At 63.4% G+C, this 56,866-nt stretch carries 52 protein-coding genes and 1 tRNA gene (2 of these 53 only partly in view); 31 read left to right on the top strand and 22 right to left on the bottom strand.

Going from position 1 to position 56,866, the window contains the following annotated elements:
* The 3 genes from LK12_RS10385 to LK12_RS10395 all read right to left on the bottom strand — a co-directional run.
* Nucleotides 1-261: the 5' portion of a hypothetical protein gene (locus tag LK12_RS10385; RefSeq protein ID WP_039283160.1), read on the bottom strand. It extends 30 nt beyond the left edge of the window; the window shows 261 of its 291 coding nt (coding positions 1-261); its start codon is at nt 259-261; its stop codon lies off the left edge, out of view.
* Between the two features lie 62 nt (nt 262-323).
* Complete coding sequence (locus tag LK12_RS10390) at nt 324-1,550, bottom strand: CaiB/BaiF CoA transferase family protein (RefSeq protein WP_039283163.1); 1,227 nt, start codon at nt 1,548-1,550, stop codon at nt 324-326.
* Nucleotides 1,551-1,594: 44 nt separating this feature from the next.
* Nucleotides 1,595-2,824, bottom strand: a complete 1,230-nt coding sequence (locus LK12_RS10395) for a CaiB/BaiF CoA transferase family protein (RefSeq protein ID WP_231568315.1) — start codon at nt 2,822-2,824, stop codon at nt 1,595-1,597.
* On the opposite strand from LK12_RS10395, the gene LK12_RS24625 reads away from it, so the two are divergent.
* On the top strand, nt 2,808-3,041 hold the full coding sequence (locus LK12_RS24625) for a hypothetical protein (protein ID WP_156135446.1): 234 nt from the start codon (nt 2,808-2,810) through the stop codon (nt 3,039-3,041). The genes LK12_RS10395 and LK12_RS24625 overlap by 17 nt on opposite strands.
* Nucleotides 3,042-3,159: 118 nt before the next feature.
* A complete protein-coding gene (locus LK12_RS10400) occupies nt 3,160-3,480 on the top strand; it encodes a hypothetical protein (RefSeq protein ID WP_039283166.1) in 321 nt (106 codons plus the stop codon).
* Between the two features lie 112 nt (nt 3,481-3,592).
* Here the strand turns inward: LK12_RS10400 and LK12_RS10405 are convergent, their stop codons facing one another.
* A complete protein-coding gene (locus LK12_RS10405) occupies nt 3,593-4,084 on the bottom strand; it encodes a MarR family winged helix-turn-helix transcriptional regulator (RefSeq protein WP_039283167.1) in 492 nt (163 codons plus the stop codon).
* Between the two features lie 23 nt (nt 4,085-4,107).
* Nucleotides 4,108-5,361 carry an acetyl-CoA C-acetyltransferase gene (locus tag LK12_RS10410; RefSeq protein WP_039283169.1) on the bottom strand — a complete coding sequence of 418 codons (1,254 nt, stop codon included), beginning with the start codon at nt 5,359-5,361 and terminating at the stop codon, nt 4,108-4,110.
* A 239-nt stretch (nt 5,362-5,600) separates the two neighbouring features.
* Here LK12_RS10410 and LK12_RS10415 point away from each other — a divergent pair, with 239 nt between their 5' ends.
* The 3 genes from LK12_RS10415 to LK12_RS10425 all read left to right on the top strand — a co-directional run bounded on the left by LK12_RS10415 (nt 5,601) and on the right by LK12_RS10425 (nt 10,872).
* Nucleotides 5,601-7,271: an MFS transporter gene (locus LK12_RS10415; RefSeq protein WP_039283172.1), complete on the top strand. Its 1,671-nt coding sequence runs from the start codon at nt 5,601-5,603 to the stop codon at nt 7,269-7,271.
* A gap of 140 nt (nt 7,272-7,411) precedes the next feature.
* Nucleotides 7,412-9,697: a TonB-dependent receptor gene (locus tag LK12_RS10420; RefSeq protein WP_231568316.1), complete on the top strand. Its 2,286-nt coding sequence runs from the start codon at nt 7,412-7,414 to the stop codon at nt 9,695-9,697.
* Nucleotides 9,698-9,828: 131 nt separating this feature from the next.
* Entirely contained in the window at nt 9,829-10,872 is a 1,044-nt protein-coding gene (locus LK12_RS10425) for an NAD(P)H-dependent amine dehydrogenase family protein (RefSeq protein WP_231568317.1), read from the top strand.
* On the opposite strand, the gene LK12_RS10430 is transcribed toward LK12_RS10425, so the two are convergent.
* The 4 genes from LK12_RS10430 to LK12_RS10445 form a co-directional block, all read right to left on the bottom strand.
* Nucleotides 10,863-12,275: an efflux transporter outer membrane subunit gene (locus tag LK12_RS10430; RefSeq protein ID WP_039283175.1), complete on the bottom strand. Its 1,413-nt coding sequence runs from the start codon at nt 12,273-12,275 to the stop codon at nt 10,863-10,865. The genes LK12_RS10425 and LK12_RS10430 overlap by 10 nt on opposite strands.
* The gene (locus tag LK12_RS10435) at nt 12,272-15,472 is read right to left on the bottom strand and encodes an efflux RND transporter permease subunit (protein WP_039283176.1); all 3,201 of its coding nucleotides are present in this window, start codon (nt 15,470-15,472) and stop codon (nt 12,272-12,274) included. Before LK12_RS10435 ends, LK12_RS10430 begins: the two co-directional genes overlap by 4 nt.
* 7 nt (nt 15,473-15,479) lie before the next feature.
* Entirely contained in the window at nt 15,480-16,643 is a 1,164-nt protein-coding gene (locus LK12_RS10440; protein WP_052223317.1) for an efflux RND transporter periplasmic adaptor subunit, read from the bottom strand.
* A gap of 318 nt (nt 16,644-16,961) precedes the next feature.
* A tRNA-Ser gene (locus LK12_RS10445) sits at nt 16,962-17,051 on the bottom strand.
* 154 nt (nt 17,052-17,205) lie between these two features.
* Here LK12_RS10445 and LK12_RS10450 point away from each other — a divergent pair.
* The 9 genes from LK12_RS10450 to LK12_RS10490 are packed head-to-tail and all read left to right on the top strand — an operon-like array spanning nt 17,206 to nt 25,368.
* Entirely contained in the window at nt 17,206-18,240 is a 1,035-nt protein-coding gene (locus LK12_RS10450; RefSeq protein WP_156135447.1) for a lytic murein transglycosylase, read from the top strand.
* Nucleotides 18,224-19,198, top strand: a complete 975-nt coding sequence (locus tag LK12_RS10455; RefSeq protein ID WP_039283180.1) for an SPOR domain-containing protein — start codon at nt 18,224-18,226, stop codon at nt 19,196-19,198. Before LK12_RS10450 ends, LK12_RS10455 begins: the two co-directional genes overlap by 17 nt.
* Nucleotides 19,199-19,230: 32 nt before the next feature.
* On the top strand, nt 19,231-20,430 hold the full coding sequence (locus LK12_RS10460) for a D-alanyl-D-alanine carboxypeptidase family protein (protein ID WP_052223318.1): 1,200 nt from the start codon (nt 19,231-19,233) through the stop codon (nt 20,428-20,430).
* Complete coding sequence (gene tmk / locus LK12_RS10465) at nt 20,427-21,074, top strand: dTMP kinase (protein WP_039283186.1); 648 nt, start codon at nt 20,427-20,429, stop codon at nt 21,072-21,074. The genes LK12_RS10460 and tmk overlap by 4 nt, the downstream gene beginning before the upstream one ends.
* Nucleotides 21,071-22,045: an AAA family ATPase gene (locus LK12_RS10470; RefSeq protein WP_039283190.1), complete on the top strand. Its 975-nt coding sequence runs from the start codon at nt 21,071-21,073 to the stop codon at nt 22,043-22,045. Before tmk ends, LK12_RS10470 begins: the two co-directional genes overlap by 4 nt.
* A gap of 29 nt (nt 22,046-22,074) precedes the next feature.
* Nucleotides 22,075-23,634, top strand: coding sequence for a methionine--tRNA ligase (gene metG / locus LK12_RS10475; protein ID WP_039283193.1), 1,560 nt, complete (start codon nt 22,075-22,077; stop codon nt 23,632-23,634).
* Nucleotides 23,634-24,410 (top strand): TatD family hydrolase, encoded by a 777-nt coding sequence (locus tag LK12_RS10480; protein ID WP_039283196.1) that lies wholly within the window; start codon nt 23,634-23,636, stop codon nt 24,408-24,410. The genes metG and LK12_RS10480 overlap by 1 nt, the downstream gene beginning before the upstream one ends.
* Entirely contained in the window at nt 24,407-25,186 is a 780-nt protein-coding gene (locus LK12_RS10485) for an MBL fold metallo-hydrolase (protein ID WP_039283199.1), read from the top strand. The genes LK12_RS10480 and LK12_RS10485 overlap by 4 nt, the downstream gene beginning before the upstream one ends.
* Entirely contained in the window at nt 25,183-25,368 is a 186-nt protein-coding gene (locus tag LK12_RS10490; RefSeq protein WP_039283202.1) for a hypothetical protein, read from the top strand. Before LK12_RS10485 ends, LK12_RS10490 begins: the two co-directional genes overlap by 4 nt.
* A gap of 116 nt (nt 25,369-25,484) precedes the next feature.
* On the opposite strand, the gene LK12_RS10495 is transcribed toward LK12_RS10490, so the two are convergent.
* Together LK12_RS10495 and LK12_RS10500 are read right to left on the bottom strand one after the other, a co-directional pair.
* Nucleotides 25,485-26,204: an NYN domain-containing protein gene (locus LK12_RS10495; protein ID WP_039283205.1), complete on the bottom strand. Its 720-nt coding sequence runs from the start codon at nt 26,202-26,204 to the stop codon at nt 25,485-25,487.
* The gene (locus LK12_RS10500) at nt 26,204-27,424 is read right to left on the bottom strand and encodes a glycosyltransferase family 87 protein (RefSeq protein WP_052223319.1); all 1,221 of its coding nucleotides are present in this window, start codon (nt 27,422-27,424) and stop codon (nt 26,204-26,206) included. Before LK12_RS10500 ends, LK12_RS10495 begins: the two co-directional genes overlap by 1 nt.
* 130 nt (nt 27,425-27,554) lie before the next feature.
* Here LK12_RS10500 and LK12_RS10505 point away from each other — a divergent pair, with 130 nt between their 5' ends.
* The 3 genes from LK12_RS10505 (at nt 27,555) to LK12_RS10515 (ending at nt 30,253) form a co-directional block, all read left to right on the top strand.
* Complete coding sequence (locus LK12_RS10505) at nt 27,555-28,400, top strand: AAA family ATPase (protein ID WP_039283208.1); 846 nt, start codon at nt 27,555-27,557, stop codon at nt 28,398-28,400.
* Nucleotide 28,401: 1 nt separating this feature from the next.
* The gene (locus LK12_RS10510; RefSeq protein WP_039283211.1) at nt 28,402-28,827 is read left to right on the top strand and encodes a GFA family protein; all 426 of its coding nucleotides are present in this window, start codon (nt 28,402-28,404) and stop codon (nt 28,825-28,827) included.
* A 244-nt stretch (nt 28,828-29,071) separates the two neighbouring features.
* A complete protein-coding gene (locus LK12_RS10515) occupies nt 29,072-30,253 on the top strand; it encodes a vWA domain-containing protein (RefSeq protein WP_039283214.1) in 1,182 nt (393 codons plus the stop codon).
* 43 nt (nt 30,254-30,296) lie between these two features.
* Here the strand turns inward: LK12_RS10515 and LK12_RS10520 are convergent, their stop codons facing one another.
* The 3 genes from LK12_RS10520 to LK12_RS10530 all read right to left on the bottom strand — a co-directional run bounded on the left by LK12_RS10520 (nt 30,297) and on the right by LK12_RS10530 (nt 32,597).
* A complete protein-coding gene (locus tag LK12_RS10520) occupies nt 30,297-30,776 on the bottom strand; it encodes a YybH family protein (RefSeq protein WP_039283217.1) in 480 nt (159 codons plus the stop codon).
* Between the two features lie 82 nt (nt 30,777-30,858).
* Entirely contained in the window at nt 30,859-32,064 is a 1,206-nt protein-coding gene (locus LK12_RS10525) for an exo-beta-N-acetylmuramidase NamZ family protein (protein ID WP_039283220.1), read from the bottom strand.
* Nucleotides 32,061-32,597: a DOMON-like domain-containing protein gene (locus tag LK12_RS10530; protein ID WP_039283222.1), complete on the bottom strand. Its 537-nt coding sequence runs from the start codon at nt 32,595-32,597 to the stop codon at nt 32,061-32,063. Before LK12_RS10530 ends, LK12_RS10525 begins: the two co-directional genes overlap by 4 nt.
* Before the next feature lie 173 nt (nt 32,598-32,770).
* On the opposite strand from LK12_RS10530, the gene tyrS reads away from it, so the two are divergent.
* From tyrS to LK12_RS10560, 6 genes are all read left to right on the top strand, one after another.
* On the top strand, nt 32,771-34,000 hold the full coding sequence (gene tyrS, locus LK12_RS10535; RefSeq protein WP_039283224.1) for a tyrosine--tRNA ligase: 1,230 nt from the start codon (nt 32,771-32,773) through the stop codon (nt 33,998-34,000).
* Nucleotides 34,001-34,105: 105 nt separating this feature from the next.
* On the top strand, nt 34,106-34,444 hold the full coding sequence (locus LK12_RS10540) for a PilZ domain-containing protein (RefSeq protein ID WP_039283227.1): 339 nt from the start codon (nt 34,106-34,108) through the stop codon (nt 34,442-34,444).
* A gap of 145 nt (nt 34,445-34,589) precedes the next feature.
* On the top strand, nt 34,590-36,761 hold the full coding sequence (locus LK12_RS10545; protein WP_039283229.1) for a TonB-dependent receptor: 2,172 nt from the start codon (nt 34,590-34,592) through the stop codon (nt 36,759-36,761).
* Nucleotides 36,762-36,816: 55 nt separating this feature from the next.
* The gene (locus LK12_RS10550; RefSeq protein ID WP_039283232.1) at nt 36,817-38,073 is read left to right on the top strand and encodes an MFS transporter; all 1,257 of its coding nucleotides are present in this window, start codon (nt 36,817-36,819) and stop codon (nt 38,071-38,073) included.
* 2 nt (nt 38,074-38,075) lie between these two features.
* A complete protein-coding gene (gene cysK / locus LK12_RS10555; RefSeq protein ID WP_039283236.1) occupies nt 38,076-38,993 on the top strand; it encodes a cysteine synthase A in 918 nt (305 codons plus the stop codon).
* Nucleotides 38,990-39,697: a dienelactone hydrolase family protein gene (locus tag LK12_RS10560; protein ID WP_039283240.1), complete on the top strand. Its 708-nt coding sequence runs from the start codon at nt 38,990-38,992 to the stop codon at nt 39,695-39,697. Before cysK ends, LK12_RS10560 begins: the two co-directional genes overlap by 4 nt.
* Nucleotides 39,698-39,771: 74 nt before the next feature.
* On the opposite strand, the gene LK12_RS10565 is transcribed toward LK12_RS10560, so the two are convergent.
* From LK12_RS10565 to LK12_RS10575, 3 genes are all read right to left on the bottom strand, one after another.
* Nucleotides 39,772-40,056 carry a hypothetical protein gene (locus tag LK12_RS10565; protein ID WP_039283243.1) on the bottom strand — a complete coding sequence of 95 codons (285 nt, stop codon included), beginning with the start codon at nt 40,054-40,056 and terminating at the stop codon, nt 39,772-39,774.
* Between the two features lie 285 nt (nt 40,057-40,341).
* Nucleotides 40,342-40,719, bottom strand: a complete 378-nt coding sequence (gene hisI, locus LK12_RS10570; RefSeq protein ID WP_039283247.1) for a phosphoribosyl-AMP cyclohydrolase — start codon at nt 40,717-40,719, stop codon at nt 40,342-40,344.
* Nucleotides 40,720-41,075: 356 nt separating this feature from the next.
* Complete coding sequence (locus tag LK12_RS10575; protein WP_407938149.1) at nt 41,076-41,840, bottom strand: double zinc ribbon domain-containing protein; 765 nt, start codon at nt 41,838-41,840, stop codon at nt 41,076-41,078.
* 51 nt (nt 41,841-41,891) lie between these two features.
* Between LK12_RS10575 and LK12_RS10580 the strand changes: the two genes are divergently transcribed.
* Nucleotides 41,892-42,650, top strand: a complete 759-nt coding sequence (locus LK12_RS10580; RefSeq protein WP_039285131.1) for a class I SAM-dependent methyltransferase — start codon at nt 41,892-41,894, stop codon at nt 42,648-42,650.
* A gap of 19 nt (nt 42,651-42,669) precedes the next feature.
* On the opposite strand, the gene ppdK is transcribed toward LK12_RS10580, so the two are convergent.
* The 3 genes from ppdK to LK12_RS10595 all read right to left on the bottom strand — a co-directional run bounded on the left by ppdK (nt 42,670) and on the right by LK12_RS10595 (nt 48,726).
* Nucleotides 42,670-45,333, bottom strand: coding sequence for a pyruvate, phosphate dikinase (ppdK, locus tag LK12_RS10585; RefSeq protein WP_039283250.1), 2,664 nt, complete (start codon nt 45,331-45,333; stop codon nt 42,670-42,672).
* 69 nt (nt 45,334-45,402) lie between these two features.
* Nucleotides 45,403-47,715, bottom strand: a complete 2,313-nt coding sequence (gene glyS, locus LK12_RS10590; RefSeq protein WP_039283252.1) for a glycine--tRNA ligase subunit beta — start codon at nt 47,713-47,715, stop codon at nt 45,403-45,405.
* Nucleotides 47,716-47,808: 93 nt separating this feature from the next.
* On the bottom strand, nt 47,809-48,726 hold the full coding sequence (locus LK12_RS10595) for a glycine--tRNA ligase subunit alpha (RefSeq protein ID WP_039283255.1): 918 nt from the start codon (nt 48,724-48,726) through the stop codon (nt 47,809-47,811).
* Nucleotides 48,727-48,875: 149 nt separating this feature from the next.
* Between LK12_RS10595 and LK12_RS10600 the strand changes: the two genes are divergently transcribed.
* The 7 genes from LK12_RS10600 (at nt 48,876) to LK12_RS10630 (ending at nt 55,403) form a co-directional block, all read left to right on the top strand.
* Nucleotides 48,876-49,799 carry a TraB/GumN family protein gene (locus LK12_RS10600; RefSeq protein WP_156135448.1) on the top strand — a complete coding sequence of 308 codons (924 nt, stop codon included), beginning with the start codon at nt 48,876-48,878 and terminating at the stop codon, nt 49,797-49,799.
* 7 nt (nt 49,800-49,806) lie between these two features.
* Nucleotides 49,807-50,661 carry a TraB/GumN family protein gene (locus LK12_RS10605; RefSeq protein ID WP_039283258.1) on the top strand — a complete coding sequence of 285 codons (855 nt, stop codon included), beginning with the start codon at nt 49,807-49,809 and terminating at the stop codon, nt 50,659-50,661.
* Nucleotides 50,662-50,816: 155 nt separating this feature from the next.
* On the top strand, nt 50,817-51,458 hold the full coding sequence (locus LK12_RS10610; protein ID WP_039283261.1) for a 50S ribosomal protein L25/general stress protein Ctc: 642 nt from the start codon (nt 50,817-50,819) through the stop codon (nt 51,456-51,458).
* A gap of 87 nt (nt 51,459-51,545) precedes the next feature.
* Nucleotides 51,546-52,115 carry an aminoacyl-tRNA hydrolase gene (gene pth, locus LK12_RS10615; protein WP_039283263.1) on the top strand — a complete coding sequence of 190 codons (570 nt, stop codon included), beginning with the start codon at nt 51,546-51,548 and terminating at the stop codon, nt 52,113-52,115.
* Nucleotides 52,116-52,497: 382 nt separating this feature from the next.
* Nucleotides 52,498-53,598 carry a redox-regulated ATPase YchF gene (gene ychF, locus LK12_RS10620; RefSeq protein ID WP_039283265.1) on the top strand — a complete coding sequence of 367 codons (1,101 nt, stop codon included), beginning with the start codon at nt 52,498-52,500 and terminating at the stop codon, nt 53,596-53,598.
* A gap of 84 nt (nt 53,599-53,682) precedes the next feature.
* The gene (locus LK12_RS10625; protein ID WP_039283268.1) at nt 53,683-54,495 is read left to right on the top strand and encodes a DUF1206 domain-containing protein; all 813 of its coding nucleotides are present in this window, start codon (nt 53,683-53,685) and stop codon (nt 54,493-54,495) included.
* A 161-nt stretch (nt 54,496-54,656) separates the two neighbouring features.
* The gene (locus LK12_RS10630; protein WP_039283270.1) at nt 54,657-55,403 is read left to right on the top strand and encodes a MauE/DoxX family redox-associated membrane protein; all 747 of its coding nucleotides are present in this window, start codon (nt 54,657-54,659) and stop codon (nt 55,401-55,403) included.
* 1 nt (nt 55,404) lies between these two features.
* Here the strand turns inward: LK12_RS10630 and LK12_RS10635 are convergent, their stop codons facing one another.
* Nucleotides 55,405-55,911 carry a hypothetical protein gene (locus tag LK12_RS10635; RefSeq protein ID WP_231568318.1) on the bottom strand — a complete coding sequence of 169 codons (507 nt, stop codon included), beginning with the start codon at nt 55,909-55,911 and terminating at the stop codon, nt 55,405-55,407.
* Nucleotides 55,911-56,866, bottom strand: partial view of a DNA mismatch repair endonuclease MutL gene (gene mutL, locus LK12_RS10640; protein ID WP_039283273.1) — the 3' portion only. 865 nt of this gene lie beyond the right edge of the window; only the last 956 of its 1,821 coding nucleotides appear in the window; its start codon lies off the right edge, out of view; it ends in the stop codon at nt 55,911-55,913. Before mutL ends, LK12_RS10635 begins: the two co-directional genes overlap by 1 nt.

Below are 56,866 nucleotides of genomic sequence, written 5' to 3' on the forward strand. Positions count from 1 at the left end.
CTTGACGACCAGCGCAACACCATCAACCGAGAGCGAGCCCTTTCCGGGCTTTACGCAGAGCAGTTCATACTTGCCGTCGGCATCGACATAGCGCTTTCCCATCAGCGTACCGGCCGAGAAATCGGCGGAGAGCGGAGCGGCTTCGGCGGGCTTGGCTTCGCCCATCGGCGCGCCGCCGCATTCGATCTGGCCGTCGGCGCAACGGATCACCATGACTTCGGTGTCGCAGGCGGCACTCTTCAGACGGGTTCCAGGCTTCATTTCAAGTTCCTTCGTATCGGGTTATCTGATGTGAATATATTGCATGCGGCACCTGCTCCGCATCAAGCAATAGCACCGTTTGCCTTTAGGCTTTCGATGTCGTCCCATTCAAGGCCGAGCTCGAGCAATACCGTCTCAGTATGTTCTGATGGCTGCGGGGCACGAGGCGTGGCGAACGCCTGGTGATCGAACTGCACGGGGCTGCGCACGATGCGCATGGGATCGGAGCCGTCGATTGGATCGACTTCCATGAACGTGTCGTTGGCCTGCGCCTGCGGATCGTCGCCGAGGTCGAGCAGGGTCTGCACCGCCGCCCACTGGCCGCGCATCGTCTGCAGGCGTTCGCACCAGTAGGCAAAGGTCTGCGCGCCAATGGCCGCAGTGATCACTTCGCTGGCCGCGGTGCTGTTTTCCATGAGCGACAGGGCATCGGCAAAGCGCGGATCGTCCGCTGCTTCGGGGACGCCGAGATGCTCGAAGGTGTCGCGGATGTAGGGGCCGGGGACCATGATGAAGAGGCTTATCACCCGCTCGTCGGAGGTCTTGAAATGGCCCAGGAACGGATTGACGGCGGCACCGCCGACCTGCGGCTTGCTCACCCGCATCATCTTGCCTGTGTGCAGGTATGGACCGATGACCTGCCCCATCGACCACATCGCACTGTTGAACAGCGATACGTCGATCTCTGAGGTCTCGCCGGTCTGGGCGCGGTTGTAGAGCGCGGCGGCAATGCCGCCGGCGAGATACATGCCGCTGATGGAATCGCCCATGCCGCCCACGCCCATGGTCAGCGGCACGTCGAATTCCTGCGGGGTCAGCGCGTGGCCGAGGCCTGAATGGATCCAGAAGGCCGTGGCGTCGTAGGCGCCGCGATCGCGCGAGGGGCCCTTGTCGCCATAGCCGCTTCCGCGCGCATAGATGATGTCGGGATTGGCGGCGCGGATGTGTTCGACGTCGATCTTCAGCTTCTGGCGGGCGGACGGCAGATAGTTGGTGAGGAAGACGTCGGCGGTCTTCGCCAGTTCGTAGATGAGCTTCTGGCCTTCCTCGGTCGCGACGTCGATGCCGATCGAGCGCTTGCCCCGGTTGGGGTGCTCGATCATCGGATTGACCACGGGGTCGAGCTTGGCCCCGGCGATCGAGAGCATGCCGCGCTGTGCGTCTCCGCGTACGGGATGCTCCACCTTGATGACGTCTGCGCCCCAGTCCGCCAACACCGCGCCGGCAGCAGGGACGAAGACGAACTGTGCCACTTCGAGCACCCTGACGCCTTTCATCACCTGCTTCATGCCGGTCGTTCCTTCGAGAGTTCAGTTGAGCGCAGGGCGCTCGATCAGGCGATCGCGCCCTTGGCCTTCCATTCCTCGATTTTATCCCACTCGACGCCCATTTCCATGAGCACGATCTCGGTATGCTCGGACGCCTGTGGCGAACGGGTGGTCTCGACCGGTTCGCCGTTCCACTGCACGGGGCCGCGCACCAGCTTTAGCGGATCGCCGCCATCGGCCGCCTCGACTTCGACGATCATATCGTTGGCGAGCGCCTGTTCGTCGGTCAGCAGGTCGGAGAAGCTCTGGACCGGCGCCCACTGACCGGAGAAGGTCTTGAGGTGCTGGCGCCAGTACTCGAACGGCTTCTCGGCAAAGGCCTTGACCAGAATGTCGCTGGCCGCGCCGGCGTTCTCGAACAGCGCCTTGGGTTCGGAAAAGCGCGGATCGTCGGCAGCCTCGGGCACACCGACGTGCTCGAACAGGCTCTTGATGTGGCCGGTCGGCGAAATCGTGCACAGGTTGATCGTGCCGCCGTCGGAGGTCTGGTAGTTGCCCATGAAGGGATTGCGCGCCGCGCCGCCCGATCCCGGCATGGGGTTGCGGGTAAGGATACCGGTTTCGGCCACCTGCGCGATCAGCGCGCCCGAAGCCCAGGCTGCCGTGCTGAGCAGCGAAACGTCCATTTCAACCGCTTCGCCGGTCTTCTCGCGATGGAAGAGAGCTGCGGAAATGCCGCCGGCGATGAACATGCCTCCGATAGAGTCCCCGAAGGCGGGGATGCCCTGCGACAGCGGTGCGCCGAGTTCCTCGGGCGTCATCGAATAGGCAATGCCGCTGCGCGCCCAGAAGCAGGTGCCGTCGAAACCGCCGACCTGGCGTTCGGGGCCCTTGTTGCCCAGTGCGGAACCGCGGGCGTAGATGATGTTAGGATTGACCGCGCGGATGTGCTCGACGTCGAACTTGTTCTTCTGGCGCACCTGCGGAAGGTAGTTTGTCAGAAAGACATCGCACTGCTTGGCGAGCTCGTAGAGGACTTCCTGGCCTTCCGGGGTCGACAAATCGATGCCGACGCTACGCTTGCCGCGATTGGGGTGCTCGAACAGGGTATGGCGCTGCGGATCGAGCTGAACGCCTCCCATGTTGAGGAAGCCGCGCTGCGTGTCGCCGCGCACCGGGTGTTCGATCTTGATGACGTCCGCGCCCCAGTCCGCCAGCACCGCTCCGGCTGCCGGAGTGAATGTGAACTGCGCTACTTCCAGGACGCGCACGCCCTCCATGACCTTTGTCGACATCTGCTGCCAGTCCCTGTTGTATTCTTGCAAATATACGGCTTGCGGAACCCGTTTCCGGGCCCTTTGTGGGGTTGCCCCGGTTTGCGCGGAATCCCTTGGCGGATCAACCTCGCAGCCCATCGTGCAGACGATCATGGGCAAGCCGATTTGCCTTGGCTCGGACGATTGTTTTGCGGCGCACAATGACTTCTACGGCAAGGAATTGCGGGATTTTTGACCGGTTGAGCAAATCGCTTTTGCAGTTGCAACAATTGCAATTGACTTTCGCGCGAAGAACTCCTAACCTAGGTTAGTAAGTTCAAAAAATCACAGTTCGCATTTTGGAGTTAATCGTAATGAACAAGTTTGCCCCTCTCGCTGCTCTCGCCACCGTTGCTACCCTTGCCGTCGTGCCGACGACCGTGTTCGCCGAAACCACGCAGGCGGTGCGCGAAGTGACCGAAGAAGCTGCTGCGCCGGTCGAACTCAACGCGGGCATGATGCTCTACGCCGCCAACGGCTATCGCATTGCGCCGATCTATCGCGTCAACGCCGAGGGTAACCCGCAGGTCATCCTGAACGGTCGCCTGATCACCGTTCCGGCAGATACCGTGAGCGACGTCGACGGCAAGGTCACCACCTCGCTGTCGAAGAAGGAAGTTGCTCGCGCCAAGTAAGCGTTTCAAGAGCTCTCAAGAAGGAAAGGGCGGTGCCTCGGCACCGCCCTTTCTGTTTGTACGGTCCGCGCGCGAGTGCGGAAGGGTAGGCCGCTCTGCTTCGCCGACGCCCTTAACCGCGGCTCACGTTTTCGTAGATGCGTTCCATGAAGTTCAGCAGCTGGTCGATTTCCTCGTCGGAAAAACCGGCGAACATGCGCTGTTCGCTTTCGGCAGCTATGGCGCCCAGCTTTTCGAGCAGCGGCCCGGCCTTGTCGGTCAGATAGACGGCGCGGGCACGGCGGTCGTCGCGCCGATCGCGACGTTCGAGCAGGCCGTCGGCGCAGAGCCGATCGATCAACCGGCCCGCCGAGGCTTCCGACATTTCCAGGTATTCGGCAATCGTGCGCTGGGTCGATCCCGGATAGCGCGCGACGATCGCGATCATCGCCCACTGCGACCGGGTGACGCCGAGCGTGGAAACCTTTCGGTCGAAGTTGTTGCGCTGCAGCCGGGAGATGATCGTCATCCGCAGGCCGACCTGCCGCTTCGGGCTCTCGTCGCGGACGTCGAAAGGATCCTTCTTGAGGCTTTCGCTCGTCTTCTTGTCAGCGTCGGTCGCCACGCGTTGCTCCTGGTCCTTGTCGTTCAGACGCGTTCGATGATGATGGCCGGGGCCATACCGCCCGCGGCGCACATCGTGATGAGGCCGTAGCGGCCGCCGGTGCGCTCAAGTTCGTCCAGCGCTGTGCCGATCAGGATTGCGCCGGTTCCGGCGATCGGGTGCCCCAGAGCAATCGAACCACCATTGGGATTGACCTTGCTGCGGTCGAGGTCGAGGTCGCGAATGAACTTTTCCACGACGACGGCGAACGCCTCGTTGATTTCCCACACGTCGATGTCGTCCTTGGTCAGGCCCGCCTTGGCGAGAACCTTCTTCGCCGCAGGCACCGGGCCGTTGAGCATCAGCGTGGGGCAATCGCCCATTTCGGCCATGGCGACGATGCGGGCGCGCGGCTTCAGGCCATGCTTGTCGGCATAGTCCTTGGACGCCAGCAGGATCGCCGAAGCGCCGTCGACCACGCCCGAGGAAATGCCGACGTGGTGGATAGGCTTGATCTCGACGTCGGGATAGACCTGGTTGATCAGTTCGACGAAGGTCTTGCCGCCGGGCACCGAAGGCATGTTGTAGAACATCTCGAAGGCAGGCTTGAGCTGGGCAAGACCCTCGGCCGTCGTTTCGGGCCGCGGATACTCCTCATGGTCGAGGATGACATTGCCTTCATCGTCCTTAACGGTGATGGTGGATTTGTCGAAGCGGCCTTCCTTGATCGCGACGTCGGCACGGCGCTGGCTCTCGACACCCCAGGCTTCGAGTTCCTCGCGGGTGATACCTTCCATCGCGGCGATCGCATCCGCGCAGACGCCCTGGTTCGACTGCGGGTGCTTGGCCTGGAGGCGCGGGTTGCCGGCGCCCATGCCGGCGCTGCCGAGACCGGCTTCGCGCATCTTCATGCCGTAGGCATTGGCATAGGACAGCATGTCCATGCCGCCCGAGACCATCAGGTCCGCCATGCCCGACATGATCATCGCCGAGGCGAGATTGGTCGAGGTGATGCTCGAGCCGCAGAAGCGGTTGAGCGTGACGCCTCCGGCCTTGACGTCGTAACCGGCATCGAGCGCGGCCATGCGGCCGATGTCGCCGGCCTGCAGGCCGAGTGCGGCGGACACGCCCCAGATGACGTCATCGACGTCGGCGGTGTCGAGATCGTTGCGGTCCTTGAGGGCCGAGAGAACCGAGGCGGAAAGGTGTTCGGGGTGCATCTGCGAGAGCGCGCCCTTGCCCATCTTGCCAAGCCCGCGCGGGGTCCGGACAGCGTCGATGATGTAGGCGTCGGTCACGATTGGTCTCCTCGAATTCCGGTGGCGCAAACGCGCCGTTTTCGGGGTCATGCGTGGGCGTATAGGGAAAAGCAATCGGTCGGCGGCGCCCTATCGCTGAGGCGATTGCTATCACGGGTTAGTATATTGGAACGGGAACGGATTGCGTCAATCGATCGTCTTCGCGATGCGTCCGCTTGACGCATGCGGCGAGCACGGCGAGACCTCATGAACATAACAGGCGCAGGGGAATAGAAGCGATGGCGGGCACTGCACACGCCGAACACGATAATGCCGGAGGAGCATTCGCGCCGCTGCAGGAGCCGGTGTTCCGACGGATCTGGTCGGCCAGCCTGTTTTCCAACTTCGGGCAACTGTTTCTCGGGGTCGGCGCAGCCTGGGAAATGACCCGTCTGTCGGACGAACCCAGCATGGTCGCCCTGGTGCAGACGGCGATGATGGTGCCGCTGATGCTCGTGACGGTACCGGCGGGCGCGATTGCCGACATGTTCGACCGGCGCCGCATCGCCATGACTGGCCTGGGCTTCAGCGCCGTGTGCGCCGGCACGCTGGCAATGATATCCCATTTCGATCTGATCACGCCCTGGCTGCTTCTGGGTTTCTGTGTGCTTATTGGGGCGGGCGTGGCCCTTTTCTCGCCATCGTGGCAGGCCTCGATTCCCGAGCAGGTCTCGCGGGCGCATCTGCCCGCGGCGGTCGCGTTGGGGACGATCAGCTACAACGTCGCGCGCAGCTTCGGCCCGGCGCTGGGTGGCGTGATCGTGGTGATCTACGGCGCCAAGTCCGTGTTCGGCATGACCGCGCTTCTCTACCTGCCCTTGCTGACGGCCTTCTTCTTCTGGCGCCGCAGGCATGTTCCCTCGCGATTGCCACCGGAGCGGATCGACCGGGCCATCATCGGCGGGGCGCGATACGCCTTGCACGCCCCGGCCATCCGGACTGCGCTGTTGCGGGTCCTTGCCTTCGGGCTTTCCACCGCGACCGCGTCAGCTCTGGCGCCGCTGATTGCCAAGGACCTGCTCGACGGCGACGCCGCCACTTTCGGCATCCTGCTGGGTGCGCAGGGTATCGGCGCCGTCACCGGGGCTCTGTTCGTCAGTTCCATTCGCGAGCGGATTTCCACCGAGTGGGCCGTGCGAATCTTTGCCGTAGGTTCGGGCGTTGCTCTCGTGTCGATCGGCTTCAGTCACTCGCTGGCAGTCAGCTGCGCGGCATTTCTCGTAGTCGGGGCCTGCAACATCCTGACCATCGCCATGCTCAACGTGACTGTTCAGCTTTCCGCCCCGCGGTGGGTGACCGCGCGAGCGCTGTCGCTGTTCTCCTCGGCGATCACGGCGGGTATCGGCATAGGTGCCTGGGGATGGGGCGTCGTGGCAGGTGAGTACGACGTCGCTTTTGCCGTCATCGCATCGGGCATTGCGGTTTCCGCCACTTCGCTGCTCGGGCTGGTGTTGCCTATCGCCAAGGACGAAGTACTCGACAACGCATCCATCGAAATCGGTCACGAGCCGGAAGTCAGCCTGGGACTTTCGATGCGGTCCGGGCCGGTGATCGTGGAAGTGGAATACGACGTCGATCCGGACCGTGCCCGGGACTTCTACGGCGTGATGATGAAAATGCAGAGCATGCGCAAACGCATCGGGGCGTTCCAATGGTCGATAGCGCGCGACATCGCCAATCCTGCCTTGTGGACGGAGCGGTACCACTGCCCGACCTGGGGCGATTACCTGCGCATGCGGGACCGCTACACCCAGGCCGACTTCGCCATCCAGGAAGAAGCGGACGGCTACAACCGCTCCGGCAGCGAGAGACGCGTGCGCCGGCGCCTGGAGAGACCGTTCGGCTCGGTGCGCTGGAAGGCGGATTCGTATGACCCGCATCAGGAGACGGTGGGCTTCATCACGCCCTGATCAACAAGGACCACCACCGGAATCGGCCCTGTTGCAACAATGGCGCAGGCGCGATGTTTTTGACACCTGTCCAGCTTTTTGCTGGAAATGTATCCGGCGCCGGATTACGTCCCTCCATGAAAAACATAGGGAGGGATATCGTGAAGATTGGAAGGACTTCCGCGTCTGTTTTTGGTCTCGTCGGTCTGGCCGTTCTGGCTCCGGCGCATGCTTACGCGCAGGACAGCGAGGATTCAGCAACCGATAGCGGCGTGATCATCGTCACCGCGCAGCGCCGCGCAGAGGCGCAGGTCGATGTGCCGATTTCGATCACCAACCTGAGCAGCGATGCGCTCAAGACTGCCAGTGTCGAGCAGCTTGCCGACATCGGCAAGGTCACGCCGGCTCTGCGCTTCGACTTTGCCGGTGGTTTCTTCCAGCCGACCATTCGCGGCATCGGTACCGCCGTGGCGACGTCGGGTGGTGGCGGCAACGTCGGTATCTACGTCGACGGGTTCTATTCACCCAACCCGCTTGCGGCCGACTTCGACCTGATCAGCGTGGAAAGCATCCAGGTTCTCAAGGGGCCGCAAGGCACGCTTTTCGGCCGCAACACGACCGGTGGCGCCATTCTTGTGTCCACGCGTGAACCGTCGACGGATGCCAACGCCATCCAGGGGCGAGTGAGCTATGGTCGCTACAACGAGTTCAAGGCCGAGCAATTCTCCAACTACGTGATCTCTGATCGTGTCGCGGTCAGTCTCGAGAGCCAGTATCGTCGCGGCGACGGCTGGCAGCATGACATCTCGAACAACGACAAGCGCGTGGGCGACTACGAGAACTGGTCGGTGCGTATCGGGCTCAAGGCAGACCTGACCGACGACGTGAACGTGCTCTTGCGTTACAAGCACGGCAAGGTCGACGATCCCTCTCCGCTGTTGACGTCTTCGTACTACAGCGACGAGTTCGGGCTGGGCGCACCGTTCGGCGGCGTTCCCGGTACCTATACCACTGCCAAGAACGAGATTGCTTCCGGCTCGGTGCCGGAGTTCTTCCGTTCCAACAGCGACGTCGTGCAGGTGACGATCAGGGCCGATCTGGGATTTGCCGACCTGACCTCGTACTCGCAGTATCGCAACGAAAAGGTCGATTCCTCGCTGGAACTCGATTATTCGGGCCTCGACATTTTCCAGCTCGGTCTGCCCAACAACAACGATACCTGGAGCCAGGAATTCCTGCTGACATCCAAGGCGGGCACGCCGTTGCAGTGGACGGCCGGCCTGTTCTATTTCGAGAATACCGACCAGTACATCACCGACATCGACAATTTCGGCAACGATCCAAACTCGCGTATCCGCCTCGGCGGTTCGAGCACCACCGTGCGCAGCTATGCCGCATTCCTCGACGCGACCTACGAGATCACGCCGAAGCTCTTCGTCACGGGCGGCTTGCGGTATTCCTACGACAAGATCGACGACGCGTACTACAACACGCGCTTCCTCGCTCCGACGACCATTACGCTGCCGGATGGCACTGTCTGCACATCGACGGACGGACGGATCTACATCAAGGATTGCGATCCCGATGCTGTCGACTTCGCCAAGGGCGACCGCCTCACGCCGCGTGTTGTCATCCGCTACAAGCCCACGGACCAGACAAGCATCTATGCTTCCTACACCAAGGGTTACAAGGCAGCGATCATCGATGTGGGCGGCTCCTGCCAGAACGCACCCTACGTCTGCAGCCGGGTGAAGCCCGAGACGATCAACGCCTTCGAAGTCGGCGCCAAGTACGAAACCTATGGCCTCTCGCTCGAGGCTGCGGGGTTCTACTATGACTACAAGGACCTGCAGGTTTCAATCTACGAGGCCGGCACCGCGCGTATCGTCAATGCCGCCAAGTCGGAGATCTACGGTCTCGAAGGGGCCGCACGGGTCAAGCCCACAGCCGGCCTCGAATTGTCCGCTGGCGCTTCGTGGGTGCATGCCCGCTACAAGGACTTCAACAACGCTCCGATCTATACGCCTTGCGCAGATCTGGATGCGGCGACGCAAGCAGTATGTGCGGCAAATGGAATCTCGTTCCTGGTCCTCGGCCAGGATCTGAACAACGTCACCATGCAGCGCACGCCTGAATTCACCGGATTCCTGGCGGCGCGCTATGCCACCGAGGTTGGCGGCGGCGAACTCGCGCTCTCAGGTAACCTGTCGTATTCGTCGAGCTTCCACTTCGGCCCCTCGGGCATCCAGTTCAAGCAGGGCGGTTATGAGACCCTGTCGCTGCGGGCCCAGTGGACCGCGCCGAGCGAGCACTGGTACCTCGCGGCCTACGGCAACAACGTGACGAACAGCCGCTATCTCACGCAGGTGCAGTACTCGAACTTCGGCATCGGCGCGAACTGGTCGAAGCCGATTACCTACGGGGTCGAGGCCGGCTTCAACTTCTGAGGGGCGGACCGGCAGAAGCGTTCCCACGCGGGGATTGTCCGCTGGACGCGCCTCTGACCTAATGCGAACAAGTCAGCGCCGCCCCGGAGCGATCCGGGGCGGCGTTTACGATTAATCGGACGGGAGAGTGCATGATGCCCGAAAACAAGACCTGGCGCGTGGTTCAATGGGCTACGGGCAATGTCGGAAGCCGCGCGCTGCGCATGGTTATAGAGCATCCGCGCATGGAACTGGCCGGCCTGTGGGTGAGTTCGCCCGAAAAGATCGGCAAGGACGCCGGAGCGCTTTGCGGCCTGCCCGAAACCGGTATCAAGGCGACCAGTTCGCTGGACGAGATCGTTGCGCTCGACGCCGATTGCGTCCTGTTCATGCCGCAAGGCACCGACTACGATGCGCTTTGCGCACTGCTGGCTTCGGGCAAGAACGTGGTCACCACCCGGGGCGATTTCCACTATCCGCCGATGATGGATCCGGCCAAGCGCGCCAGGATAGAGGAAGCCTGCGCCAGGGGCGGCACCTCGATCTATTCCACCGGTTCCAGCCCGGGCTTCGTGACCGAGGCTCTGGCGATTCCCTTGCTTTCGCTGCAGCGCGAACACGGCCTGCTGACGATCGACGAATATGCCGACGTCTCGAGCCGCAACTCGCCCGAAATGCTCTTCCAGATCATGGGCTTCGCCGCGCCGATGGCGCCATTCGACCAGCGCCGCGCCGAGCACCTGAAGGGTGATTTCGGCAGCTCTCTCTCGCAGGTTGCCGAGGCGATCGGCCTGCCGGCGGACGAGATCGAGGCATTTGGCGAACTTTCGGCGACGACGGGCGATCTCGACATCGCGGCGGGTAAAGTACCTGCAGGCACGGTCGGCGCCATGCGGACGACGATTACCTGCAAGCACAAGGGCCGCCCGGTCCTGCGCTTTCGCGCCAACTGGTATGTCACCACCGAAATCGAGCACGAGTGGGACCTGCGCGAATCCGGGTGGCGCATCGCCACAGAGGGCGACACGCCGGTGAAAGTGGACATCACCTTCCCGGTGACCGAGGAGGAATACGCCGCCTATACGCCGGGTTTGACGGCGCATCGCCCGATCAACGCGATTCCCTCCGTCTGCGGGGCCGAACCGGGCATCCGCACGACCGTGGAATTGCCGCAGATCATCCCGATCTATTCCTGAAGCGCCGTGGCCTGGTCGCCGCCGAGAACGCGATAAAGCGTGATGCGGTTGGCGGCCGCCTGCAGGCGTACCGCCACTTCGCTGCGCCGCGCGGTGTAGAGGCTGCGCTGCGCATCGAGGTTGTCCAGGGAACTGGCGATACCTTGCCTGTACGTTGCCTCGGTGAGGCGGGCGGTGTCCTTCGCTGCGTCGGTATAGGCTTCGGCCGCGCGCAGCCGCTCGGCCAGCGTTCCCTGATCGGCAAGAGCGTCGGCGACTTCGCGAAAGGCGGTCTGGATCGCCTCTTCGTAGGTGGCCAGGGCAGCATCCCGCTGGGCTTTGGCGACATTGACGTCGGCGGCCTTGCCTCCGGCATTGAAGATCGACCAGCTCGCATCTGCGCCGACGGTGGTGGCAAAGGAGCCGCTGTCGAACAGGGAGGAGAGAGCATCGCTGGCAAAGCCGAGCAGGCCTGTCAGCGAGATCGAGGGAAACAGCTGCGCGCGCGCTACGCCGATATCCGCATTGGCTGCCCGCAGGTCGTACTCGGCCGAGACCACGTCCGGACGGCGCAGGAGGACGTCGGAGCTGGTACCAGCCGGAAGCACGGCAAGCCCGTCATTGACCTGCTGTATGCCCCTCGGGAGCAGGCCTTGATCGAAGTCGGTCCCAACCAACAGGCGTATAGCGTTGATGTCCTGCGCCAGGGCCGTCTTCTGCGAGGCGACGTCGCCCTTTGCCGTTTCCAGTATCTGCAGCGACTGGCTGAGATCGGTGCGCGGGGCGATGCCGCCTTCGAGCCGGGCCCGCGTGAGGCGGACGCTGTCTTCTGCATTGGCGACCGTCGATTGCGCGATCGAGAGCAGATCGCGGTCGGCGGCATAGGTCGCCCAGGCCAGTGCGAGGTCGGCGACCAGCCCCAGCCGAACCGTGCGGGCGGCAGCATCGGTCGAGAGCGCGGCATCGCGCTGGGCCTGGGTGGCATTGGCAAGCTTGCCGAACAGGTCGAGTTCGAAACTGGAGACGCCGCCCTGGGCCGAATAGGACCATCCATCGCCACCTGCACCGCCACCCTGGTCGACGCGGAAGACCGATGCGGCGGTATCGACAGCAGGAAACTGGTTGGCACGCACCACGCGGATCTGCGCCCTTGCTGCGGCGACATCGGCCGCGGCGGCGCGCAGGTTCCGGTTGTTGGCGAGCGCCTTGCCGATCAGCGTTTGCAAACGCGGGTCGCGGAAAATTTCCTTGTAGGATACCAGCGGCAGTCCCGCCTCGCTCTGTGCGAGATAGACATCGCCGACCGGCCACGACGCAGGAACAGCCGGGGCAGGGGCGACGTAGGTGGGGGCCATCGAGCAGGCTGCAAGCGTGCTGGCAGGCAGCAGCAAGGCGATCAGGCGCTTTCTCGTCGCGCTGGTCATGCCGGATCTCCCGAGGCTCGACGCCGCTCGCGCAGCTGCGCCCGGACGGTGGCGAGGCCATCGCGAACACTGCGGCGGACCAGGACGAAGAACAGAGGAATGTAGAATATCGCCAGCAGCGTTGCCGTCAGCATGCCGCCGACGACTGCCGTACCGATGGCGATGCGGCTGTTGGCGCCGGCGCCCGTGGCGAGGGCGAGCGGGAGCACGCCGAAGATGAAGGCGAAGCTGGTCATCAGGATCGGGCGCAGGCGGATGCGGGCAGCTTCCAGCGCAGCATCGATCACGCGTTTGCCCTGCCGCTCGGCCTGTTCGGCGAATTCGATCATGAGGATCGCGTTCTTGGCGGCGAGACCCATCGTCGTGAGCAGGCCGATCTGGAGATAGACGTCGTTCTGCAGCCCGCGCAGTGTCACGAAAGCAATGGCGCCCAGCAGGCCCAGGGGGATCACGAGGATCACCGCGACGGGGATGGACCAGCTCTCGTAGAGCGCGGCAAGGCACAGGAACACGACCAGCAGCGACAGCGCGTAGAGCGCGGGCGCCTGACCGGAGGAGAGGCGTTCCTGATAGGAGGATCCCGACCACGCCACGCTGATCCCGGGTATTTTCGACGCCAGCTGCGCCATCTCGTCCATGGCGGTGCCAGAGCTCACGCCCGGCGCGGCGGTACCCGAGAACTCGTACGCGGGCAGGCCGTTGAAACGCGAGGTCGAGCTGGGCGCAGTCGACCAGCTTACGGTGGAGAAGGCGGAGAAGGGCGACATCTGCCCGTTGGAGCCGCGGACGAACCACTGCGAGAGGTCTTCCGGCCGTGAGCGGAAGGGGGCATCGCCCTGGACATAGACCCGCTTTACGCGGCCCTTGTCGATGAAATCGTTGACGTAGGTGCCGCCCCAGGCGGTCGAAAGCGTGTCGTTCACGTCGTTGGCATCGAGGCCGAAGGCGGTCAGCGCGCGGGTGTCGGTGTCGATCTTGAGAGTGGACACATCGGGCAGGTCGCCCAGTCGCACGCCGGTAAGCCGATCGTTCTGCGATGCTTCGGCCAGCAGCCTGTCGCGCGCTTCCTCGAAATTCTCGCGGCTCATGCCGGTACGGTTCTGGAGCTGCATCTCGAAGCCCGAGGACGTACCCAGGCCCCGGATCGCGCCCGGCACCAGCGCGAAGACCTGCGCATTGCGGAAGTTGCGGAAAGCGCCGATCGCGCGCTGGACGATGGCGTCGGCGGAATCGCTCGGGTCCGTGCGCTCTTCCCAGTCCTTGAGCCGGATGAAGGCCTGCCCGGTATTCTGGCCGCTCGCCCCGAAACCCGCTCCCGAAATCGAGAACATGCCCGAGACGTTCTGCTTCTCGTAGGTGAGGAAGTAGTTTTCGATTTCGTGCTGCACGTCCTCGGTCTGTTCGCGTGGTGTGCCGGCGGGCAGGCGCCATTGCACCATCACGAGGCCCTGATCCTCGTTGGGCAGGAACCCGGTGGGCAAGCGTTGGAACAGCACAAGCGTGGCGACACAGATCACCGCGAACACGCCAAGCCAGCGCCACTTGTGCGCGACGATACGCTCGATCCCGCGCCCATAGGCCGACGTACCGCGTTCGAAAGTGCGGTTGAAGCCCTTGTGGAACTTCTCCCACCCGCGCGCCAGCAATGGAAAGCTCTTCTCGATAAATGTGGGGATCTTCTCGTCTTCCGGCATCTTGGGCTTGAGCAGCGACGCGGTGAGAGCGGGGCTGAGGATCAGCGCGACCAGCACCGACAGCACCATGGCCGAGATGATCGTCAGCGAAAACTGGCGGTAGATCACGCCCGTCGATCCGCCGAAGAACGCCATCGGCAGGAACACGGCAGAGAGGACCAGCGCGATGGCGATCAGCGCGACCTGGATTTCCTCCATCGACTTGATCGTGGCCTCGCGCGCCGACATGCCGGGATTCTCTTCCAGCAGGCGCTCGACGTTCTCGACCACGACGATGGCGTCGTCGACCAGCAGGCCGATTGCCAGCACCAGCCCGAACAGCGTCAACGTGTTGATCGAGAAGCCCATGACATAGAGGATTGCGAAAGTGCCCAGCAGCACGACCGGAACCGCAATCGCCGGAATCAGCGTGGCGCGCCAACTCTGCAGGAAGACGAACATCACGATGACGACGAGGACGATGGCTTCGAACAGCGCCTTTTCGACTTCGGAAATCGAGAGCTTGATGAACTCGGTGGTGTCGCTGCCGTAGGTGAACTCGAGGCCGTCCGGCATGTTGTTGGACAGCTCTTCCATCTTCGCCTTGACCGCCTCGGCGGTTGCCAGTGCGTCGGCGCCGGGTGAGAGCGATACCGATACGCCCGCGCCGGGATGCCGGTTGAAGCGGCTGACGGCGCTGTAGTTCTCTGCCCCTATTTCGACACGGGCGACATCGCCCACGGTGACCACGGAGCCATCGGAGTTGGTCTTCACCACGATGGCCCGGAACTGTTCTGGGGTCTGCATCCGCGAGCCGGCGGTGACGATGGCGTCGATCGGTTGGCCTTCGGGAGCGGGCAGGCCGCCCAGCTCGCCGGCAGCTACTTCGGTGTTTTGCGAGCGGATGGCCGCGATCACATCGCTCGGCATCAGGGCCACGGCGGCCAGCTTGTTCGGGTTGAGCCAGATTCGCATCGCATGCGGCGCCCCGAACACGTTGACTTCGCCCACGCCCTCGACGCGTGAGAGCGGGTCCTGGATGTTCGACGTCAGGTAGTCCGAAACGTCCTGGTTCGATCGCGTGTCCGTGGCGTCGTAGACCGCGACGAGCAACAGCTGGTCGGGGTTGGACTTGGTGACCCGCACGCCCTGGTTCTGCACCGACTGGGGCAGGCGCGAGATGGCCGACTGGACCTTGTTCTGGACCTGCACTTGCGCAATGTCCGGATCGGTACCCTTGGCGAAGACCGCGCTGATCGTCGCCCGACCGCGATTGGTGGACTGCGAGCTGAAGTAGAGCAGGCCGTCGATGCCGGTGAGCTGCTGCTCGATGATCTGGGTGACGCTGTTCTCGATCGTTTCGGCAGAAGCGCCGGGATAGGTGGCGCGGATATTGACCTGCGTGGGGGCGATGTCCGGGTATTGTTCATTGGGCAGGTATTCGAGCGCGCCGATCCCGGCGAGCATCACGACAATGGCAAGAACCCATGCGAAGATCGGCCGGTCGATGAAGATTCGCGACATGCCGGGATCAGGTGCCCTTGCCGGAGCCGGCAGCCGACGGCGGGGCGATCTTCTGCGGTGTCGAGGCTGGCGTCGGCTTCACCTCGGCACCCTGCCTGAGCCCGTTGAGGCCCTGCACGATGACCTTGTCGCCCTTCCGGAGGCCGGCGGTGATGACCGAACTGGCCTTGAAGGTCCGGTCAGCGGAGACCTTGCGCCGCTCCGCCTTGTTGTCCTTGTTCACGACCATGACATAGGCGCTGCCGTCGAAATCGCGGCGCACCGCCGTCTGCGGCACGAGAAACGCATTGGGATCGGAAGCCTGGTCGAACACGGCGGTCACGAACATTCCGGGCAGCAGCAGGCCGTCGGGATTGGGGAAGCGCGCGCGCAGCGTGACCGTTCCCGTGTCCTCGTTCACCGTGACTTCCGAGAACTCCACGGTGCCGGAAAATTCGTATTGCGAACCACCGTCGAGCACCAGGTGCACCTCGGTGCTGCCCGGCGTCACGCCGCCGGCCGCGAGCTTGCGGCGCAGCGCCGTCAGGTCCGCGGCGGACTGCTGCATGTCGACATAGATCGGATCGGTGCGCTGGATGATCGCCAGCGGGTCGGTCTGGCTGGCACTGGCGAGCGCGCCTACGGTCGCCAGCGAACGGCCGATGCGGCCGCTGATCGGGGCAGGAACGGTCGTGAAGCGCAGGTTGATGCGCGCGGTATCGAGCGAGGCAGCGTTTTGGGCCACGGCCGCCTGGGCAACACGTGCTTCGGCCCGCGCGTCGGTATAGTCCTGCTTGGCGATCGCCTCCATCTCGGCAAGCGGCTTGTAGCGCTCCGCCTTCGCTGCTGCAGCATCGGCCGTCGCCCTGGCGCTGGCAAGGTTGGCCTTCGCCTGGTTGACCGCGGCTTCGTAAAGGCTGGGATCGATCTGGAACAGTGGCTGGCCGGCCCGCACGTAGCTGCCCTGGGTGAAATAGCGCTTCCGGATCACGCCCGAGACCTGGGGGCGTACTTGTGATGTCTCGTAGGCGACCGTGCGGCCGCTGAGCGAAGCAGACAGCGGCACTGCCGTGGGTTGCAGCACGATGTAACCGACCTGCACGGGCGGGCGGCCGGTGCGAGCATCCGGATCGTCGGAGCAGCCGGCTAGAGACGCTGTCGTCAGCAGGCCGAGGGAGAGGCGCAAGAACATGGTAAGGGACAGTTTTGGAGTCAAAGGGTAAACCAAGTAGTACACCTTTACGAAAACTTGCGGGTTCTATCGATAGATTTCTCGCACTCCGCAAGCGCCTATTTCGCACTTGCGACATTTTGCGACCAGCCAACGGCTGCAGCGAACGGTAGCAGCCTCGCTGGCGCCGACGTGCTCGCCCCCCGTCGTGGCGTGCATTGCCGAGTTGCGGCCGACGGGGGGCCGCGTCGTATTTGAGGAAGGAAGCTTTCCCGAGCCCGGAAAAGGCCCAGCTGGCCCACCTTCGCAGGGCCGGTGTTTTGCTGGGAAATAGGCCGGTGGCGGACAGGGTGGGATTCGAACCCACGGTGAGCTTGCACCCACGGCGGTTTTCAAGACCGCTGCCTTAAACCACTCGGCCACCTGTCCGCTGCCCATCGCGCATAGCCAAATGTGGCGCGGGTGCAAGAGGGTGTGGAGTGCGCCTTGGCACGGTGAATGGCATCGCCTTTGCGCCGGCTGTCCACGGCGGCGGCGAACGAACGGTTTGCAAGGGCTCGGCTTTGTGCGAAATTCGCCGGCAATGATTTCGATGAAAACACCCAAGCTTTTGCGCATTCCCGTCCTGGTTGCCAGCCTCGCCATGCTGCCTTTGCCGGCCACGCGCGCTGACGCCCAGCAGGAGAGCTTTTCCTCCTACATGCAGCTTGTGGCCGCACATGCCCGCAGCCAGGGGGTGAGCGAGCGGACGATCACCTCCGTTCTCGGCGGCCTTACACCGAACCAGCGGGTCATCGAGCTCGATACGGCCCAGCCGGGGCGTCAGAGCGGGCCGCCGCCGATGGCCCCCTACATCGCCCGGCACGTGGGAAGTTCGATCGTCAGCCGGGGAAGGGCCCGCTATGCGGCATTGTCCTCGATCCTGCCGGGAATCGAGCGTCGCTATGGTGTGCCGGCCTCGGTCCTCTTCGCGATCTGGGGGCACGAGACCAATTACGGCAGTTACACCGGCGATTTCGACCTCGCGCGGTCGCTCGCGACCCTGGCCTGGGAAGGGCGCCGGCGCGACCTGTTCGAGGGCGAACTGATCGCGCTGTTGAAGATGGTGGACCGCGGCGTGCCGCGCGACAAGCTCAAGGGCAGCTGGGCAGGGGCGTTCGGTTATCCGCAATTCCTGCCGAGCGTCTATCTGCGTCTCGCCGTCGACGGCGACGGCGACGGCAGGGCCGATATCTTCGATAATTCGGCTGACTCGCTGGCGTCGATTGCCAATTACTTTCGCGATGCCGGCTGGCGGCAGGGGCAGCCGTGGGGCGTGCGCGCCGCCGTGCCTTCGGGGTTCGACGTCGACGCCTATGCCACCAAGCTCAATGCGCCGAGCTGCGATCGTGTCCATGCCCGCCATTCGCAGTGGAAGACCGTTTCCGAATGGCGCGCCCTGGGCGTTTCTCCGCTGGAACCGATCGCCAGCGACGTCCTCGTCTCGCTGTTCCAGCCCGACGGGCCGGGCACGCCGGCGTATCTGTTAACCGGGAATTATCGGGTGATCCTGCAGTACAACTGCTCGAATTACTATGCCCTGTCCGTAGGATTGCTTGCCGATGAGATTGCCCGTTAACCGCGTTATCCCCTTTGCCGCGCTGCTTCTGCTGGGCACGGGGCCTGCGATCGCGAAGGACCATTCGGAAAAGCAGACCGTGCCGGTGACCGGCCCGGCCGCGGACTATCCCGTGGTCATCGGCGATCCGTTTACCATAGGCGACACCGTCTGGACCCCGACCGACCAGCTCAATTACGATGCTGTCGGGTACGCGACCGTTGGCGGCGACGATGTTTCCGGCGTTACCGGCGCCCACAAGACGCTGCCGTTGCCCAGCTATGTCGAGGTTACGGCTCTGGATAGCGGCAAGACCATTCTCCTCCGCCTCGAGCAGCGCGGTCCGATGGTCAACGACGTGCTGATCCAGCTGTCTCCGATGGCCGCAGAGCAGCTCGGCCTGGCGCCGGGCAGCCATTCGCCGGTCCGTGTGCGCCGCGTCAATCCGCCGGAGCCGGAAAGAGCCCTGCTGCGGACCGGAAAGCGAGCGCCCGAGCGGATGGAGACGCCCGATGGCCTGCTAAAGGTGCTTCGCCGCAAGCTCGCCGATCAGGCACCGCTGCGTCCTCCGCCGTCGACGCCGCCCGAAATGCCGACGGGCGTGCCGGCGGAAACCGCAAAAGCGGCACCTACTCCCGGTTCCGACGCGAAACCGGCGGCAGTGGCGCAGCCTGTAACGTCGCCTCCGGCCGCGGCCCCCGTGGCCCCGGCTGCGCCGGCGCCGGCCGCGGCCAAGCAAGCGCCGAAGCCAGCCTCCTCGCCGGCAGCGGAGGGATCGCTGGTGGTGCAGGTCGCCGCGTTCTCGGTCGAGGCCAATGCCCACAAGGCGGCCAGGCAGCTCGGCGCCAATGTCAGCCACCCCGGCAAGTACTGGCTGGTTCAGCTCGGCCCCTTCGCAAACAGTGCACAAGCCACGCCGGCGCTGGAGAAGGCCCGGCGCGCAGGCTATAGGGACGCACGAATCCAGTCTGCGGATTGACCGGAACAGCCGGCTCCGCATGCAAAGGCGCCATGTCGGCGTGCGGGAGAAGTCGGGTCTTGAAGTCGAAAGTGAAGTTTGGGCTGGCACTGGCTCTACCCGTGGCCGCCCTGGCAACTCCCGTCAGCGCGGCAAATCCCGAACCCCCGGCCGAGCTGGCACCCATCCCGGTCAGTCTGCTGGTCGATCTCGGCTCGGGGCAGGTGCTTGAGCAGCGTCATCCGGATACCCCTTTCCTGCCCGCTTCCGTCACTAAGGTGATGACGGCCTATGTCGCCTTCGAGGAGATCGCCGCCGGACGGCTTTCGCTGGACCGGGTTTTTCAGGAGCGGCCGGAGACGGAGAAGGAATGGTTCGCCAAGGGCACCAACATGTACCTGACCGTCAAGGACAGGCCGACCACGCGCGATCTGCTTCACGGCATCCTGACGCAATCGGCAAACGACGCGTGCGTCGTCCTGGCTGAAGGCTATGCCGGGAGTGTGCCGGAATGGACGGCGAAGATGAACGATGCCGCCCGCCGCCTGGGAATGACGCTAAGCCACTACAATACGCCGAATGGCTGGATGGACGAGGGCCATACCTATGTGACGGCACGCGACATGGTGAGGCTGGCCGACGCGATGATCACCCGCCATCCCAAGCTTTACCGCGAGTTCTCCGGTCACAAGCGCTGGTACTGGAAGGGCGTCGCCGGTGAAGTGCACATGCGCAGCCACGATCCGATCATCGGCGTGGTGCCCGGGGCCGACGGGATCAAGACTGGCTACACCCGCGAGGCCGGATACAATTTCGTCGGCACCGCCGAGCGCAACGGGCGTAGGCTGGTGATGGTCCTGGCCGGTTCGCCGACTACTCCCGTTAGGGACAAGGCCGCGCGGGCTCTGATCGAGTGGGGCTTTTCCGCCTGGACCCCCCGGCATCTGTTCGACAAGGGGCAGCCCGTGGCGAAGGCGCAGGTGCAGGATGGCGATGCACTGACGGTGCCGCTCGTCGCCAACCGCGAGGTACATGCTACCTTGCCGAAGGATAGCCAGCGTAAGATCAGTCTTTCCGTGCACTACCGGGGGCCGCTGGTCGCCCCGATCCGCAAGGGGGACAAGATCGCCGACCTCACCATCCAGGTTCAGGGGCTCGAGCCTGGCCAGGTGCCGCTTTTTGCCGGGCGCGACGTCGGCAAGGCCGGTACGCTGGACAGGCTGTGGAACGGGCTTATCACCCTTTTCTCATGACCACGGGACGTTTCATCGCGCTGGAAGGCGGGGAGGGGGCCGGCAAGTCGACGCAGGCCCGGCTGCTTGCCGATGCCTTGCGGGCGCGGGGGGTCGAGGTTGTGGTCACGCGCGAACCGGGCGGAACGCCGGGTGCCGAAGCAATCCGCAAGCTGCTGCTGGAAGGCGTGCCCGATGACGCGGGACCGGGCTGGAACCCCCGTGCCGAGGCGTTGTTGTTCGCAGCTGCCCGCTCCGATCACGTCGAACGGCTGATCAAGCCCGCATTGGCGCGCGGTGCCTGGGTCGTGTGCGATCGCTTCCTGGACTCGAGCCGTGCCTATCAGGGCGGCGGCGGCGGTCTTTCCGATGCCGATATCGTGGCGCTCCACGCCATCGGCAGCGAGGGGCTGCTGCCCGACCTGACGCTGCTGATCGAGGTGACCCCGGATGTCGCGGCGCAGCGGCTTGCCTTGCGCGATACCGGCGGCACCGATCGCATCGGTGGACGCGACACGTCATACCACGCGCGTGTCGCGCAGGCCTTCGCGTCTTTGGCAGAGAGCGAGCCGGACCGTTTCGTCCGCATCGATGGCAACCGGACACCCGAAGCGACCCAGGCCGGCGTGCTGGCTGCTCTTGCGCCGCTACTGGATTCGGCATGACGACGGGCACTTCCTTCATCGGCCAGGATGCTGCCTGGCGCGAATGGCTCGCGGCCATTGCGTCCGAGCGCATGCATCATGCCTGGCTGCTTTCCGGGGCCAAGGGGCTGGGCAAGCGTGCCTTTGCGCGTGCCGCCGCCGCGGAGCTGGTGCGGGAGCCCCGGGGCAAGGCGCCCGATCCCGCTACTCATCCCGATGTCCACATTCTCGAGCACCTGCCGGCCAACGACGACGAGGCGAAGAAGAAGGCCGAGGGCAAGCCCTTCCAGACCAAGCGCAACATCACCATCGATCAGGTGCGCCAGATGCAGCAGCGGCTGACGACGCGGCCGACGCTCGGCAACCGTCGCGCCATCATCATCGATCCGGCGGACGACCTTGAAAAGAACGCCGTCAATGCCTTGCTCAAGAGTCTCGAGGAGCCGCCGGTCGGGACCTATTTCCTGCTCGTCACGCACCAGCCGGGTCGCCTGCTGCCGACAATCCGTTCGCGTTGCCGAATCCTGCGCTTTGCAACGCTTGCGCCCGACGAACTCGATGCCGTTATCCGTCGGGACGTGCCGGAGGCCGACAGCGATGCCCGCGCCGCGGCCATTTCCGCGGCACAGGGCTCGCCAGGCATGGCGCTGACGTTCGTCGAGCAGGATCTTGGCGGCATCCACCGGCTGATGCTGCAGATCCTGCGTGAAGGCGACGCCGACTTCCATCTGCGCGGGGCGCTTGCCGGGGAGATGGGGGCCAGGCCGACCCGTGAGCGGCAACTGGCGGCGCTGGAACTGGCACGCAGCGTGCTGGTCTCCGAACTCACCGGGGCATCGCGGGCGCGGCAATTGAAGATAATCGAGGCGCACGGCACGCTGACGAGGCTCAACATGCAGGCGCCGACCTACAATTTCGACGCCGGGCTCCTCATAATGGAAATTGGCGGGTTGCTGGCCTCGACCGCGATGCCTAGAGAAACCGCTCGCTAGTCACACCGGAAGAGAAAGTGCGACCGCCCATGGGCGAGCCCTATTACATCACCACTGCAATCAGTTATCCCAACGGCAAGCCGCATATCGGCCACGCCTATGAAGCGATTGCCGCAGACATCATCGCCCGTCATCGCAAGGCGGAAGGATTCGACGTCCGGTTTCAGACCGGTACCGACGAACACGGGCTGAAGATGGCCCAGAAGGCGCGCGACCTGGGCATGACGCCGGCCGCACTCGCGTCGGAAATGTCTCAGCATTTCATTGATATGTGCGACGCGCTTAATGTCGGCTACGATGTGTTCATCCGCACTACCGAACCGCGCCATCATACCTCCGTGCAGGAGCTTTGGCGGCGCATGGAAGCCAGTGGCGACCTCTATCTCGACCGGTACGAGGGTTGGTATTCGGTGCGCGACGAGGCCTATTACGACGAAAGCGAGCTCGTCGAGGGAGAGGCGGGTGAAAAACTCTCGCCGCAAGGCACGCCGGTCGAATGGACCGTCGAGGAATCATGGTTCTTTCGCCTTTCGAAATACCAGGACAGGCTGCTCGAGCTCTACAGGTCTACCGAATTCATCCGGCCCGAAAGCCGACTCAACGAGGTGACGCGCTTCGTCGAAGGGGGCCTGCGCGATCTTTCGGTCTCGCGCACCAGCTTCGACTGGGGCGTGAAGGTGCCCGGCAGCGAGAACCACGTGATGTACGTCTGGGTCGATGCCCTGACCAACTACATCACCGGCCTGGGCTTTCCCGAAGAGGGGGGGGACTATGCGCGCTACTGGCCGGCGGACCTGCACCTGATCGGCAAGGACATCGTGCGGTTCCACACGGTCTATTGGCCCGCTTTCCTGATGAGTGCCGGCCTGCCGGTGCCCAAGCAGGTCTTCGGACATGGCTTCCTGCTCAACCGCGGGCAGAAGGAATCGAAGTCGCTGGGCAATGTCACCGATCCGATCGAACTCGCAGAGACGTTCGGTGTGGACAGCCTGCGCTATTTCCTCATGCGCGAAGTGGCGTTCGGGCAGGACGGCTCCTATTCGCCGGAGGCCATCGTCACCCGCTGCAACGCAGAACTTGCCAACAGTTTCGGCAATCTGGCCCAGCGCACCCTGTCGATGATCTTCAAGAACATGGGTGGAGCGATCAAGCCGAAACTCCCGCTCGACGACGCGGACGTGGCGCTTTCCGATGCGGTTGCGGTCGGCATCATGGGCCTGCGCCGCGCCTTCATGGACCTCGATTTCTCGAACGGCCTGGAATCCTGGATGCGAGCCGTTTTCGCCTGCAACCAGTATGTCGACGAGCAGGCGCCCTGGACGCTGCGCAAGACCGATCCGGAACGCATGGAAGCGGTGTTGATGACCTTGCTGCGCTGCGTGCGCAGCCTTGCCATAGCGGTGCGTCCGGTCGTTCCGGCCGCGATAGACACGTTGCTCGACCAGATGGGCGTGGCCGCCGATGCGCGCGACTACGCCGCGCTGGCCCACGCCGACTGGCTGGAACCGCTGGCGGAAAGCGGTTTCACGCTGGACAAGCCCGTGGGTGTGTTCCCGCGGCTGGAAATGCCCGAGGAAGCGGCGGCCTGATGCTGATCGATTCCCACTGCCATCTCGAATACGAAGGTCTGGTCGAGGACCAGCAGGGCGTTCTCGAGCGCGCTCGCGCCGCCGGCATCGGCGGATTTCTCAATATTTCCACCCGTCGGCGCGAATGGGACAAGGTCGTCGGCACCGCCGCGCGCGAAAGTGACGTCTGGGCCTCGGTCGGGATTCATCCGCACGAGGCCGACCAGCACGCGGACCTGGGCGAGGGGGCTCTGCTGGAAGCGGCAGCGCATGCCAAGGTGATCGGCATCGGCGAAACCGGGCTCGACTACTATTACGACAAGTCCGACCGCACCGTGCAGCAGGCCTTGTTCCGCACGCATATCGCGGTTGCACGCGAGACGGGGTTGCCGCTCATCGTCCACACCCGCGACGCGGAAGAGGACACAGCACGGATTCTCGAGGAAGAGACCGGGAAGGGGGCTTTCCCCGCCCTCATCCACTGTTTCACCGCAAGCGCGGACTTTGCCGCCAAGGTCCTCGACCTGGGGCTCACGATCTCGCTATCGGGCATCGTAACCTTCAAGAATGCCAAGGACTTGCAGGCCGTAGCTGCAGACTTGCCCGAAGATCGGCTGCTGGTCGAAACCGATTCCCCGTTCCTCGCGCCGGTGCCGCATCGCGGCAGGAAGTGCGAACCGGCCTATACGGCGGACACCGCCCGGTTTGTGGCCGATTTGCGCGGCGTGACGCCAGACCACTTCGCTGACGCCACGACGCGCAATTTCTTCGCGTTGTTCCGGAAGGCGGCCGCGTGAAGCTGACTATTCTCGGTAGCGGCACGTCGACCGGCGTTCCGCGTCTCGGCGGTGAACACGGGGCCGACTGGGGACGCTGCGATCCGGACAATCCCAGGAATCGCCGGACGCGCGTTTCGATCATGCTCGAAAGCCATGCCGGCAGCCGTATCCTCGTCGACACGTCGACCGACCTGCGAACGCAGTTGCTGGCCAACGACATCCACCGCCTCGATGCCGTGTTCTGGACGCACGATCATGCCGACCACTGCCACGGCATCGACGACCTGCGGCCATTGCGTTACGGTCGGGCCGGTCCGATCCCCGGCTTTGCGGCTTCCGAGACGGTACGTCGCCTACGCCAGCGGTTCGGCTACGTCTTTGCCGGACAGGAAGGTTATCCGACGATCGTCACGCTCGACAATCTCGAGACGGTGCGGATCTGCGAAGGGTTCAAAGTCGATCACGTGCAGATGCCGCACGGACCGGCCAAGTCCACGGGCTATCGCTTCGAATGCGATGGCAGATCCGTGTGCTATGTCACTGATTTCAGTGAAATCACCCGCGAGATGATCGATCTGTGCTTCCGGTGCGATGTCCTCGTGGTCGATTGCCTGCGCCGGGAACCGCATCCCACGCATGCGCATCTGGGCATGGCTCTGGAACTGGCTGAAGCGACGCAGGCCACGTCCGCCGTGCTGACGCATCTCGACAAGAGCATGGATTACGACAAGCTTGGTCAGGAGGTGCCGGAGCATGTCCTGGTGGCTTATGACGGAATGGTGGTGGAACCATGATCCAGATGGGAATGATCGTATCGGTCATAGCCGTGATCGGTTGGCTGATCCTGGCCACGCGCGGCGCACCGTTCCGCAGGCTCGGTACGCGCGGCGTCGTGAAGTACGCGCTGATCTGGGCGGCGATCATCATTGGCCTGTTCGTCGTGATCCAGGTCAGCGGCTTTCGCATCGAGCAATAAGCACGAGGGGGCTTCTACGCCCCCTTTCATAGCTCTCAGCATTTAACATAATATATATTATCAATCTAAATGACGAGACCTGGCAGGGTCCCCTCAAGCGCCAGCCACTTGGAATCTCAGCGCAATCGCTTGACGTAGAGACCGCTCTCGCGCTTCTCGGTCGCGAAGTTCGGCAAGCTCTGCACGAGTTCGGACAGTCTCGAGAAGCCATAGCTCCGGGCATCGAAGCTCGACCGGTTCGCGACCCGCTGGCCGACCTCGGACAGGCTCGCGAAACCATCGTCGTCGCGCTTGCTGGCTTTCCACGCATCGCCGAGCAGTTCGACCAGGCCTTCGTCGACGGTCGGCGCCGTCTTCGCCTTGCCCGATTGATCGGCGCGCTTGTCGGCCGTCATGGCATCGAGGTCGATGAAGCGCGTGCAGGCTTCGCGGAACGCCTCGGGCGTGCGGCTCGATCCGAAGCCGTAGACCGGAGTCCCGTTCTGCCGGATGCGGATCGCGAGCGGCATGAAGTCGCTGTCGCTCGACATGATGCCGAAGCCGTCGACATGGCCATCGTAAAGCAGGTCCATGGCATCGATGGTCATCTTCATGTCGGTGGCGTTCTTGCCCTTGGTGAGGTCGAACTGCTGCTGCGGCTCCAGCGCGTGGCGGTGGACCAGCCCCGCCCAACCCTTGAGCGCCGGCTTGCTCCAGTTGCCGTAGATCCTTCTGACGTTGACGGTCCCCAGGTCTCCCAGGATCGTCAGCGCGGCGTCGAGCGTCGCCGGCGAAGCATTGTCGGCATCGATGAGCAGCGCGATGTTGCGGCTGCGGTGTGTACTGGCGCTGACCATTAGGAAGTCCCCTGCAATTCATGTTCTTGCCAATGCACGGGCGCTGGGTTGGTTGCCCGGAGCACGATCACGGCGAAAAGAAGCGCCAGCACCGCCGGCATGATCGGTATCGACAGATTGAGCGCTAACGGCCGGGCGAACGCCGGAGCAACGAAAGCCAACGCCAGTGCCAGCTTTTCCCACTCGCGAAACCCATTGCGCAGCCCTTCCCCCAGCAACCACAGCATCGGGAAGGCAAGCAGCACCAGATCGTAGTCCAGTGCAAAGGGCGTGACCAGCAGCGCACCGGCGAGGACCGCCGCGCCGAGCCCGGCCGACCATCGGTGCTGCCGGCATAGCAGACCGATGCCCAGCCCCACACCGATGGCCGAGGCGACTTGTAGGCCATAGGAGAAGCTGACGTCGGCGCCGAGCAATCGGGCGCCCGCGAAAACGCTGACCATCTTGCCGAAAGGCACGCCCCCCGCCTCCATGGCTGCCTGGGCCCGCGCGCTGGCGGCCAGCCATTCCGTCCACACGCCCGGTCCGGATAGGACCACGGCCAGCATCATCAACAGGATCGTTGTCGCCGCAGCGGAGAATACCGTCCGCCATTCGCGCGTCAGCATCAGCGCCAGCGGAATCAGTGGCCCGAATTGCGGCTTGATAGTGGCGAGGCCGAACAGGACGCCGGCAAGGTCCGGACGCTGCCGGACAAGCAAGGCCCCCAGCCCCAGTAAGGTCGCGACGAGAAAGGAGGTCTGGCCGTGGGTAATGACGAGCGGCACGGCGGGGAAGGCAAGCACCAGCAGCCACAAGGGCGCCGGCTCCCCTGCCCGCAACCACCATTCGCGCACGGCCGCGATGTAGAGGGCGCCCGTCGTGATCAGCCAAGCGGCCAGCGCGGGGAAATAGCCGAAGAGTCCCAGCGGCCAGCAGATCGGCAGGAACGATGGGGGATAGAAAAAGGCAGTGTAACCGGAGTCGGTAGCGAAGAACTGGCGTTGCCTGGCAATGTGGGCAGCCGCGTCATAGACGTCCCCGCCCTGTTGCAGCATGTGTCCCGTCGTCCAGAAGCTGATGAAATCGGTTCCGATCAAGAATCCGTTGCGATCGATGCCACGATGCGAGGTCGCGACGATGAAAATCAGTATCGAGATATTGAGGAACGCGAGAATGCGCAGGTATGCGTCAGCGCGCGCCCTGCCCAGCCACTCCATGTTCTTCAGAAAACCCCCCATGGCACGAGCTTCTGCAACGCTCCGGCGTGGTTGTCCATGGCCCCGGCCTGCCCTGTCCCGAACGGCCTTGCCTTGCTGCGTCGCACAACATAGGGCTTAATCGAACAGTTAAACGTAACAGGATCAGCCGATGCAGCGTTTCGAAGGCACCAGCGACTACGTCGCCACCGAAGATCTGAAGGTCGCGGTCAACGCCGCCGTTCTCCTGCGACGACCGCTGTTGGTCAAGGGCGAGCCGGGCACGGGCAAGACTGTCCTGGCGGAGGAAATCGCCAAGGCCGTGGATGCACCGCTGATTACCTGGAACGTGAAATCGACCACCAAGGCGCACCAGGGCCTTTACGAATACGATGCGGTGGCGCGCCTGCGCGACGGCCAGCTCGGCGACGAGCGGGTGCACGACATTTCCAACTACATCCGCAAGGGCAAGCTGTGGGAAGCCTTTACTTCCCCACGGCTCCCGGTCCTGCTGATCGACGAAATCGACAAGGCCGACATCGAGTTTCCCAACGACCTTCTCGCCGAACTCGATCGCATGGCCTTTGATGTCTACGAGACCGGCGAGCACATCGCCGCTATCGAGCGACCGATCGTCGTCATCACCTCGAACAATGAGAAGGACTTGCCCGACGCCTTCCTGCGCCGCTGCTTCTTCCACTACATCAAGTTTCCCGATCGCGAGACGATGGAAGCCATCATCGATGTCCATTTCCCCGGTATCCAGAAGACGCTGGTCAAAAAGGCCATGGAAGTCTTCTACGAACTGCGCGACGTGCCCGGTCTCAAGAAGAAGCCGTCCACGAGCGAATTGCTCGACTGGCTGAAGCTGCTGATGAACGAGGAAATGCCGCTCGAAGTCCTGCAGAACCAGGACCCGAGCAAGGCAATCCCGCCGCTGCACGGCGCCCTGCTCAAGAACGAGCAGGACGTGATGCTGTTCGAACGGCTCGCCTTCATGGCGCGCCGCGGAAACTGAGATGGGTGCGCCCTACTCCGGAAGCTGCAACTGCGGCGCGGTGACGGCGACGATCGACGCAGAGCCCGTGTGGGTGCGTCAGTGCTGGTGCCGCCAATGCCAGAAGGCGGCCTCGGGCAGCGCGACCACAAATGCCCTGTTCCCCAGCGATGCCATTTCGCTGACCGGCGAGGTGCGCTGGAACGGCTATACCGCCGAAAGCGGCAACACCATCGAGCAGGGTTTCTGTCCCGCGTGCGGCACGCAGATATTCGGCCGCAACTCGACGCGTCAGGGAGCGCTGGTTGTCCGACTCGGTTTTATCGACCCGCCGCACGATCTGCGCCCCTCTTCAGCCATCTGGCTGGACGAAGCTCCCGATTGGGCGAAGGACGGCGGCGCTATGGAACAGTTCCCACGCCAGCCTCCCCCGCCGCCTGCGAGCTGAGATTGGGCGCAGGCCGACGAATATGCCAGCGTTTCCTACGGACGCGTGCTCGGGTTATGATGGCCGCGATGGTCGACCTGGAAAACCTCTGTCCGCCTCGACAATGCGGCTCAACGGAAGTTGACACAGACATGACCTGTGATGCTTGGATTTCCGGGCGAAACCGGAGCAAACCGGACCCACAATTTCAGCGTTCCGTGTCAATCGGAACGTCACACCTGCCACTCGGGCCAAGGCTGAAACCATGCTGCTGAACTTCGTCGACGAACTGCGCGCTGCAGGCATTCCCGCTTCGCTCAAGGAGCACCTCGTGCTGCTCGAAGCGCTCGACAAGGACGTCATCGAGCAGTCGCCGGAGGCGTTCTACTATCTCTCCCGCGCCACCTTCGTGAAGGACGAAGGCCTGCTCGACCGGTTCGACCAGGTGTTCCAGAGGGTCTTCAAGGGCATTTTCACCGACTACGGGCAGCAGCCCGTCGATATTCCCGAAGACTGGCTGAAGAAGCTCGCCGAGCGCTATTTCTCCGAGGAGGAGATGGAAAAGGTCAAGTCCCTCGGTTCGTGGGACGAGATCATGGATACGCTGAAGAAGCGGCTTGAGGAGCAGCAGAAGCGACACCAGGGCGGCAACAAGTGGATCGGCACCAACGGTACCTCGCCCTTCGGCCATTCGGGCTACAACCCCGAGGGCATCCGCATCGGCGGCGAAGGCAAGCACGGCCGTGCGATCAAGGTCTGGGAAAAGCGCGAGTTCGCCAACCTCGATAACTCCAAGGAACTGGGTACCCGTAACATCAAGGTGGCGCTGCGCCGCCTGCGTCGCTTCGCCCGCGAAGGCGCGGCCGAGGAACTGGACCTCGACGAGACGATCCGGGGCACCGCCAAGCAGGGCTGGCTCGACCTGCACATGCGGCCCGAGCGGCACAACGCGGTGAAAGTGCTGCTTTTCCTCGATGTCGGCGGATCGATGGATCCGTTCATCTCGCTGGTCGAGGACCTTTTCAGCGCCGCCACCAGCGAATTCAAGAACCTGGAGTTCTTCTATTTCCACAACTGCCTTTACGAAGGCGTGTGGAAGGACAACCGCCGCCGTTGGTCCCAGCGCACGCCGACCTGGGACATCCTCCACAAGTACGGTCACGACTACAAGGTGATCTTCGTGGGCGATGCCGCGATGAGTCCCTACGAGGTCAGCCATCCGGGCGGTTCGGTCGAACACATGAACGACGAGGCCGGCGCCGTGTGGTTACAGCGCGTGATGCAGACTTATCCGGCCACCGTCTGGCTCAACCCGACGCCTGAACGGCAGTGGGAATATTCCAGCTCCACCCGCATGATCCGAGATCTGATGGGCGGCGCGATGTACCCGGTTACGCTCGAAGGGCTCGATGCGGCGATGAAGGAACTCACGCGCAAGAAGAGCTGACCGGGCAGCGCCCCCCACTTGCCCGGTCGCTGCGAGTTCACGCCTAGGATGCGGCGTCGATATGCTCGTGGATCGATTGCCAGCTGCCGTCGGCCTGTTTCTGGAACACCTCCGTATAACGGTAGTCGGCTTCCTTCACCTTGCCCGCAGTGCTGGTGAGATGGGCAAGACCGGACGCGATGAACAGATCCGGACCCAGGATCTGGATCTTGGCGTCGGGCATTTCCGCATGGTCGAACTTCATGTCGACGAACCGGGCGTTGGCAACGTGCATGGAAACCTTGCCGCTGATACGCCCCGGTTCTCCCGCGTCGAAGGCCACGATGTCATCGGCATACCACTTGTCGATCGTGCCGAGATCCATCGACCCGACCGCTTCGGCAAAGTCGGCCAGGACCGCGTCGGCCTGCGCTTCGGTCAGTGGCTGAGCCGCTTCGGCTGTCGTTTGCGTGCTGCAGCCGGCTATTCCGACCCCGCCGAGCGTCAGGGCTGCAAGCCCCAGCGCGAATTGTATATTTCGCATGCTATCCCCTCCATTTTGTCGCGGCGCCTTTGCAGCGCTCGCGGAAGGGAGCCTACGCCTGCCCTGCCTCTTGGCAAGCGGGTTAACCTTTGTAGATCAGCAGGTCTTCGATGCTCGCACGCCAGGCGGCTTCGTCGCGCGTGGCGATGGCGTCGAGATCGCCCGGATGGGCTGCCGCATCGTCCACCCATTCGCGCAGCGCCGGTCCGCCGTTGATGACGTCGATGGCAAGGCGATCGAACTCGTATTCGTAGGCAAAGTCGCGCCAGAGGGGATAGTCGGGGCACAGGTTGCGGATGGCCTTGAAGGCCAACGCTTGCAGCCGCCAAGGCCGGAACGCCTGGTGGGCGTAGAAAGGCCCCTCGGCATGGATCATCAGCGCGTTGCAGAGCATGCCTGCGTGCTTGTGGAACGTCGGTTCGAACCAGCATTCGCGCAGTGCGGCCCCGCCCAGCCATTCGGGGGCAAGGCGCTCCATTTCGGCCAGAACGGCCTTCGCGTCGACATCCGGCGCCCCGAACAGGACTTCGAGGGGGCGCGTGGTGCCGCGCCCTTCGGACAGCGTCGTGCCTTCCAGCATCACCGTGCCTGCATAGGCTCGCGCCATGTTGAGGTTGGCGGCATTGGGGCTGGGATTGATCCAGATCCGGCTTGCCGGCCATCCGAAACCGGGCGCGCTGTCGGGCTGCCAGCCTTCCATCGCGATCACCTGGTAGTCGACGTCGAGATCGAAATGCCGCACGAACCAGTGACCCATCTCGCCGAGCGTCAGCCCGTGGCGCATCGGCATCGGGCCGGCGCCCACGAAGCTCTCCTGACCGGGCAGGAGAGTGGTTCCCTCGACCGGCCGGCCCGCGGGATTGGGGCGGTCGAGAACCCATACGCTCTTGCCCTGTCCCGCGGCGGCTTCCAGCAGGTAGAGCAGCGTCGTCACAAAGGTATAGATGCGGCAGCCGAGATCCTGCAGGTCGAACAGGAAGACATTGGCGGTCGCCATCATGTCTTCCGTCGGCCGGCGCACTTGCCCGTAGAGACTGAAGACGGGGATGCCGTAGGTGGCATCGCGCTCGTCTGCGGTCTCGACCATGTTGTCCTGCTTGTCGCCCTTGAGGCCGTGCTGCGGACCGAAGGCCGACGTTACATTGACCCCGGCAGCGATCAGCGCGTCGAGCGAATGGAAGAGGTCTTCCGTCACCGAAGCCGGATGGGCAACGAGAGCCACGCGCTTGCCTTCAAGTGGCTTGCGCAGCGCAGGGTCCGCCAGGAGGCGGTCGATACCGAATTTCATGCGCCGCTGGGTGCCGCAACCTCTTCGAGGAAGCAAGCCGGATCGTGGAAATCCGGCGCATCGCCCGAATGCGCCAGAGCCCAATAGCTCTTCACGCCCCCCTCTTCCTCTATCACCGCCGAAAACCCGGCCTTGAGCGGTGCCGGCGGCAGTCCGGTTGCCGGCAGGGCTGCGTCGAAAATCGCCATGTCGGTTCCGAGCCGCATCGTGCAGTCCGGCTCGCGCGGCATGGGGCGCTCGCTCATGCCTTCGCGTCTGCCGCTGAAATTGTAGGCATTCCAGCGTTCCGACGGCGACAGATTGACCTCGATGTAGCTCTCTTCGGTGGGCGGCTGCAGGAACAGCTCGAAGCACGTCGTCTTCCAGAGTTCGTCTGCCCTCCCCTTCCCTGCGAACGCCGGGACGACGAGTTTGGCGCATCCCATGATCTTCCACCGCACGCGCAGCCAGGTCGCGTCGAAAGCGATGATCCGCGCCTCGATGCTGCGAACGAGTGCGGGCGGATGAGCGGGATGGCTGACAAGGTGAGGCATTTGAGGGTCCGTAGATGGCCTCTTGCCGGGCTGGCAATGCGAAATCGTCGGCCTGCCGAGTGCGGCGCGACCGGGCGTTCGGGCCTTCCGCACATTCATGTGCAGCTGGTGGCTTTGTTTCGCGCGCGGCGCGTGCTAGGCGCGCCGCTTTCGATCCAGCCGAAACTACGGACATGACCTACAATTCTACCCTGCTCCGCCTGCTCGACGAGCGTGGCTACATCCATCAGGTGACCGATGCCGAGGGCCTGGACGCTTTGGCCGCAAAGCAGATTGTGCCGGCATATGTGGGCTTCGACGCCACTGCCCCTTCGCTGCATGTAGGCAACCTGGTATCGATCATGCTGCTGCGCCGTCTGCAACAGGCAGGGCACAAGCCGGTCGTGCTGATGGGTGGCGGAACCACCCGCATCGGTGACCCGACTGGCAAGGACGAAGTCCGCAAAATGCTCACCGAAGAAACGATCGAGGCCAATATCGCCTCGATCCGCACGGCCTTCGAGCGTTTCCTGACTTTCGGCGATGGGCCGACCGACGCGGTGATGGTGAACAACCACGACTGGCTGGGCAAGCTCGGTTACATCGAGATGCTGCAAATGGTCGGCACCCACTTCACCGTCAACCGGATGCTGAGTTTCGATTCGGTCAAGCTGCGGCTTGAGCGCGAACAGCCCATGACCTTCCTCGAATTCAACTACATGATCCTGCAAGGTTACGATTTTCGCCACTTGTGCCAGGCGCAGGGTGTGCGGCTGCAGATGGGTGGCTCGGACCAGTGGGGCAATATCGTCAACGGTGTCGAACTGACCCGCCGCATGGACGCAACCGAGGTATTCGGCCTGACCACGCCACTGATCACCAAGGCCGACGGCAGCAAGATGGGCAAGTCCGTCTCGGGCGCCGTCTGGCTCAACGAGGAACAACTGCCCGCCTACGATTACTGGCAGTTCTGGCGCAATTGCGACGATCGGGATGTCGGCCGTTTCCTGCGCCTGTTCACCGATCTGCCCTTGGACGAGATTTCCCGGCTCGAGGCCCTCGAAGGCGGCGAGATCAATGACGCCAAGGTCGTGTTGGCGAATGAGGCGACGAAACTGTGTCGCGGCGAGGAAGCCGCCCGCGCGTCCGAAGCCACGGCACGCGAGACCTTTGCCGCCGGCGGGTTGGGTGAAGACCTTCCCACTATCGAAATCGGTAGCGACGGCATTCGCCTGGGGGCTGCTTGCACTGCCCTCGGGTTCACGGCCTCCAATGGCGAGGCGAAGCGCAAAATCGCCGAAGGCGCGGTGAAGCTCGATGACGATGTGATGAACGACCCCGGTCTGCTGATCACGGTCGCAGCAGGCGAATCGCGCAAGCTGAGCCTCGGGAAGAAGAAGCACGGCGTGCTCAAGGGCGTCTGAACGGCAAAAATGCACCGCTCGTCCGGCAAGGAACTGCAGGCTTTACTGAATGTTTGCCAATTCGGCGCATGATCTGTCCTCACGGTCACAAACTGAGGCAAAAAAATGAGTGCGGGTGCGCAGCTTTCTGTAACCGATAAGCGCCGGGCGGCACGCCATCCGGTCGATTATTCCGTGATTGCCGAGCATCGCCAACTTGGCGACTTGCAGTTGCAGATCGTCAATATTTCCGCGCAAGGGTTCATGGTTACGGGTCATCTCGACCTCGATCGCGGCGAACGCGTTGTCATGCGCCTTCCGGTTATCGGGCGCATAGAAGCCCACCTTATCTGGTCGCATGAAGGCCGCGCCGGCTTCCAGTTCGAACGGATCATCCGCGTCGACGACTTCCTCAAGCTGGTCGATACGCTGCAACCCAATCCCCGCCTGCGCCCTCGCCGCTAAACGCCACATTCGATTAGAATCGCCGATCGATTTTGCCGGCTGCCCTACCCGTGTGACGGGGCCTTTGCGGCGCTGCAGCACATTTGTGTCCAATGCGTGCTTTTGAGTCTTGATATAATATATCATTACACTTAGCAGGACGGGCATGAACAGCCCCTCCCCCCGAATCACAGCGCTGGCTTGCGCCAGTGTCCTTGCAATCACCACAGGCCTCGTCGTCCCGGGTACCGCCCTCGCCCAGGATGCTACGAGAGCGCACACGGATCAGAGTTCTTCCGATCCGCACAAGGACGCACATGCCGCCGGGAACGAGATCGTCGTCGTCGGCCACCCGCCCACGGACTACGGGCTGCTCGCCGCAACCACCAGCATCACCGGGGATACGCTCGTGTCGAACGTCCGGTCGCAGATCGGCGAGGTCCTCAACAAGCTGCCCGGCGTTTCCTCGACCAGCTTTTCTCCCGGTGCTTCGCGTCCGGTCCTGCGCGGCTTCAGTGGCGACCGCGTCAGCGTACTGACCGACGGTATCGGCTCGCTCGACGCTTCCAACGTCTCGGTCGACCACGCCGTGGTGTTCGATGCGCTGACGGTCGATCACATCGACGTCTTCCACGGCCCTTCGGTGCTGCTGTTCGGCGGCAACGCCATTGGCGGTGCAGTCAACGCCATCGACAAGCGCATTCCGCGTGAAGTTCCCGACCGCATCCAGGCCACCGGGATTGCCGGTTATGGCTCCGCTGCCAACGAACGCTCGGCCAGCGGCGCCGCGGAAGTCCCTCTGGGTGACCGCTTCGTTGCGCATGTCGACGCGTCCTGGCGCAAGAGTGACAACCTGCGCACCGGCGGCCACGTCTATTCGCCCGAACTGAGGGCCGAAATGCTGCACTCGGCGGAAGAAATGGCCGCCGACGGTGAGCCGGACGAAGCTGCCGAACTCACGGCCGAGGCAGACCGCACCGGGAAGATTCCCAATTCGGCGGCACGCACCACCACTATCGGCGCCGGTCTGGCTTTTATCGATGCCGGCGGCAGCCTGGGCATTTCCTATCAGCACTACGACACCGTTTATGGTGTGCCCGACCGCCCGGCGACCTTCCACGACGAGGAAGGCGAAACCCACGAAGAAGGTGCCCACGATCATGGCGAGGCGCCGGTCCACATCGATCTGGTGCAGGATCGCTTCGATCTGCGCGGCGAGCTGAAGCTCGGCGGATTCCTCGATCGGGTGCTGGTCCGCGGGGCTTATGCCGACTACCGCCACATCGAATACGAAGGCGAGGAAAAGGGTACGATTTTCGATGGCCAGGGCATCGAAATGCGCACCGACCTCGTCCAGTCGAACCGCGGCGGTTGGCGCGGGCGCAGCGGCGTTCAATACCTGTGGCGCACGCTGACCGTTACCGGGCCCGAAGCCGTCGTGCCCGACTACGATATCGAACGCATCGGCATGTTCACACTGCAGTCGTTCGATATAGGCAGCGGCTTCACGGTCGACGGTTCGGGGCGTTACGACTCTTCGCGCGTCAAATCGCGCGGCGCGTCGTTCTCACGCAGCTTCGATCTTTGGTCGGGGGCAGCCGGTGTCTCGTGGAAGTCCGGCGATGGCCTCGGTATCGGTGCCAATTTCGTACATGGCGAACGCGCGCCCTCGCCTGAAGAACTGCTGAGTGACGGGATCCACGTTGCCACGCAGGCCTATGAGGTGGGTGACGAAACGCTGGGCGTGGAACGGAGCAATGGTTTCGAGGCCTACGTCCGTTATCAGGCGCCGATCATCAACCTGTCCTTGACCGGCTATCTGACCAAGTTCAGCAACTACATCGCGCCGCTTGCGACCGGCGCCGAACAGGACGGCCAACCGGTCTATCGCTACACGCCAGTCGATGCGACCTTCAAGGGTTTCGAGGCATCGGGCAGCGTGAAGGCCATGGACTGGGGCGAAGGCGATCTGCGCTTCGATGCCTCGGCCGATTACACCCATGCCCAGATCAAGAACCTGGGACCGGTTCCCCGCATTCCGGCCCTGCGTCTTCGCGGTGGCAGCGACGTTACGCTGGGCGACCTGCACCTGCGCGGGGAAGTGGAATGGAATGCCAAGCAGGACCGTGTCGGCGTCTATGAATATCCGACCGGCAGCTTCACCGTCGTCAACCTGAGTGCGGACTGGCACCCCATGGGCGAGCAAGGCCCGGTCACGCTGCTGCTTTCTGCCAATAACCTGTTCGACGTCGTCGGTCGGCGCTCCGCGTCGTTCACGCGGGACTTCGTGCCGATCGCCGGACGAGACCTGCGCATAACCGCGAAGTTCACCTACTGAGCAGAAAACACGGCTTAATCTTGGCAAGGGCGAGAGGTGGTGCCATGCACCGCGCGTGAGTACCCCCACCTCCCCCCTTCAGATAGCCAACTACCGCAAGTTCTGGCTTGCCCGTTTCAGTGCCATGCTCGCCTCGACGGGCATGGTCGTGATCATCGGCTACCAGCTCTACGACGTCGCCCGCAGCGAATATGGGATGTCGATCACGCAGGCCTCATTCCAGCTGGGGTTGCTGGGTCTGGCCCAATTCCTTCCGGTATTTCTCCTAACACCGGTCGCCGGCGTGGTCGCCGACCGGTTCGACAGGCGCAAGGTGGCCGCGCTGGCGGCATTGCTCGACGTCTGCGTAGCGCTGGGACTGGGCGTGACGACAGAACTTCAGGTGCGCAGTCTGCCTGTGCTTTTTGGCTTTGCAGTCCTGCACGGGGTAGTGCGCGTCTTCATCAGTCCGTCGATGGGGGCCATCGCGCCCAACGTCGTCCCCGCCAGCCTCATCCCGCGCGCCATTGCCTTCAATTCGATCGCCATGCAGGCAGGGATGATCATCGGGCCGGCGGTCTACGGGTTTCTCTTCGCCTCCGACAGGGCCCTTCCCTACTGGACGACTGCCGGCATGCAGGTGGTCGCCGCGCTTTCTATCTTCGCGATAAACAACTTGCCGCAAGTGCATCGGGATGCCCGCAAAGCCCACCCGGTCCGCCAGATCATCGACGGGTTCCATTTCGTCTGGAAGGAGCGCTTTCTGCTAGGCTGCATCACGCTAGACCTGTTCGCCGTTCTCCTGGGTGGCGCTACGGCGCTAATGCCCGTTTTCGCTCGAGACATACTGCATGTGGGGCCCGAAGGTCTCGGGCAGATGCGGGCGGCTGCGGCATTGGGCGCGGCCACGGTGGCGCTGTGGCTATCGTTCCGTCCGCTGGATCGGAACGTGGGCGTGAAAATGCTGGTGGCAGTCGGGGCTTACGGTGTGATGACCGTTGGTTTCGGCGTTTCGCGGGTATTCCTGTTGTCGCTGGGGTGCCTGGCTCTGCTGGGTGCGGCAGACATGATCTCTGTATTCATTCGCAGTTCGCTCGTGCAGTTGCGCACCCCTGACGACGTGCGCGGCAGGGTTTCGGCGATTTCAGGCCTGGCCATTTCCGCCTCCAACGAACTCGGTGAAATGCAGTCCGGCATTGCGGCTGCCCTGCTCGGAGCGACCGGAGCGGTTGTTTTCGGCGGCGCCGGTGCCATAGTCGTAACTGTGATCTGGGCGTGGCTGTTTCCGGAAATTCGCCGCGCCCGCAAGTTCGAAGCATCTTGGGAGCATTAGCCATGAAAGCCGAAAGCATTCTCGCCACCATCGGCAATACCCCGCACATTCGCCTTTCGCGCCTGTTTCCTGATCACGAGGTCTGGGTAAAGGCAGAGCGCGCCAATCCGGGCGGATCGATCAAGGATCGCATCGGGCTCGCCATGATCGAAGCGGCAGAGGCGGACGGCAGCCTCAAACCGGGCGGAACGATCATCGAACCGACCTCGGGCAACACCGGTATCGGCCTCGCCATGGCGGCGGCCGTCAAAGGTTACAAGCTGATCCTGGTCATGCCTGAATCGATGTCCATCGAACGGCGCCGTCTCATGCTCGCCTATGGCGCGCAGTTTGACCTTACGCCGCGTGAAAAGGGCATGAAGGGCGCCATCGACCGCGCCAGGGAATTGATCGACTCCACGCCCGGCTCCTGGATGCCGCAGCAGTTCGACAATCCGGCCAATGTCGACATCCACGTGAAGACGACGTCCCGGGAAATCCTCGACGATTTCGCCGATACGCCGATCGACGTGCTGATCACCGGCGTTGGTACCGGCGGCCACCTGACCGGCTGCGCCGAAACGCTGAAGAAATCCTGGCCCGAAATGAAGGCCTACGCCGTGGAACCGACGCTTTCCCCTGTCATCTCCGGCGGGCAGCCCGGTCCGCACCCGATCCAGGGCATCGGTGCCGGCTTCATTCCGGCCAATCTGCATACGCAGTCGATCGATGGCGCGATCCAGGTCGATCCCGCCGATGCCAAGGAAATGGCCCGGCAGTGTGCAACCAAGGAGGGCATGCTGGTCGGCATCAGTTCGGGGGCGACGCTGGCGGCGATCGCGCAGAGGCTGAAGGACCTGCCGGCCGGCAGCCGCGTGCTCGGCTTCAATTACGATACCGGCGAGCGCTATCTTTCCGTTCCCGATTTCCTGCCGGAATGATGGCACTGGAGCCCATCGCCTACAGCCACGCGGACAAGGACCTTACAGGGTGGCTCGCGCGCCCCGAAGGCACCCCGCGTGCTGCTGTCATCGTCTTTCCGACCATTGCCAATTTCAACGCCGCGGTGGAACGGCGCGCCAGGATGCTCGCCGAGGAGGGATATCTGGCAATGGTGGCGGATTTCTACGGCGATGCGGCCGATGAACCCGAGGCCGTGCGTGCTCTGGCCGACGATCTTCGCGCGGACGCCTCGCATTATCGCGGCAGGCTGGCTGCCGGAGTGGCGACCTTGCGTGGCCTGCCCGAAGCCAAGGGGCTGGCGATGATGGCCATAGGCTATTGCATGGGCGGACAGGCGGCGCTCGAGGCTGCGCGCGATGGACAGGATCTGCTCGCGGCCGTCAGCTTTCACGGGATACTGTCTACCGGAAAACCGGCAGAACCCGGCGCGATCAACGCGCGCTTGCTTGTCTGCCACGGGGATGCGGACCCTCTGGTACCGCGCGATCAGGTCATGGCCTTCTGGGAGGAAATGGATCGTGCCGGTGCAGACTGGCACTTCCATTCCTACAGCAACGTCCGCCACGGATTCACGGATCCCGGCAGCGACGCCCGCGGGTTCGATGCCGTCAAGTACAACGCGAGCGCGGACCGGCAGTCATGGGCGGCGATGACCAGTCTGTTCGACGAAATCCTGACCTGACACAGGCCGAAAAAATGGTCGCCCCCATCCGTGATGATGGAGCGACCATGAAGGCTTCAAGATGTCGGTAGCTCTCAGGAGCCGCCAGAGCCGTTGCGGCCGTTACCCCAACCGAAATGGTTTCCGTTGTCCCACCCCTTGTGGCTGCCCTCGTCGGGGGCGTCGGTGCCATACCCGTTGCCATTGCCGTGTTCGGCGCGGCCGGGCGGTTCATCGTAGCTGTTGAACACGGCCTCCTTGAAATCCGAGGTCGAGATATGCGGCACGGACTGCTTTGCCTTGGTTCCTGCGCTTGCGGCAGTGGGAACGAGAGCCATTGCGGCGGCAGTGCCGATGCAACGCGTGATGCGTTTAACCATGGACGTCTCCTCTGAAATGGACGTGTTTCATCCTGGCCTTCCCGGCCATGTCTGCGTTGCGGCATCCGGCCGGGATGCCGGTTCTTCTGTGGGTATCGCGCGACGACGCGAGATCACTCGCGATCTTGATGAACTCGAAAGGAAAACCCGGACTTGAACCGCTGCATTCGAGGCCAGACGATGATGCCCGACCCTCGTGCGACAAGCCGCGAAACCGATGAATTCATCGACTTGAAAGTCGCCTCGTGGACTTAATTTCGTTTTATTAACAAAGGTTAATTTTTCTTAAGGGATAAATTTTCGAAGCGTGTCGCCGTCCAGTCGCCGGTAGAAGCAGCTTCGGGCGCCGGTATGGCATGCCGGCCCTTCCGGCTTGACCAGAAGTTCCAGGGCATCCTGGTCGCAATCGACGCGGATTTCTTCGACGCGAAGGAAATGGCCGGACGTTTCTCCCTTGAGCCACAGCTTGCCGCGGGAACGCGAATGGAAATGGGCCAGTCCGGTTTCACGGGTCTTTTGCAGCGCCTCCGCATCCATGTAGGCGACCATCAAGATCTCCCTGGACTCCGAGTCCACGGCAATCGCGATCAGCAATCCATTGGCATCGAAGCGCGGCAGGAAAGCGGTGCCAAGTTCCCGTTCAGCGGTAGAGACTTCGGTCATTTACGGAGATTTCCTCGATTGAGCTTTCAGTATTTTAATGTTGCACGATAACCACAGCTGAGGGGTAAAATCCACGTATCAGCGCGAATCCTCTTTTCAAAATGCCGGATTCATCGGATTTTATGCATGCAGCTGGGGGGCTGCTTCTGACCCACAGGTCGCTGACATACAAGCGCCACGGTTCAGGGACGATGAGGTCGACGTGTGAGAAGATCCACGTCGACTTCAAACGATGAGGGATCTGACCGTACGGCAGCCAGGGGTGCCGTTTAACTGCTCGGCAGGGTCTAACGGTTTCGTCACGAGGACGCCCGGAACTCCAGTAGTTTCGGGCGTTTTCGTATTTGCGGGGCCTCTCACGCCCCGTTCACCAGCTCGTCCAGGACGCGGGCGAAGCATGCCACGACCACAGTCTTGGCCCCGGTCTTCTTGAGCACGGAAACGCAGGAATCACTGGTTGCGCCGCTGGTAAGAACGTCATCCACGAGGACGATGTCGGCCCCTTTCAGGGCCGATCCCCAGCGCGGATTGACGATAATCGCACCGCTGAGCGTCCGCTTGCGCGCCTTCTTGCCGAGCCCGCCCAGCGACGGCGTGGCTCTGCGGCGAACAAGCGCATCGACGGCCAACCGGGTTTGACAGCGCATGGCGACGTGGCGCGCCAGTTCCGCGGCCTGGTTGTACCCGCGCCTCCACAGACGCCAGCGGTGCAGCGGGACTGGAACGATGAGCCAGTTGCGGTCCGTCGATGCAAGGTGCGGGACGATGAGGTCCGCCATGAACGGAGCCAGGGCAATGCGGTTGCCATGCTTGAGTGCAAGAACCAGCTTCCGCGATGTTTCATTGTAGAGCGTGGCAGCGGCGATCCCATCATGGCGTGGTGGGCTGGCCAGGCACGGAGCGCAGGAGGCGCCTTCGGGCATGGCTTCGCCGAAGGGCCGGCCGCAGCTGATGCAAGCCGGTTGACCCGGGATGACCAGTCCGCTCCAGCAAGCCGCGCACAGGCCGGTTTGCGCGCCGATGGCATCGCCGCACAACGGGCAACGCGGCGGAAAGACCAGGTCGACGAGTGGCGCCAGAGATCGGGCAACGCGCATGCCGCCGCAAGCTAACGACGCCATGGAGCACGACAACCGGTTGCAAGGATTTCATCGAGGTTGCAGGGGATGGGCATGGCCAGCAAAGCACCGCCCCGCATCTTTTCTCCCACCCGCCGAATGGCCGCAAGACGCCGCATGGTGGCATTTCAGGCCAAGCGGGATGCGCCGCGCTATCTGATCGACGACATGGTCGAAGACGTGATGGAACGGCTTGCCTTCCTGCGCTTCGAACCGGGGCGCGCACTCGTCATCGGCGATTACAGCGGGGAACTCGGTCGTGCGCTGGCAGCGCACGGGGTGTCGGTGACCGAAGCGGAGCCCGCGCAAGGCTTTGCCGAGGAGCAGCCTTATCCCTTCGAGGGCTTCGATCTGATCGTGAGCCTGGGTACGCTCGACACCGTCAACGACGTGCCCGGCGCTCTCGTGCACATCCGCAAGGCGCTTGCTCCCGGCGGCATGATGATCGCCAGCTTCGTCTCGGCGGGGACCCTGCCGGTCCTGCGCGAGGTCATGCTGACAGCCGATGGGGACCGCCCTTCCCCGCGCCTTCATCCCTCCATCGATGTGCGTGCCGGCGGGCAACTGCTCCAGCGCACGCTGTTTTCCGACCCCGTGATCGATCAGAGGCCGCTCAAGGTTGCCTTCCGAAGCCTCGACCGTCTCGTAAGAGACTTGCGGGCGCAGGGGCTCTCCAATGTCCTTGCCGACCCGGGCCCGCCCCTGGGCAAGGAGGCACTGGCGCGCGCGCGCGATGCCTTTGCCGCTGCCGGCAAAGACGGTCGCACGGTCGAAGTGTTCGAGATCCTGACGTTGTCGGGCTGGAAGCGCTGACTTCCAGCCCGCAGGGTCTTCAGGTCAGCGCCGCCTGCGCTGCCGCCAGACGCGCAATCGGCACCCGATAGGGCGATGCGCTGACGTAATCGAGGCCAGTCTTCTCGCAGAACGCGATAGAGGCCGGATCACCGCCGTGCTCGCCGCAGATGCCGAGCTTGATGTCCGGGCGCGTCTTGCGTCCGCGTTCGGCAGCCAGCTCGACAAGCTGGCCGACGCCCTCGATGTCGAGGCTGACGAAGGGGTCGCGGGCGAAGATGCCCTTCTGAACATAGGTCGGCAGGAACTTGCCTGCGTCGTCGCGCGAAAGGCCCAGCGTGGTCTGGGTAAGGTCGTTGGTCCCGAACGAGAAGAACTCGCCCGCTTCGGCGATCTCGCCCGCCATCAGCGCCGCGCGTGGCAGCTCGATCATGGTGCCGACCATGTATTCAAGCGTGGCCCCCTTCTCCTCGAAGACCTGCGTTGCGACCTTGGCCACGAGTGCCTTGAGGATTTCCAGTTCCTTGGCCGTCGCCACCAGCGGGATCATGATTTCCGGCACGATCGCTTCGCCATGCTCGGCAGCCACGTCGCAGGCCGCCTCGAAGATTGCGCGGGCCTGCATCTCGTAGATTTCGGGGAAGGTCACGCCGAGGCGGCAGCCGCGGTGGCCGAGCATCGGGTTGAACTCATGCAATTCGCTCGCGCGACGCTTCAGCGTATCGACGCCGATGCCGATCTCGTCGGAGAGTTCCGCGAACTCGGCATCCTCGTGCGGCACGAATTCGTGCAGCGGCGGGTCGAGCAGGCGGATCGTCACCGGCAGGCCGCGCATGATGTCGAAGATCTCGTGAAAGTCCGCGCGCTGTTCGGGAAGCAGCTTTTCAAGCGCGCCGCGGCGGCCGGCCTCGTCCTCGGCCAGAATCATCTGGCGCACGGCGGAAATGCGGCTGGCATCGAAGAACATGTGTTCGGTGCGGCACAGGCCGATGCCTTCGGCGCCGAACTGGCGCGCCATCTTGCAGTCCGCCGGCGTTTCGGCGTTGGTGCGCACTTTCATGCGGCGGTGCTTGTCGGCCCATTCCATCAGCGTGGCGAAATCGCCGGCCAGTTCGGGCTCGATGGTCGGCACTTCGCCGGCCATGATATCGCCCGAAGCGCCGTCGAGCGTGAGGATATCGCCTTCCTTGAGCTCGCGCCCGCCCATCTTGAGCGTGCGGGTCTTCATGTCGATCGACAGGCCCGAGGCGCCCGACACACAGGGACGCCCCATGCCGCGCGCCACCACGGCGGCGTGACTGGTCATGCCGCCGCGCGCGGTCAGGATGCCCTTGGCCGCGTGCATGCCGTGAATGTCCTCCGGCGAGGTCTCGACGCGCACGAGAATGACCGCCTCGCCCATTTCCGCGCGCTTTTCGGCGGTATCGGCATCGAGCACGATCTGGCCCGAGGCCGCACCCGGCGAGGCGGGCAGGCCACGGCCGAGAATGTCGCGTGGGGCCTTGGGATCGAGCGTCGGGTGAAGAAGCTGGTCGAGCGCCATGGGATCGACGCGCTTGATCGCGGTGGCCTCGTCGATGAGTCCTTCGCCGACCATATCGACCGCCATCTTCAAAGCGGCCTTGGCGGTGCGCTTGCCCGAGCGGGTCTGCAGCATCCACAGCTTGCCCTGCTGCACCGTGAATTCGATGTCCTGCATGTCGCGGTAGTGCTTCTCGAGCAGCTCGAAGACTGCGGCCAGTTCGGCATAGGCCTTGGGCATGGCCTCTTCCATCGAGAGCGGCTTGGCCCCGGCTTTCTCGCGTGCGGCCTTGGTCAGATACTGCGGTGTGCGGATGCCGGCGACGACGTCTTCGCCCTGTGCGTTGACGAGGTACTCGCCGTAATAGGCCTTCTCGCCGGTCGCCGGGTCGCGGGTGAAGGCGACGCCGGTGGCGGAGGTGTCGCCCATGTTGCCGAAGACCATGGCCTGCACGTTCACAGCCGTGCCCCAGCCTCCGGGAATGTCGTTCAGGCGGCGATAGACCTTGGCGCGCTCGGAATCCCAGGAATCGAACACCGCGCGGATCGCGCCCCAGAGTTGCTCGTTCACGTCCTGCGGGAACGGATGGTCCAGCTCGCTGGCGACGATGTCCTTGTATTGCTTGACGATCTTGCGCCAGTCGTCGGCGGTCATCTCGACGTCGTTGAGGTAGCCGCTGTCTTCCTTGGCGATTTCCAGCGCTTCCTCGAACAGATGGTGCTCCACGCCGAGCACGACGTCTGAGTACATCTGGATGAAACGGCGGTAGCTGTCCCACGCGAAGCGGTCGTCGCCAGACGTCCTGGCGAGACCTTCGACAGTCTCGTCGTTGAGGCCGAGGTTGAGGACGGTGTCCATCATGCCCGGCATCGAGACGCGGGCGCCAGAGCGGACCGAAACCAGCAGTGGGTCGGCGGCATCGCCGAAGGACTTGCCGACGGTCTTCTCGATGTGCGTCAGCGCTTCGGCAACGTCCGCGCGCAGTTCGTCCGAGAAGTCCCCGCCTTCGGCCAGATACTGCACGCACTGTTCGGTGGTGATCGTGAAACCCGGAGGTACCGGCAGGCCGATTCCGGCCATTTCCGCAAGGTTCGCGCCCTTGCCGCCGGTGATGATCTTGTCCCTGGCGCGCGGATCGTCGTGCTTTGCTCCGCCACCGAACGTGTAGACCTGCCTGCTCATCTATCCCCTGTCTTTCTGTACTTGGTCGCTTGGGTTGACACAGTTGACACGGTCCAGAGGAGGAAAGTCCTACCCCTCGATCCGCGAGAAATCGGCCACGTTGTGCACTGCAACACGAAAACGATCAAGCAATGCGAGACGCGCGGTTCTCTTATTGGGATCGGAATCGTTCACCGTCACCTCTTCAAAAAACGCATCGATAGGCTTTCTGAGCGAGGCCAATGCTGCCATTGCCGCGGCGAAATCTTCCTTCTCGACAGCATCGGCCGCCTGCGGCTCGGCCTGATCGAGGGCCTCGATCAGAGCCTTTTCCGCCGGTTCGGGCGTGTAGGACAGCGAATTGTGCGCAGCAAATTCCGCAGCGACGATCGGGGCCAGATCGGGATCGTCGACCAGCGCGAGCGGATCTTCCTCGCCGGTACGCTCGATGCCTTCGGACTTGCCGGAGCCCTTCCAGTCCTCCTTCTTAAGGATGTTGGCTGCGCGCTTGTAGCCGGCGAGCAGGTTGGTGCCGTCCTCGGTCGCGACGAAGGCCTGAAGCGCATGAACACGGGCGAGCAGGCGGACGAGATCATCCTCACCGCCAAGAGCGAACACCGCGTCGATCAGGTCGTGGCGGACGCCGGCTTCCTTCTGCTGGACCTTGAGGCGGTCGGCGAAGAACGACGTAACCGAATTGACCAACTGCTCGTCCGGCTCCGGCTTCGAACCTGTATAGCCAAACATAACCGCCCTGTCGCCGCCATCCACGCTGCGTGCTGCGCTTTCGATAGCCTTCATTACAGTAGGCTCGTGCTCTTTTAGAAGGTTAGACAGCGGCAAGCGCAGTGCATTTGCGACGACTATGGAGATTACGCCAAGAGCAGCTCGCCTAAGCGCGAAGGGATCCTTTGAGCCGGTCGGCTCCAATTGAACAAAACAGTGAAAAAAGCTCGCAATCGTATCCAGCTTATCCGCCAGCGACACTGCCACCGTCACCGGCGCAGTCGGGACCTCGTCGCCCTGCCCCACCGGCTTGTAGTGATCGCGGATGGCGTCGGCCACGGCATCGGGCAGGCCCTCGGCGCGGGCGTAGTAGCCGCCCATCAGACCCTGCAGTTCGGGAAACTCGCCGACCATTTCGGTGACGAGGTCCGCCTTGCACAGCCGCGCGGCGAGTTCGGCCTGATCGGCCAGTTCTTCCGTCGTCCCAGCGAAGGCTGGGACCGCTCCCGTCGCGGCGCCATCGCCAGCGACCCCAGCCTTCGCTGGGGTGACGATTTGTTCCTCGACCAGCCAGCGGGCCAGTTTGGCCACACGCTCGACCTTGTCGGCGACGGTGCCCAGCTTCTCGTGGAACGTGATGCGGCCCAGCTTTTCGGCGTGTTCCGAGAGCTTGGTTTTCTTGTCCTGCTCCCAGAAGAAGCGAGCATCGGACAGGCGGGCTGCAAGGACCTTGCGGTTGCCTGCGACGATCGCTTCGCCGCCGTCGCTGGCGTCGATGTTCGCGGTGCAGACGAAGGCATTGGCAAGCTTGCCGTCCTTCTCGCACACGAAATACTTCTGGTTCACGCGCGCGGTGAGCTGGATCACTTCGGGCGGAACTTCCAGAAAGGCCTCGTCGAAGCGGCCGAGCAACGGCACGGGCCATTCGGTAAGGCCGGCGTTCTCGATCACCAGCCCCTCGTCCTCGACCAGCGTCAGTCCGGCAGCCTCTGCGGCATTGCGGGCCTCGTCGCGGATGAGGTTCTGGCGTTCCTCGTGATCGACGATCACGTGGCAGGCGGAAAGCTTGCGGGCGTAGTCGTGCTCGCCGCCGATGGTGATCTCGCCCGGCGCATGGAAGCGATGGCCCAGCGTGGCATAGCCTGACTTGATGCCGCCCACTTCGCATTCGACCAGTTCCTCGCCGAAGATTGCGACGATGCCGGACAGCGGGCGCACCCAGCGCAGGCTCTCGGTGCTGATCGAGGCTTCGCCCCAGCGCTGCGACTTGGGCCACGGGAAACCGCGGACGATGGCCGGGATCGCCTCTGCCAGTACGTCCTTCACCGCGCGGCCGGGCTTTTCGACGACCGCGAAGTACGTCTGCTTGCCCTTGATCTCGCGAACTTCGAGCTGGTCCTTCGTCAGCCCGGTCTTGCGCAGGAAGCCTTCGAGCGCCTGCTCGGGCGCGCTGGTGGCCGGGCCCTTGGTCTCTTCACGCACGGCCTCGGTCGTCTCGGGCAGATCCTTGGCGATCAGCGCAAGTCGGCGTGGGGTCGACCACACGATGATGTGGCCCAGCGCAACGCCGGCAGCGTCCATTTCCTTGCGGAACAGCTTTTCCAGATCGGCGCGCGCGCCGGCCTGCATGCGGGCGGGGATTTCCTCGGAGCGGAGTTCAAGGAGAAAATCAGTCATGATTTTCTCCGCAGCCCTCGCGCAGGCGGGGGCCGCCTGCCGGAATTACAGCGGTCCCAGCCTTCGCTGGGACGACGAATTTGCTCATTGTGGTCATACGGTCCACCCCGGGAATTTCGCTTCCCACTCGTCCTTGTTCTTTTCGATCCAGGCCTCGCACGATCCCTTGGCGAGATCGCGGACGCGGCCGATGTAGCTGGCGCGTTCCTGCACCGAGATGACACCGCGCGCCTGCAGCAGGTTGAACAGGTGGCTGGCCTCGATGGCCTGATCGTAGGCCGCAAGCGGGATCTTGGCGTCGATGCAGCGCATGCACTCGGCCTCGGCGGCCTTGAAGCCGGCGAAGAGCGAGTCCGTGTCGGCAATCTCGAAGTTGTACTTCGACTGCTGCTGCTCGTTGGCGAGGAAGACGTCGCCGTAGCTCACGCCTTCGTTGTTGAAACGCAGGTCATAGACCCAGTCGACGCCCTGGATGTACATCGCGAGGCGTTCGAGGCCGTAAGTCAGCTCGCCCGCGACCGGCTTGCAGTCGAAACCGCCGACCTGCTGGAAGTAGGTGAACTGCGTCACTTCCATACCGTCGCACCAGACTTCCCAGCCCAGCCCCCAGGCACCCAGCGTCGGGCTTTCCCAGTCGTCCTCGACAAAACGGATATCGTGCGCCAGCGGATTGATGCCGATCGCGGCGAGGCTCTGGAGGTAGAGTTCCTGCAGGTTCTCCGGGTTCGGCTTCAGGATCACCTGATACTGGTAGTAGTGCTGCAGACGGTTCGGGTTCTCGCCATAGCGGCCGTCGGTCGGGCGGCGCGAAGGCTGGACGTAGGCCGCTTTCCACGGTTCGGGGCCCAGCGCCCGCAGCGTCGTTGCCGGGTGGAACGTACCGGCGCCCATGCGCATGTCGTAGGGCTGAAGGATCAGGCACCCTTGGGCGCTCCAGAAATTGTGGAGCGTCAGGATCATGTCCTGGAAGCTGAGCGGCTGGGTGTCAGCCTTTGAAGCGGCGGTAGACATCGCGGTTCCGTCGAAAAATCGTGGTGTCGTTCGTGACTGCGCGGCCTTTGGCGGATCGCACCGGGCAAATCAACAGGGCTTGGAGCAAGGGCGCAATCCACAAAGCTTGCTTGCATTAAGCCGGCGTTTGGCCTTTGTCACACATTGCTATGACCATGACCCCGATCAAGACCCTGCTTCGCTCCGCCGCCTGTGCCGTGGCCCTGTTCTCCGCCCTGCCCGCTTTTGCGGACGACGTGGAGCAGCCGCCTGCAGAGACAGCGGCGGTCGAACCGGCCAGGCCGGCGCTATGGAAGGTGGCCGACGATGACACCACCATCTGGCTTTTCGGCACGATCCATATCCTGCCCGAAGACATTGCCTGGTATGCCGGACCGATATCCCGGGCCTTCGACGATTCCACCGAACTGGTCACCGAAATCCCGCTGGATGCGGCCAAGCAGTCGCAAGGAATCATCATGAAGATGAGCCAGCGCGAGGACGGCAAGACGCTGCGCGAGACGATGACCGACAAGGAGCGGGCGGACTACGAGGCGGGCATGGCCTCGCTCGGTCTGCCGCCGCAGGTCTTCGACCAGAACGACGCGTGGTACGCGGCGTTGATGCTCACGATGTTTCCCCTGCAGCTATCCGGCTACAACCTCGAAAGCGGGGTCGATACGCAGATCACGGCCAAGGCCAAGGCGCGCGACATGGACAACGAGGCGCTGGAAACCCCGGAATACCAGATCTCGCTTTTCGAGAACCTGTCTCCCAAAGTGCAGCGGACCTATCTCGACCAGGTCGTGGAAGCCCTGCCGACGGTGAAGTCCGACATCGATGCGATGGTGGCGGCCTGGAAGGCGGGCAAGGCCGACGAACTCGCAAAGCTGCTCAACGAAGAGGAAGACGATCCCAAGCTGCGCAAGGTCCTGCTGACCAACCGCAACAAGGCCTGGGCGAAGTGGCTCAAGGCGCGGCTCGACAAGCCGGGCACCGTGTTCGTCGCGGTGGGGGCTGGGCACCTGGCAGGCAAGGGCAGCGTTCAGGACCAGCTAGCCCATATCGGAATTTCCACGACCCGGGTGCAGTAGCCCACGCATGCGGCGATGGGTGATCCTGCTGTTTGCAGCGCTGGCACTGGCCGGCTGCTCGGCGATACCCCAGGAAGCCGATCCCGCCTTGTGGCGGGTCGAGAGCCCGCAAGGGGATATCGGCTGGCTGTTCGGGACGATCCACAGCTCGCCCCGACCGCTGGCCTGGGAAACCCCCGCGGTGCGGACGGCCTTGGACCAGGCCGGCGCCGTGATCGTGGAAGTGGGCAACCTGGCAGACGAGGCAGACGTCGCGGCCACGTTCGCGCGATTGGCCAAGGCATCGGGGAAGCCTCCACTGTCGCAGCGGGTGGCGCGCGAGGATCGCCCCGCGCTCGCCGCCCTGCTCGATAAGGCGGGTTACGACGACGGCGATTTCACCGCGATGGACACCTGGGCGGCAGCGCTCACACTGGCGCGCAATCAGGCGGGAGAGGACGATGCGCGCAACGGCGTCGACCGCGCGGTGGTTGCGCAGGCCGGACCGCGGCCGATCATCGAACTCGAAGGCGCCACAAGACAGCTCAGCCTGTTCGACACCCTGCCCGAGAGCGAACAGCGCGATCTGCTTGGTGCAGTGGTGCGCGAAGCAGCTATGCCCGATCGCAACCTGTCCGCGGCCTGGCGCACCGGCGACATGGCGGCGATCGAGAAGGAAACGCGAAAGGGCCTGCTGGCCGATCCCGAACTGCGCGAGGTTCTCTTTACCGGCCGCAACCGCCGCTGGACGGCGCGCATAGCCGAGGCGGTGCAGGCCGGTCGCAAGCCTTTCGTCGCCGTCGGCGCGGCGCACATGGCGGGGCCGGACGGCCTGCCAGCGATGCTGGCACGGCGCGGGTTCACCGTCACCCGCATCGAATAGCCCGGCAGAAACACGCAGAAGCTTGCCTTTGCGCGCCTTTGCGCGTAAGGGGCCGCCCTTCCCGTCATGGTCATCCCTGGAGGCGTGATGGGCGGTGCCGGCCGAATGAACGGTCCGTTGCCGAAATCTATCCAGTTTTCGAAAGGCAAGTTCTCATGAGCGATTCGCTTACTCTGCCGGCCGAGACGCGCGAACGGGCGGGCAAGGGAGCCTCCCGTGCCCTGCGTCGTGAAGGTCGTGTCCCCGCCGTTGTCTATGGTTCCAACCAGGAGCCCGTAGCCATCCACGTCGAGGAAAAGGAACTGGTCCGCCAGCTCGGCACCGGTCACTTCTTCAACTCGATCGTCGAAGTTGAAGTCGGCGGCAAGAAAGTGCGCACGCTTCCCAAGGACGTTGCCTTCCACCCGGTCTCCGACCGTCCGCTCCACGTCGACTTCCTGCGGCTGGCGAAGAATGCCACCGTTCACGTGAACGTGCCGGTGTCCTTCATCAACGAAGAGAAGTCGCCTGGCCTCAAGCGCGGCGGCGTTCTCAACGTCGTGCGCCACGAGCTGGAACTGGTTTGCGGTGCGGACAAGATTCCCGACGAGATCGTGATCGACGTGACCGGCTTCGACGTGGGCGAATCGATCCACTTCAGCCACGTTTCGCTGCCCTCGGGCGTCGAATCGGCGATCACCGACCGTGACTTCACCATCGCCACCATCGCGGCGCCCTCCGCTCTCAAGAGCCAGGAAGGCGACACGACCAAGGATGAAGGCGAAGAAGAAGCCGAAGCCGCACCCGAAGGCGAATAAGCCCTTCTGGCTTGAAACGGCCCTTCCCGCCCCGGCATACCGGCGCGCGGGAGGGGCCTTTCTCATTTCTACGGACACGGATTCGCCATGCAGCTTTGGGTCGGCCTCGGAAATCCCGGACCGCAATACGCGATGCACCGCCACAACGTGGGGTTCATGGCGGTCGACACCATTGCCGAAGTGCATGACTTCGGCCCGGTCCAGAAGAAGTTTCAGGGCTGGCTGCAGGAAGGCCGCATCGGCCGCGAGAAGATCCTCCTGCTCAAGCCGGCCACTTTCATGAATGAAAGCGGGCGCTCGGTCAGCGAGGCGATGCGCTTCTACAAGCTGGATATGTCCGCGCTCACCGTCTTTCACGACGAACTCGATCTCGCACCCTTCAAGGTGAAAGTGAAGCAAGGCGGCGGCCATGCCGGGCACAATGGCCTGCGCTCGATCGGCCAGCATCTGGGCCCCGACTTCCGCCGGGTTCGCCTCGGTATCGGTCATCCCGGCCACAAGGACCGGGTAACCGGCCATGTTCTGGGCAACTTTGCCAAGTCGGAAATGGATCCGCTGGCGGACATGCTGGGGGCCATTGCCGGTGAGGCGGAATATCTCGCCGCCGGCGAGGACACGCGTTTCATGAACGACGTGGCGCTGCGTCAGCAGCCCTGAGCGCTGCGGATCGGGTTCGCTGGCGTGTAGCGCGTTAGCCAAAATTAGCCGAAAATGTGTCGAGTTAGTTTACAGGCCTCATGATCTGCGATGGCCGTTAACCACTCTGCCTCCCGGAAAACTCGATTTGGCACGACGCTTGCGAAATTCGACATATCGCCTCGCAGTTTCCACGCGCCCATCAAGGAAACTGCCACAAGAGGCGAATACCGTCCCCTCACTCCCGTGGGGCCCGAGGAATGAAGCCGCCATCGGAGCCATCCGGTGGCGGCTTTGTCGTTAAAGGCTTGCGTGAACAATCCGCGCCCGTTTTCGACCGGCAAACTGGCCAAGTCCGATTGCGGCGGCTATGGGCGGCCAAATTTCATTTCCGGAGTTACACATGGGTTTCCGTTGCGGGATCGTGGGCCTGCCCAACGTTGGTAAGTCGACCTTGTTCAATGCACTGACCGAGACGCAGGCGGCGCAGGCGGCAAACTATCCGTTCTGTACCATCGAGCCCAATGTCGGCCAGGTCGGCGTACCCGATCCGCGCCTCGACAAGCTCGCCGAAATTGCCGGATCGGCGAAGGTCATTCCCACCCAGCTTTCGTTCGTCGACATCGCCGGTCTTGTCCGAGGAGCCTCCAAGGGCGAAGGTCTCGGCAACCAGTTCCTCGGCAACATTCGCGAAGTGGATGCCATCATCCATGTCTTGCGCTGCTTCGAGAACGACGACATCCAGCACGTCGACAACAAGGTGGACCCCATCGCCGATGCCGAGACGGTGGAGACCGAACTGCTCCTGGCCGATCTCGAAAGCCTCGAGAAGCGCGTGCCGGCCGCCCAGAAGCGGGCCACCGGCGGAGACAAGGAAGCGAAGATCGCGGCCTCGGTGCTCGGCCAGACCCTGGAGTTGCTGCGCGATGGCAAGCCCGCGCGACTGACCGAGCCCAGGGACGAGGAAGAAGCACGCGTCTTCCGCCAGGCGCAGCTGCTCACGGCCAAGCCGGTGCTCTACGTGTGCAATGTCGAGGAAGAGGCGGCTGCCGAAGGCAATGCCTTTTCCAAGCGCGTCTTCGAGAAGGCGGCGTCTGAGAACGCCACGGCCGTGACCGTCTCGGCCGCCATTGAGGCAGAGCTTGTGGGCATGGAGCCCGATGAGCGGCTGATGTTCCTGGAGGAGATGGGCCTGCACGAGGCCGGCCTCGCCCGCATCATTCGCGCCGGATACGACCTGCTGGAGCTGCTCACCTTCTTCACCGTCGGCCCCAAGGAAGCGCGGGCCTGGACCGTGCACAAGGGCGCCAAGGCTCCGGAGGCCGCCGGAGAGATCCATTCGGACATGCAGCGCGGCTTCATTCGCGCCGAGACCATTGCCTATGACGATTTCGTCTCGCTGGGCGGTGAGAGCGGTGCGAAGGAAGCCGGCAAGCTCAGGCAGGAAGGCAAGGACTACGTCGTGCGGGACGGCGACGTGATGCACTTCAAATTCAACGTGTGATCCTGTGCCCGGCAACTAACCGGGCACAATAGCGGCCATCGTGCGTTCCTTTCCCTGCAGGGAAATGGAGAAGGCACGAACGCCATGGTCGACAAGTCGGAAAAGCTCGAATGGATGGCAAGGCTCGGCTTTGTCGCGAGAGGCGTGGTCTATGCGCTGCTCGGTTATCTAGCCTTGTCCTCTACAGGGTCCGGTACGGTGCAGGAAGGGCAGTCCGGCGCTCTGGAATACCTGCACGAGATCCCAGGCGGAACCGTCATCATGTATCTCGCCGCCATCGGCCTGTTGGGCTATGGCGTGTTCCGTCTCCTGAGTGCGTTGTTAGACATAGAAAACCACGGCAACGACGCCAAGGGAATAGGGACCCGGATAGGGCATTTCTGCAGCGCCGTCCTGCATTTCGGTCTCGCCTGGACCGCCCTTAAATTCGCGCTGGGAAGTAAACAGGATGCAGGCAACAACACGCAATCGATGGTGTCCTCCACGCTTACGTACGACCTCGGTTCGCTGGCTCTTGGAATCGCGGGCATCGGGCTGATCGTAGCGGCAATCTACCAGGCCAAACAGGCGATCACTCTGGGCTTCATGAAGCGGGTATCGTCGCGGGCACCGTCTTGGACCTGTTGGCTCGGGCGTTTCGGCTATGCCGCCCGCGCGCTCGTGTTCTCGCTCATCGGCTGGTCGCTGCTGCGTTCCGCCTGGTTCGAACAATCCAGCGAGGCGCTTTCTCTTGGCAATGCCATCATGGACATGCGCGACATGGGCTTCCTCTATACGCTCGTCGCTCTGGGTCTCCTGATGTTCGGAATCTTCAGCATCATCGTCGCCCGCTATCGCGTCATTCCGGACCTCGATGCAGGCCGGCACATGCACTCGGCCAAGCACAAGTTCACGTGACCCGACGAGGTTGCTGGCCGGCGCCGTGCTGCGGCAAACCTGCAACTGTCGTTCGTAAATCACCGCAGAACCCGGATTTATTTGATTCTTGGGCACCAAGCGGATCGCTCTGCGTTGGCTAAGGACGAGGGCAATCCACACCAGCAAACAGCGTCGAACTTATGTCTGATCCCAACAAGCAAGCCGTTCTCTACCGCATGGTGATGGAAAAGCATGTCTGTCCCTATGGCCTGAAATCCAAGCACCTTCTCAGGCACAGAGGCTATGACGTCGAAGACCACTGGCTGACGACACGTGAGAAGACGGACGCCTTCAAGGAAGAGCACGACGTACAGACCACGCCGCAAACCTTCATCGCGGGGCAACGCATCGGTGGATACACGGACCTTCGGCATTTCTTCGGGCTGGATGAGGGCAAGGGCGATGAAACGAGCTATGTGCCGGTCATCTGCGTTTTCATCACTGCGGCGGTGGCAGCGCTGGCTGCCAGTATGGCCGCCCTGGGCACTCCGCTGACGATCCTTTCTGCCGAGTGGTTCGTGTCGATCACGATGATGCTCTTGGCCATGCTCAAGCTGCAGGATATCGAGAAGTTCTCGACCATGTTCCTGGGCTACGACCTGCTGGCGCAGCGGTGGGTGCCCTATTCCTATGCCTATCCGTTCCTGGAATGGACCGCAGGCGCCCTGATGACGGCCCACTTTCTGCCTTGGCTGTCCATTCCCATTGCCCTGTTCATCGGCACGGTCGGGGCAGCGTCCGTCTTTTATGCGGTCTACATCCAGAAGCGCGAGCTGAAATGCGCCTGCGTGGGCGGATCGAGCAACGTGCCCCTGGGCTTCATCTCGCTGACCGAGAACCTGTTCATGGTCGGAATGGGCTTGTGGATGTTGTTCCGGCCCGTTTGATTCAGCCCTTGCAGGTCACCGTACCGTCCGCAGTGTAGGCTATCCGTTCCTGTGCATCGTGGAGTATCAATCGGGCCGGCCAGCGCTTTTGATCGGCACCCGTTCCCTGGTCCGGCAGTCGCACCAGGTCGGCCCAGCCGCTCAAACCGATGTAGGTCGTGCGTGCATGGCCTGGCAAAACGGCCGTTTCGGCCTTGGCGGCATAGCGCTTGATGTCGCCTGCGATATTCAGGAAGCCCTCCCGACTTCCGGCCAGAAAAAGCGGTCCTCTTCCGTCCTTCTTGCGGAAGGCACAGGCGGCCCGGTCGAGTCCGTATCGTTCCCTGACGTCGGCAGTGATCGGTGAAGGGACGATGGGCTTGAACGGGGCGCGGCTCATCCGCTCCACCATTGCCACATCATGTGCATCCTGCTGCGCCTTGCGTTCCGGATCCTTCTTCTGGCAGGCGTTCAGCATCGCTCCCATCAGCGTGACGGGAACGGCCAGAGCCCAAAACTTCATGTGCATCATTTTCGCCCGAATAGTTTTTCTATGTCTTCATGGGCAAGTTTAACCCACGTAGGGCGGCCATGGTTGCATTGGCCCGAGCGCGGGGTGCGTTCCATCTCGCGCAGCAGGGCATTCATTTCGGCGACATTGAGCGAGCGTCCTGCCCTCACCGAGCCGTGACAGGCCATGGTCGCGAGAACCAGATCGAGCTTCTCGCCAAGCAGGAGCGCATCCCCGTTTTTTGCGAGATCGTCGGCAATGTCGCGTACCAGCGCATGAACGTCGCTCTTGCCCAGCGCCGAGGGAACGGCCCGAACGAGCATGGCACACGGACCGAAACGCTCGAGGGCAAGGCCGAACCGGGCCAGGTCCGCGATCTTGTCTTCCAGCGCGTCGCAGGCGACTTCTTCGAGTTCCACCACTTCGGGAAGCAGCAAGGCCTGCGAGCGCACCATCGCGTCTTCGGCGCCGGCCGTCTTGAGCCGTTCGAGAACGAGACGCTCGTGCGCAGCGTGCTGGTCGACGATGACCAGTCCGTCTTCCGCTTCGGCAACGATATAGGTTTCCGCCACTTGCCCGCGCGCGACGCCCAACGGATAGCTCAGTGCCTCCTCCGGTTGCTGGGCAACGGCTTCCGCGCGGGCCGCAGGCTCGGCCATGACTTCGGCTTCGTATGAACGCCACGCCGACCCCGCCTCCGCAACCCGCGACTCCCCGACGGACGTTCGCGGGGCGGAGTATTCGCGGGCGAACAGAGAGCCGAGCGCCGGCGCCGCAACGGGAGAGGCAGCGACCGGTTCGACCTGCCAGTTGCCCATGGCACTGGCGGAAGGCGGCTGCGCGCTCTTCTGCCCTGCCCCCTCGAGGGCGTGGCGCAGCGCACCGACAAGAAAGCCACGCACGAAGGCGGGATCGCGAAAGCGCACTTCGGTCTTGGCGGGGTGGACGTTGACGTCGACTTCCTCCGGCGGAA

The sequence above is a fragment of the Novosphingobium malaysiense genome (assembly GCF_000802225.1).
Lineage (GTDB): Bacteria > Pseudomonadota > Alphaproteobacteria > Sphingomonadales > Sphingomonadaceae > Novosphingobium > Novosphingobium malaysiense.

Coding starts and splice junctions, on each gene's coding strand:
- LK12_RS10390 (WP_039283163.1), bottom strand. CDS start 1,550: ATGAAGCAGGTGATGAAAGGCGTCAGGGTGCTCGAAGTGGCACAGTTC.
- LK12_RS24625 (WP_156135446.1), top strand. CDS start 2,808: ATGACCTTTGTCGACATCTGCTGCCAGTCCCTGTTGTATTCTTGCAAA.
- LK12_RS10395 (WP_231568315.1), bottom strand. CDS start 2,824: ATGTCGACAAAGGTCATGGAGGGCGTGCGCGTCCTGGAAGTAGCGCAG.
- LK12_RS10400 (WP_039283166.1), top strand. CDS start 3,160: ATGAACAAGTTTGCCCCTCTCGCTGCTCTCGCCACCGTTGCTACCCTT.
- LK12_RS10415 (WP_039283172.1), top strand. CDS start 5,601: ATGGCGGGCACTGCACACGCCGAACACGATAATGCCGGAGGAGCATTC.
- LK12_RS10425 (WP_231568317.1), top strand. CDS start 9,829: ATGATGCCCGAAAACAAGACCTGGCGCGTGGTTCAATGGGCTACGGGC.
- LK12_RS10430 (WP_039283175.1), bottom strand. CDS start 12,275: ATGACCAGCGCGACGAGAAAGCGCCTGATCGCCTTGCTGCTGCCTGCC.
- LK12_RS10435 (WP_039283176.1), bottom strand. CDS start 15,472: ATGTCGCGAATCTTCATCGACCGGCCGATCTTCGCATGGGTTCTTGCC.
- LK12_RS10440 (WP_052223317.1), bottom strand. CDS start 16,643: ATGTTCTTGCGCCTCTCCCTCGGCCTGCTGACGACAGCGTCTCTAGCC.
- LK12_RS10450 (WP_156135447.1), top strand. CDS start 17,206: ATGATTTCGATGAAAACACCCAAGCTTTTGCGCATTCCCGTCCTGGTT.
- LK12_RS10455 (WP_039283180.1), top strand. CDS start 18,224: ATGAGATTGCCCGTTAACCGCGTTATCCCCTTTGCCGCGCTGCTTCTG.
- LK12_RS10460 (WP_052223318.1), top strand. CDS start 19,231: ATGTCGGCGTGCGGGAGAAGTCGGGTCTTGAAGTCGAAAGTGAAGTTT.
- tmk (WP_039283186.1), top strand. CDS start 20,427: ATGACCACGGGACGTTTCATCGCGCTGGAAGGCGGGGAGGGGGCCGGC.
- LK12_RS10470 (WP_039283190.1), top strand. CDS start 21,071: ATGACGACGGGCACTTCCTTCATCGGCCAGGATGCTGCCTGGCGCGAA.
- metG (WP_039283193.1), top strand. CDS start 22,075: ATGGGCGAGCCCTATTACATCACCACTGCAATCAGTTATCCCAACGGC.
- LK12_RS10480 (WP_039283196.1), top strand. CDS start 23,634: ATGCTGATCGATTCCCACTGCCATCTCGAATACGAAGGTCTGGTCGAG.
- LK12_RS10490 (WP_039283202.1), top strand. CDS start 25,183: ATGATCCAGATGGGAATGATCGTATCGGTCATAGCCGTGATCGGTTGG.
- LK12_RS10495 (WP_039283205.1), bottom strand. CDS start 26,204: ATGGTCAGCGCCAGTACACACCGCAGCCGCAACATCGCGCTGCTCATC.
- LK12_RS10500 (WP_052223319.1), bottom strand. CDS start 27,424: ATGGGGGGTTTTCTGAAGAACATGGAGTGGCTGGGCAGGGCGCGCGCT.
- LK12_RS10505 (WP_039283208.1), top strand. CDS start 27,555: ATGCAGCGTTTCGAAGGCACCAGCGACTACGTCGCCACCGAAGATCTG.
- LK12_RS10510 (WP_039283211.1), top strand. CDS start 28,402: ATGGGTGCGCCCTACTCCGGAAGCTGCAACTGCGGCGCGGTGACGGCG.
- LK12_RS10515 (WP_039283214.1), top strand. CDS start 29,072: ATGCTGCTGAACTTCGTCGACGAACTGCGCGCTGCAGGCATTCCCGCT.
- LK12_RS10520 (WP_039283217.1), bottom strand. CDS start 30,776: ATGCGAAATATACAATTCGCGCTGGGGCTTGCAGCCCTGACGCTCGGC.
- LK12_RS10525 (WP_039283220.1), bottom strand. CDS start 32,064: ATGAAATTCGGTATCGACCGCCTCCTGGCGGACCCTGCGCTGCGCAAG.
- LK12_RS10530 (WP_039283222.1), bottom strand. CDS start 32,597: ATGCCTCACCTTGTCAGCCATCCCGCTCATCCGCCCGCACTCGTTCGC.
- tyrS (WP_039283224.1), top strand. CDS start 32,771: ATGACCTACAATTCTACCCTGCTCCGCCTGCTCGACGAGCGTGGCTAC.
- LK12_RS10540 (WP_039283227.1), top strand. CDS start 34,106: ATGAGTGCGGGTGCGCAGCTTTCTGTAACCGATAAGCGCCGGGCGGCA.
- LK12_RS10545 (WP_039283229.1), top strand. CDS start 34,590: ATGAACAGCCCCTCCCCCCGAATCACAGCGCTGGCTTGCGCCAGTGTC.
- cysK (WP_039283236.1), top strand. CDS start 38,076: ATGAAAGCCGAAAGCATTCTCGCCACCATCGGCAATACCCCGCACATT.
- LK12_RS10560 (WP_039283240.1), top strand. CDS start 38,990: ATGATGGCACTGGAGCCCATCGCCTACAGCCACGCGGACAAGGACCTT.
- LK12_RS10565 (WP_039283243.1), bottom strand. CDS start 40,056: ATGGTTAAACGCATCACGCGTTGCATCGGCACTGCCGCCGCAATGGCT.
- hisI (WP_039283247.1), bottom strand. CDS start 40,719: ATGACCGAAGTCTCTACCGCTGAACGGGAACTTGGCACCGCTTTCCTG.
- LK12_RS10575 (WP_407938149.1), bottom strand. CDS start 41,840: ATGGCGTCGTTAGCTTGCGGCGGCATGCGCGTTGCCCGATCTCTGGCG.
- LK12_RS10580 (WP_039285131.1), top strand. CDS start 41,892: ATGGCCAGCAAAGCACCGCCCCGCATCTTTTCTCCCACCCGCCGAATG.
- ppdK (WP_039283250.1), bottom strand. CDS start 45,333: ATGAGCAGGCAGGTCTACACGTTCGGTGGCGGAGCAAAGCACGACGAT.
- glyS (WP_039283252.1), bottom strand. CDS start 47,715: ATGACTGATTTTCTCCTTGAACTCCGCTCCGAGGAAATCCCCGCCCGC.
- LK12_RS10595 (WP_039283255.1), bottom strand. CDS start 48,726: ATGTCTACCGCCGCTTCAAAGGCTGACACCCAGCCGCTCAGCTTCCAG.
- LK12_RS10600 (WP_156135448.1), top strand. CDS start 48,876: ATGACCATGACCCCGATCAAGACCCTGCTTCGCTCCGCCGCCTGTGCC.
- LK12_RS10605 (WP_039283258.1), top strand. CDS start 49,807: ATGCGGCGATGGGTGATCCTGCTGTTTGCAGCGCTGGCACTGGCCGGC.
- LK12_RS10610 (WP_039283261.1), top strand. CDS start 50,817: ATGAGCGATTCGCTTACTCTGCCGGCCGAGACGCGCGAACGGGCGGGC.
- pth (WP_039283263.1), top strand. CDS start 51,546: ATGCAGCTTTGGGTCGGCCTCGGAAATCCCGGACCGCAATACGCGATG.
- ychF (WP_039283265.1), top strand. CDS start 52,498: ATGGGTTTCCGTTGCGGGATCGTGGGCCTGCCCAACGTTGGTAAGTCG.
- LK12_RS10625 (WP_039283268.1), top strand. CDS start 53,683: ATGGTCGACAAGTCGGAAAAGCTCGAATGGATGGCAAGGCTCGGCTTT.
- LK12_RS10630 (WP_039283270.1), top strand. CDS start 54,657: ATGTCTGATCCCAACAAGCAAGCCGTTCTCTACCGCATGGTGATGGAA.
- LK12_RS10635 (WP_231568318.1), bottom strand. CDS start 55,911: ATGCACATGAAGTTTTGGGCTCTGGCCGTTCCCGTCACGCTGATGGGA.